At 62.2% G+C, this 57,671-nt stretch carries 51 protein-coding genes (2 of these 51 running past the window's edge); 40 read left to right on the top strand and 11 right to left on the bottom strand.

Translation table 11 applies throughout. From position 1 onward, the window contains the following. The 8 genes from mltG to nusB form a co-directional block, all read left to right on the top strand. Positions 1-1,027, top strand: the 3' portion of a protein-coding gene (gene mltG, locus LDN85_RS21995; RefSeq protein ID WP_346347048.1) for an endolytic transglycosylase MltG. It extends 113 nt beyond the left edge of the window; the window shows 1,027 of its 1,140 coding nt (coding positions 114-1,140); its start codon lies off the left edge, out of view; its stop codon occupies positions 1,025-1,027. Beyond that, complete coding sequence (locus tag LDN85_RS12130) at positions 1,024-1,878, top strand: shikimate dehydrogenase (RefSeq protein ID WP_091551907.1); 855 nt, start codon at positions 1,024-1,026, stop codon at positions 1,876-1,878. Before mltG ends, LDN85_RS12130 begins: the two co-directional genes overlap by 4 nt. A 26-nt stretch (positions 1,879-1,904) precedes the next feature. Further along, complete coding sequence (aroC, locus tag LDN85_RS12125; protein WP_026540811.1) at positions 1,905-3,104, top strand: chorismate synthase; 1,200 nt, start codon at positions 1,905-1,907, stop codon at positions 3,102-3,104. A 14-nt stretch (positions 3,105-3,118) separates the two neighbouring features. Beyond that, entirely contained in the window at positions 3,119-3,670 is a 552-nt protein-coding gene (locus LDN85_RS12120) for a shikimate kinase (RefSeq protein ID WP_035760767.1), read from the top strand. Beyond that, positions 3,667-4,758 (top strand): 3-dehydroquinate synthase, encoded by a 1,092-nt coding sequence (aroB, locus tag LDN85_RS12115; protein ID WP_091551905.1) that lies wholly within the window; start codon positions 3,667-3,669, stop codon positions 4,756-4,758. The genes LDN85_RS12120 and aroB overlap by 4 nt, the downstream gene beginning before the upstream one ends. Beyond that, positions 4,755-5,276, top strand: a complete 522-nt coding sequence (locus LDN85_RS12110) for a tetratricopeptide repeat protein (protein ID WP_026540808.1) — start codon at positions 4,755-4,757, stop codon at positions 5,274-5,276. The genes aroB and LDN85_RS12110 overlap by 4 nt, the downstream gene beginning before the upstream one ends. A 153-nt stretch (positions 5,277-5,429) precedes the next feature. Next, complete coding sequence (efp, locus tag LDN85_RS12105; RefSeq protein ID WP_011774957.1) at positions 5,430-5,993, top strand: elongation factor P; 564 nt, start codon at positions 5,430-5,432, stop codon at positions 5,991-5,993. Beyond that, complete coding sequence (gene nusB / locus LDN85_RS12100) at positions 5,993-6,403, top strand: transcription antitermination factor NusB (protein ID WP_026540807.1); 411 nt, start codon at positions 5,993-5,995, stop codon at positions 6,401-6,403. Before efp ends, nusB begins: the two co-directional genes overlap by 1 nt. 123 nt (positions 6,404-6,526) lie before the next feature. Here the strand turns inward: nusB and LDN85_RS12095 are convergent, their stop codons facing one another. Further along, positions 6,527-7,816, bottom strand: a complete 1,290-nt coding sequence (locus tag LDN85_RS12095) for a PrsW family intramembrane metalloprotease (protein ID WP_223943195.1) — start codon at positions 7,814-7,816, stop codon at positions 6,527-6,529. A gap of 110 nt (positions 7,817-7,926) precedes the next feature. On the opposite strand from LDN85_RS12095, the gene pyrR reads away from it, so the two are divergent. The 13 genes from pyrR to LDN85_RS12030 all read left to right on the top strand — a co-directional run bounded on the left by pyrR (position 7,927) and on the right by LDN85_RS12030 (position 23,010). Beyond that, positions 7,927-8,511 (top strand): bifunctional pyr operon transcriptional regulator/uracil phosphoribosyltransferase PyrR, encoded by a 585-nt coding sequence (gene pyrR / locus LDN85_RS12090; RefSeq protein WP_026540805.1) that lies wholly within the window; start codon positions 7,927-7,929, stop codon positions 8,509-8,511. Then, positions 8,508-9,515 (top strand): aspartate carbamoyltransferase catalytic subunit, encoded by a 1,008-nt coding sequence (locus tag LDN85_RS12085; RefSeq protein ID WP_223943194.1) that lies wholly within the window; start codon positions 8,508-8,510, stop codon positions 9,513-9,515. Before pyrR ends, LDN85_RS12085 begins: the two co-directional genes overlap by 4 nt. Continuing rightward, the gene (locus LDN85_RS12080) at positions 9,515-10,846 is read left to right on the top strand and encodes a dihydroorotase (RefSeq protein WP_026546879.1); all 1,332 of its coding nucleotides are present in this window, start codon (positions 9,515-9,517) and stop codon (positions 10,844-10,846) included. Before LDN85_RS12085 ends, LDN85_RS12080 begins: the two co-directional genes overlap by 1 nt. Then, positions 10,839-11,360, top strand: a complete 522-nt coding sequence (locus LDN85_RS12075) for a hypothetical protein (RefSeq protein ID WP_026540802.1) — start codon at positions 10,839-10,841, stop codon at positions 11,358-11,360. Before LDN85_RS12080 ends, LDN85_RS12075 begins: the two co-directional genes overlap by 8 nt. Continuing rightward, complete coding sequence (gene carA, locus LDN85_RS12070; protein WP_026540801.1) at positions 11,341-12,588, top strand: glutamine-hydrolyzing carbamoyl-phosphate synthase small subunit; 1,248 nt, start codon at positions 11,341-11,343, stop codon at positions 12,586-12,588. The genes LDN85_RS12075 and carA overlap by 20 nt, the downstream gene beginning before the upstream one ends. Next, a complete protein-coding gene (gene carB / locus LDN85_RS12065; protein ID WP_026540800.1) occupies positions 12,588-15,896 on the top strand; it encodes a carbamoyl-phosphate synthase large subunit in 3,309 nt (1,102 codons plus the stop codon). Before carA ends, carB begins: the two co-directional genes overlap by 1 nt. Next, entirely contained in the window at positions 15,889-16,761 is an 873-nt protein-coding gene (gene pyrF, locus LDN85_RS12060; protein WP_223943193.1) for an orotidine-5'-phosphate decarboxylase, read from the top strand. Before carB ends, pyrF begins: the two co-directional genes overlap by 8 nt. A gap of 158 nt (positions 16,762-16,919) precedes the next feature. Next, the gene (gene mihF, locus LDN85_RS12055) at positions 16,920-17,246 is read left to right on the top strand and encodes an integration host factor, actinobacterial type (protein WP_024816819.1); all 327 of its coding nucleotides are present in this window, start codon (positions 16,920-16,922) and stop codon (positions 17,244-17,246) included. A gap of 21 nt (positions 17,247-17,267) precedes the next feature. Next, complete coding sequence (gmk, locus tag LDN85_RS12050; RefSeq protein WP_026540798.1) at positions 17,268-17,840, top strand: guanylate kinase; 573 nt, start codon at positions 17,268-17,270, stop codon at positions 17,838-17,840. A 39-nt stretch (positions 17,841-17,879) separates the two neighbouring features. Further along, complete coding sequence (gene rpoZ, locus LDN85_RS12045; protein WP_017197559.1) at positions 17,880-18,140, top strand: DNA-directed RNA polymerase subunit omega; 261 nt, start codon at positions 17,880-17,882, stop codon at positions 18,138-18,140. 26 nt (positions 18,141-18,166) lie between these two features. Next, positions 18,167-19,417 (top strand): bifunctional phosphopantothenoylcysteine decarboxylase/phosphopantothenate--cysteine ligase CoaBC, encoded by a 1,251-nt coding sequence (gene coaBC, locus LDN85_RS12040; protein WP_223943192.1) that lies wholly within the window; start codon positions 18,167-18,169, stop codon positions 19,415-19,417. 76 nt (positions 19,418-19,493) lie between these two features. Further along, complete coding sequence (gene metK, locus LDN85_RS12035; RefSeq protein WP_026540796.1) at positions 19,494-20,723, top strand: methionine adenosyltransferase; 1,230 nt, start codon at positions 19,494-19,496, stop codon at positions 20,721-20,723. A gap of 196 nt (positions 20,724-20,919) precedes the next feature. Then, a complete protein-coding gene (locus tag LDN85_RS12030; RefSeq protein WP_223943191.1) occupies positions 20,920-23,010 on the top strand; it encodes a primosomal protein N' in 2,091 nt (696 codons plus the stop codon). A 9-nt stretch (positions 23,011-23,019) separates the two neighbouring features. Here the strand turns inward: LDN85_RS12030 and LDN85_RS12025 are convergent, their stop codons facing one another. From LDN85_RS12025 to LDN85_RS12010, 4 genes are read right to left on the bottom strand one after another with little or no spacing between them, the layout of a single operon-like run. Continuing rightward, the gene (locus LDN85_RS12025; RefSeq protein ID WP_223943190.1) at positions 23,020-24,102 is read right to left on the bottom strand and encodes a glycosyltransferase family 1 protein; all 1,083 of its coding nucleotides are present in this window, start codon (positions 24,100-24,102) and stop codon (positions 23,020-23,022) included. Next, complete coding sequence (locus LDN85_RS12020) at positions 24,099-25,043, bottom strand: alpha/beta hydrolase (protein WP_223943189.1); 945 nt, start codon at positions 25,041-25,043, stop codon at positions 24,099-24,101. The genes LDN85_RS12025 and LDN85_RS12020 overlap by 4 nt, the downstream gene beginning before the upstream one ends. Positions 25,044-25,053: 10 nt before the next feature. Then, positions 25,054-25,950, bottom strand: coding sequence for an aldo/keto reductase (locus LDN85_RS12015; protein WP_223943188.1), 897 nt, complete (start codon positions 25,948-25,950; stop codon positions 25,054-25,056). A gap of 34 nt (positions 25,951-25,984) precedes the next feature. Beyond that, positions 25,985-26,947, bottom strand: a complete 963-nt coding sequence (locus tag LDN85_RS12010) for a sugar-binding domain-containing protein (RefSeq protein WP_026540791.1) — start codon at positions 26,945-26,947, stop codon at positions 25,985-25,987. Positions 26,948-27,069: 122 nt separating this feature from the next. On the opposite strand from LDN85_RS12010, the gene LDN85_RS12005 reads away from it, so the two are divergent. The 8 genes from LDN85_RS12005 (at position 27,070) to holA (ending at position 38,820) form a co-directional block, all read left to right on the top strand. Then, positions 27,070-28,854, top strand: coding sequence for a glycerol-3-phosphate dehydrogenase/oxidase (locus LDN85_RS12005; RefSeq protein WP_026540790.1), 1,785 nt, complete (start codon positions 27,070-27,072; stop codon positions 28,852-28,854). A 170-nt stretch (positions 28,855-29,024) separates the two neighbouring features. Further along, positions 29,025-29,777 (top strand): MIP/aquaporin family protein, encoded by a 753-nt coding sequence (locus LDN85_RS12000; protein WP_223943187.1) that lies wholly within the window; start codon positions 29,025-29,027, stop codon positions 29,775-29,777. Between the two features lie 78 nt (positions 29,778-29,855). Continuing rightward, on the top strand, positions 29,856-31,370 hold the full coding sequence (glpK, locus tag LDN85_RS11995) for a glycerol kinase GlpK (RefSeq protein ID WP_026540788.1): 1,515 nt from the start codon (positions 29,856-29,858) through the stop codon (positions 31,368-31,370). Positions 31,371-31,671: 301 nt separating this feature from the next. After that, entirely contained in the window at positions 31,672-34,200 is a 2,529-nt protein-coding gene (leuS, locus tag LDN85_RS11990) for a leucine--tRNA ligase (RefSeq protein WP_223943186.1), read from the top strand. Positions 34,201-34,208: 8 nt separating this feature from the next. Next, complete coding sequence (locus tag LDN85_RS11985) at positions 34,209-35,243, top strand: DegV family protein (RefSeq protein WP_223943185.1); 1,035 nt, start codon at positions 34,209-34,211, stop codon at positions 35,241-35,243. A gap of 337 nt (positions 35,244-35,580) precedes the next feature. Next, a complete protein-coding gene (locus tag LDN85_RS11980; RefSeq protein ID WP_223943184.1) occupies positions 35,581-36,141 on the top strand; it encodes a helix-hairpin-helix domain-containing protein in 561 nt (186 codons plus the stop codon). Positions 36,142-36,460: 319 nt separating this feature from the next. Further along, positions 36,461-37,891, top strand: coding sequence for a ComEC/Rec2 family competence protein (locus LDN85_RS11975; protein WP_223943183.1), 1,431 nt, complete (start codon positions 36,461-36,463; stop codon positions 37,889-37,891). After that, positions 37,804-38,820 carry a DNA polymerase III subunit delta gene (holA, locus tag LDN85_RS11970; protein ID WP_223943182.1) on the top strand — a complete coding sequence of 339 codons (1,017 nt, stop codon included), beginning with the start codon at positions 37,804-37,806 and terminating at the stop codon, positions 38,818-38,820. Before LDN85_RS11975 ends, holA begins: the two co-directional genes overlap by 88 nt. A 106-nt stretch (positions 38,821-38,926) precedes the next feature. Here the strand turns inward: holA and rpsT are convergent, their stop codons facing one another. Both rpsT and LDN85_RS11960 read right to left on the bottom strand, forming a co-directional pair. Then, positions 38,927-39,187 carry a 30S ribosomal protein S20 gene (rpsT, locus tag LDN85_RS11965; RefSeq protein ID WP_026540782.1) on the bottom strand — a complete coding sequence of 87 codons (261 nt, stop codon included), beginning with the start codon at positions 39,185-39,187 and terminating at the stop codon, positions 38,927-38,929. 178 nt (positions 39,188-39,365) lie between these two features. Continuing rightward, positions 39,366-39,893, bottom strand: a complete 528-nt coding sequence (locus LDN85_RS11960; protein WP_026546867.1) for a type II toxin-antitoxin system PemK/MazF family toxin — start codon at positions 39,891-39,893, stop codon at positions 39,366-39,368. A gap of 159 nt (positions 39,894-40,052) precedes the next feature. Here LDN85_RS11960 and lepA point away from each other — a divergent pair, with 159 nt between their 5' ends. Beyond that, a complete protein-coding gene (lepA, locus tag LDN85_RS11955) occupies positions 40,053-41,906 on the top strand; it encodes a translation elongation factor 4 (RefSeq protein WP_026540780.1) in 1,854 nt (617 codons plus the stop codon). Then, positions 41,907-43,136, top strand: coding sequence for a radical SAM family heme chaperone HemW (gene hemW, locus LDN85_RS11950; protein WP_223943181.1), 1,230 nt, complete (start codon positions 41,907-41,909; stop codon positions 43,134-43,136). It abuts the gene before it with no gap. 84 nt (positions 43,137-43,220) lie between these two features. Here the strand turns inward: hemW and LDN85_RS11945 are convergent, their stop codons facing one another. Together LDN85_RS11945 and LDN85_RS11940 are read right to left on the bottom strand one after the other, a co-directional pair. Then, positions 43,221-43,634 carry a DUF4870 domain-containing protein gene (locus tag LDN85_RS11945; protein WP_026540778.1) on the bottom strand — a complete coding sequence of 138 codons (414 nt, stop codon included), beginning with the start codon at positions 43,632-43,634 and terminating at the stop codon, positions 43,221-43,223. Positions 43,635-43,754: 120 nt separating this feature from the next. After that, a complete protein-coding gene (locus tag LDN85_RS11940) occupies positions 43,755-44,606 on the bottom strand; it encodes a DUF3097 domain-containing protein (RefSeq protein ID WP_026540777.1) in 852 nt (283 codons plus the stop codon). A 179-nt stretch (positions 44,607-44,785) separates the two neighbouring features. Here LDN85_RS11940 and hrcA point away from each other — a divergent pair, with 179 nt between their 5' ends. The 3 genes from hrcA to LDN85_RS11925 are packed head-to-tail and all read left to right on the top strand — an operon-like array spanning position 44,786 to position 47,738. Then, a complete protein-coding gene (hrcA, locus tag LDN85_RS11935; protein ID WP_223943180.1) occupies positions 44,786-45,793 on the top strand; it encodes a heat-inducible transcriptional repressor HrcA in 1,008 nt (335 codons plus the stop codon). Positions 45,794-45,843: 50 nt separating this feature from the next. Further along, on the top strand, positions 45,844-46,971 hold the full coding sequence (gene dnaJ, locus LDN85_RS11930) for a molecular chaperone DnaJ (RefSeq protein WP_026540775.1): 1,128 nt from the start codon (positions 45,844-45,846) through the stop codon (positions 46,969-46,971). 2 nt (positions 46,972-46,973) lie between these two features. Then, the gene (locus tag LDN85_RS11925; RefSeq protein WP_223943179.1) at positions 46,974-47,738 is read left to right on the top strand and encodes a 16S rRNA (uracil(1498)-N(3))-methyltransferase; all 765 of its coding nucleotides are present in this window, start codon (positions 46,974-46,976) and stop codon (positions 47,736-47,738) included. Between the two features lie 18 nt (positions 47,739-47,756). On the opposite strand, the gene LDN85_RS11920 is transcribed toward LDN85_RS11925, so the two are convergent. Next, on the bottom strand, positions 47,757-48,629 hold the full coding sequence (locus LDN85_RS11920) for a GerMN domain-containing protein (RefSeq protein ID WP_035760766.1): 873 nt from the start codon (positions 48,627-48,629) through the stop codon (positions 47,757-47,759). A gap of 426 nt (positions 48,630-49,055) precedes the next feature. On the opposite strand from LDN85_RS11920, the gene LDN85_RS11915 reads away from it, so the two are divergent. From LDN85_RS11915 to LDN85_RS11895, 5 genes are all read left to right on the top strand, one after another. Continuing rightward, positions 49,056-50,138 carry a PhoH family protein gene (locus LDN85_RS11915; RefSeq protein ID WP_035760675.1) on the top strand — a complete coding sequence of 361 codons (1,083 nt, stop codon included), beginning with the start codon at positions 49,056-49,058 and terminating at the stop codon, positions 50,136-50,138. Next, the gene (gene ybeY, locus LDN85_RS11910; protein ID WP_026540771.1) at positions 50,135-50,608 is read left to right on the top strand and encodes an rRNA maturation RNase YbeY; all 474 of its coding nucleotides are present in this window, start codon (positions 50,135-50,137) and stop codon (positions 50,606-50,608) included. The genes LDN85_RS11915 and ybeY overlap by 4 nt, the downstream gene beginning before the upstream one ends. Further along, a complete protein-coding gene (locus LDN85_RS11905) occupies positions 50,605-51,936 on the top strand; it encodes a hemolysin family protein (RefSeq protein ID WP_026540770.1) in 1,332 nt (443 codons plus the stop codon). The genes ybeY and LDN85_RS11905 overlap by 4 nt, the downstream gene beginning before the upstream one ends. Further along, entirely contained in the window at positions 51,920-52,882 is a 963-nt protein-coding gene (era, locus tag LDN85_RS11900; protein WP_026540769.1) for a GTPase Era, read from the top strand. The genes LDN85_RS11905 and era overlap by 17 nt, the downstream gene beginning before the upstream one ends. A gap of 105 nt (positions 52,883-52,987) precedes the next feature. Beyond that, entirely contained in the window at positions 52,988-54,547 is a 1,560-nt protein-coding gene (locus LDN85_RS11895; protein ID WP_026540768.1) for an LCP family protein, read from the top strand. A gap of 84 nt (positions 54,548-54,631) precedes the next feature. Here LDN85_RS11895 and LDN85_RS11890 read toward each other — a convergent pair whose 3' ends face one another. Continuing rightward, positions 54,632-56,584, bottom strand: a complete 1,953-nt coding sequence (locus LDN85_RS11890) for a M13-type metalloendopeptidase (protein WP_223943178.1) — start codon at positions 56,582-56,584, stop codon at positions 54,632-54,634. Between the two features lie 249 nt (positions 56,585-56,833). Between LDN85_RS11890 and leuA the strand changes: the two genes are divergently transcribed. After that, positions 56,834-57,671: the start of a 2-isopropylmalate synthase gene (leuA, locus tag LDN85_RS11885; protein ID WP_026540766.1), read on the top strand. It continues 902 nt past the right edge of the window; 838 of the gene's 1,740 nt are visible here — the first part of the coding sequence; the start codon lies at positions 56,834-56,836; the stop codon falls past the right edge of the window.

The following is a 57,671-nucleotide window of genomic DNA, read 5'->3' as shown; positions in this document are numbered from 1 at the left end:
GCTGCTGATCACGCTGGGAGTCTTCGTTGCCGCCATCGCCATTGGTGCCCAGTTCCTCAAGCCCCTGCTGGGAATGGACAAAGTAACGGACTACCCGGGTCCGGGAACGGGGTCGGTCAGTATCACCGTCCCCGAAGGCTCCGGACCGAAGGCTGTGGCCGTCGCCCTGGTGGAGAACAAGGTAGTGGCCGACGCCGACGCGTTCGTGAAGGAATTCCTTAACGACGGCGGGGAGCTGTCCCCGGGCGAGTTCACCTTCCGGACCGAGATGAAAAATTCCGATGCCGTGGATGTGCTGGTCAACAAAGACTCATCAAAGGTGATGTATTTCGCCCTGAGTGCCGGCCTCCGCATCAACGAATCCCTCGAAGCCATCTCCAAGGGCTCCGGAATCTCCCTGCAGGAACTCAATGCCTTGAACCAGGCGCCGGCACAGTTCGGCGTGCCTTCCAAGGCCAAGAACCTCGAAGGTTTCCTGGCGCCGGGGGAGTACCGTTTCCCCCTCGGCACGCCAGCGAAGGACATCATCCAGAAGTTGGTCACCACTACGGTTGATGAACTCAAGTCCCAGGGAATCACGGAACCGGCAAAGCAGTACGACACCGTCACCATTGCCAGCATTGTCCAGGCTGAGGGCGGCCAGGCCGATTACGGCAACGTGGCCGGCGCCATCTACAACAGGCTCAAGCCCAACAACGTGGAAACCAGTGGCCTGATCCAATCAGATGCCACCGTGACGTACGGACTCGGCAAGAAATCCTTCCACCTCACGGAGGAGGAGAAAGCTGACAAGTCCAACACGTACAACACGTACGCCAACGTGGGACTGCCCGCCGGACCGATCGGCTCGCCGGGCAAGACCGCCATCGATGCCGCTGCCAAACCCACCCAGAATGATTACCTCTACTGGGTGACCATCAACCTGGACACCAAAGAGACCAAGTTCTCCAAGACACTGGCCGAGCACAACACGTATGTTGAGCAATACAACGCCTGGTGCACGGCCAACCCGGGACGGTGTGTGTGATTCGTCGTGCCGCAGTCCTGGGGCACCCTATCTCGCATTCGAAATCCCCGGCCCTGCACACTGCCGCCTACGCCAAGCTGGGCGTAGACATTGAATATTCGGCAATCGATGTCACGGTGGATGCCCTTCCCGCATTCATGGAATCACTTCGTGGGGACCACTCCTGGTGCGGTCTCTCAGTGACCATGCCGCTGAAGTCGGCCATGGTCAAGGAAGTCGACGAAGTCCGTGGCGCAGGCGCCCACTTGGGCGTCATCAACACGGTCGTCTTCGAGCCCGACGGCGGACTGGTCCGGCGCGTGGGGTACAACACCGATGTTGCCGGGATTGTTGAAGCAGTCAGGTATGCAGGGGTTGCCTCTACGCCGCACGCCGCTGTCCTTGGCGGTGGGGGTACCTCGGCCGCTGCAGTTGCAGCGGTCAAGGAACTCGGTGCCGGCCACGTCGATGTCTTCGTCAGGGATGCAGGGCGTGCCGGCGACGCTGAGGCGGCGGCTGCCGCCGTCGGAATTTCCCTCAGCGTCAGGCCGCTGACCGAAGCCGCCACTGCTGTGGCGGGCACGGACCTGGTGATCTCCACCTTCCCGCCACGGGCAGCCGATGCCTTGGCGGAGGAGCTTGCAGGCTTGCCGGGAACAGGAGCCGGCGTCCTTCTGGACGTTGCCTATGATCCCTGGCCCAGCCGCCTCGCTGAGGTGTGGCATGGCCATGGGGGAGCTGTGGTACCGGGCTTGGAGATGTTGATGTACCAGGCGGCCGAGCAGATCAGGCGCTTCAGCGGTTGTGACGTGGACGCCGCCGTCATAGATGTGATGTGCGACTCAGTCGGGCTTCCCCGGCGAGTGTTCTAGAAGCCTTACATGGCAGGATTGGTTATATGTTGCGTTGGTTGACTGCCGGTGAATCCCATGGTCCGGCCCTGATCGGAATTATTGAAGGCGTGCCCGCCGGTGTTGAGCTCACCAGCGCGCAGATCCGCGATGCGCTGGCGCGTCGTCGTCTGGGCTACGGACGCGGTGCCCGCATGAAGTTCGAGCAGGATGAGGTCACCATCATGGGTGGTGTCCGGCACGGCCTCACCCAGGGCGGACCCGTGGCCATTCAGGTTGGCAATACAGAGTGGCCCAAGTGGGAGCAGATCATGTCTGCTGACCCCGTGGATCCCGAGGTCCTCGCCGACCAGGCGCGCAATGCCCCGCTGACCCGTCCACGGCCGGGCCACGCAGATTTCACCGGCATGCAGAAATACGGCTTTGACGAAGCCCGTCCTGTCCTTGAGCGCGCCAGTGCACGGGAGACCGCCACGCGTGTGGCACTTGGAACCGTGGCTGCTCAGTTCCTGAAGCAGTTGGGTGTGGAGTTGGTCAGCCACACCGTTTCCATTGCCAGTGTGACTGTTCCCGAGGGGCGTCCCTTGCCCCTGCCCCAGGACGTCCTGGCTCTCGACGCGGACCCCCTGCGCTGCTTCGACCGTGAAACCTCCGATGCCATGGTTGCTGAAGTGGATGCGGCCCACAAGGAAGGCGAAACCCTCGGCGGCGTCGTTGAGGTCCTGGCCTATGGACTTCCGCCGGGACTTGGCAGCTACGTCCACTGGGACCGCCGCCTTGATTCCCGCCTGGCAGCTGCATTGATGGGCATCCAGGCCATCAAGGGTGTGGAAGTTGGCGACGGCTTCCTCACTGCTGCCCGCCGCGGCTCGGCAGCCCATGACGAGATCCTCAAGGATGAGGCAGGCAAGATCGTTCGGCAGACCAACCGCGCTGGTGGCATCGAAGGTGGCATGAGCATCGGCGAGGTCCTCCGCGTCCGTGCGGCCATGAAGCCAATCGCCACCGTTCCCCGTGCCCTGCGGACCATTGACGTCAGTACTGGTGAGCCCGCAAAGGCCCACCACCAGCGTTCGGATGTATGTGCGGTGCCAGCGGCCGGTGTTGTGGCCGAAGCGATGGTTGCCCTGGTCCTGGCCGAGGCCGTTGCCGAGAAGTTCGGTGGCGACTCCGTAGCTGAGACCCAGCGAAACCTCCAGAGCTACCTTGAGAGCATCCCGGCCACCCTGGACTCGGTCGGCCGGTAGTGGTCCGCCTCATCATGGACGGACTTCGTGACCGTCCCGTTGTCCTGGTGGGGCCAATGGCCGTCGGCAAATCAGCCATTGGCCAGCAGTTGGCCCAGCAGTTGGGGCTCCCGTTCGTGGACACCGACGCTGTGGTGGTGGCTGCCCATGGCAGCATCGCAGATATTTTTGCAGGACGCGGAGAGCACGCCTTCCGCGAGATCGAAGCCCGGGCCGTGGCGAAATCCATCGAGCATGCCAAGGTCCAGCCCGCCATCATTTCCCTGGGCGGGGGAGCGGTGCTTGACTCCGGAACCCAGCAGTTGCTGGGGGATTGCACGGTGGTCTACCTCGAGTGCGACGCAGAAACGGTTGCCGACAGGATTGCGCGGAACACCGGCAGGCCGCTGCTCAAAGGCGATGCCATGACCCGGTGGGAAGCGTTGTTTGCTACGAGGCGTCCTGTTTATGAGCGCCTCGCGGACATCGTCATGGACGTCCGGTCAGGATCCGTGGCGGAAATCGGCCTCCAACTGGAGGAGCGGCTGCGCCAGCATGCAGCCTTGAAAGAGGAAGTTGAAAAGTGAGCAACGAAGCAACTGTCATCAAGGTGACCGGCGGTTCCGCCATTGAAAACTACGACGTCGTAGTGGGGCGTGGCCTTCTGGCGAACCTTCCGGAGAAGCTTGGGGAGCGTGTCAGGCGTGTCCTGGTCATCCATCCCCGTGCCCTCCGCCTGACGGGCGATACGGTCCGCGATGAGCTTGAAACAGCCGGCTTCACCGCGCTGACGGCCGAAATTCCGGATGCCGAAGAAGGCAAGCACATCCAGGTGGCCGCATTCTGCTGGCAGGTCCTTGGCCAGAACGACTTCACACGTTCGGACGCCATCGTGGCGGTCGGTGGCGGCGCGGTAACTGACCTTGCAGGCTTTGTGGCGGCCACCTGGCTGCGGGGCGTCAAGGTCATCCACATGCCCACCAGCCTGTTGGGCATGGTCGATGCTTCAGTGGGCGGAAAGACCGGAATCAACACCGCCGAAGGGAAGAACCTCGTAGGTTCCTTCCACCCGCCGGCAGCCGTTTTGGCTGATCTGGACACCCTTCAGACCCTGCCCAGGAATGAGCTCATTTCCGGCATGGCCGAGGTCATCAAGTGCGGTTTCATTGCCGACCCCACCATCCTGGATCTGATCGAGAAGAACACTGACGCCGTGATGGACCCAGCGTCGGACGTTGTCCGCGAATTGATCGAGCGGGCCATCACTGTCAAGGCCGATGTCGTTTCGCAGGACCTGAAAGAATCCGGGCTCCGTGAGATCCTGAACTATGGCCATACCCTGGGACATGCCATTGAACTGGTGGAGCGCTACTCATGGCGGCACGGCGCGGCCGTTTCGGTGGGCATGATGTTTGCCGCAGAATTGTCGCGCAGCGTTGGGCGGTTGTCCGATGCCGACGCAGACCGCCACCGCACCATCCTGGAAAGCCTCGGCCTGCCGATCACCTACCGGCGTGACCGCTGGCAGGGGTTGCTGGACGGCATGCGCCGGGATAAGAAGTCCCGTGGCGACCTCCTGCGGTTTGTTGTCCTTGACGGTGTGGCCAAGCCGGGCATCCTGGACGTCCCCGATACCTCCCTCCTGTTTGCCGCCTACCAGGAGATCGCGTCATGAGTGTCGACGTGAGGGAAGGCGTCAGCGATTGGCCAACAGCGGGCTTCCCGGGTGTCCGGACCAATCCCGATACCCTCCTTCCGGTCATCGTCAACGAGGAAGTCATGGAGACGGCGCTTGCAGCGTCGGAGGATCCCGCTGATCGCATCATGGCCCTGCTGCTGGAAAACCACGCCAACGAAGCAGCAGAACTGCTGGCAGAGGCACGGTACAAGGATCCCGAGTCGTTCCGGCTCAGGATTTTTGAAGCTGAAGTCCACCGCGCCACCAATCGGCTGGACAGGGCCATCCAGCTGTTCCGGCATCTGCTGCAGGATGTCCAGGGCAGCTCGAAGGAAGCGATCGTCCACCAGTACTTGGGTCGGGCCTACTTTGTCAGCGGGAACGCTTTGGCTGCATCCGAGGAGTTTGCCAAGGCTTTGGACCTCCGTGTCGCCATGGCCGCCGATGCGGCGTTGATCTACTCCTCTGCCGTTGCCCTGCAGCGGGCCCGGAACGTACTGGAACTCGCTTCCTGATACCCCTGAGGACAGTCCCCGCAAGCCTTTGGCTCATTTGCCGGTAGAATGGTTCTTGGATTTTTGATAAATACGCGCTGGCGGGCCGATTGGTACGCCTGCTTGGCATAGATAGCTGGCAGCTAGAACCAGTGCGATAACCAGAGGATACGAGTGGCAACCACAAACGACATCAAGAACGGGACCGTACTGAAGCTCGAGGGCCAGCTCTGGAACATCATTGAGTTCCAGCACGTCAAGCCTGGCAAGGGCGGCGCGTTTGTGCGCACCAAGATGCGCAACGTCATGTCCGGCAAGGTGGTCGACAAGACCTTCAACGCCGGCCTGAAGATTGAAACCGCTACGGTCGACCGCCGCGACTACCAGTACCTGTACCAGGATGGCGAAGACTTCGTTTTCATGGACACCCAGGACTACGACCAGATCACCGTCTCCGGTGCCACAGTGGGCGACGCCACCAACTTCATGCTCGAAAACCAGATGGTCAACATTGCCATCCATGAGGGCACCCCGTTGTACATCGAACTGCCCCCGAGCGTGGTCCTCGAAATCACCTACACCGAGCCCGGCCTCCAGGGCGACCGCTCCTCGGCAGGCACCAAGCCGGCCACCGTCGAAACCGGCTACGAGATCCAGGTTCCGCTGTTCGTTGAGCAGGGCACCAAGGTCAAGGTCGACACCCGCGATGGCAGCTACCTGGGCCGGGTCAACGACTAGTGAGCGCACGCGGTAAAGCCCGTAGCAGGGCTCTTGAAGTACTCTTCGAAGCGGAGCAGCGCTCCGTTTCGGCTTTCGACGCCATGAGGGCGCGGCGGGAGAAGACCGACCTGGTCATCAACCCCTATACGGTGGAAATCGTTGAGGGCGTTGTGGCCATGCAGGCAACCATTGATGAGTTCCTGGAGACTTATGCCCAGGGCTGGACCCTGGAACGGATGCCGTCGGTAGACCGCATCATCCTCCGGATCGGCGCGTGGGAACTTCTCTACAATGACGAGGTTCCCGACGGCGTAGCCGTCAGCGAAGCGGTAGCCCTCGCCAAGACGATGTCCACGGATGACTCCCCGGCGTTCATCAATGGACTCCTGGGCCGGCTCCAGAAGCTCAAACCATCACTTTTGGCATAGGCGCAGGCCCGGCCTGAACGTACAAGGAACCCGCCTCACAGGAAACTGTGGGGCGGGTTCCTTTTTGCCCGATTTGCCCGATTTGGCCTATTTGGCCTATTTGCGCCATTTGCGCCATTGCCCCTACTGGAGAACCGCGGCCCGCAGGCCCGGAATACTTCGGAGATGGTCAAGTTCGTCCTGCTGGTGAAGGTGGACGTCCCGCCCGCTGAGTATCCGTTGGCGGGTAAAGGCCAAAGCCGTAGCCCCTTTGATGAAGGACTTCATCGCATCCCTGCGGCCGCGCGTGGATGCCCAACGGACAGCCTGCCGCCTGCCCCGGGAGGTGGCCAGCATCTCCACCTCTGCCGGTGTGAGCCAGCCTGCGCGGGCGTACTCAAGGAGCCGCTGCCGGGTGAGCTTTCCTTCGGCGAGCCGGAGCAGGATGATGCCCACAACTGCAACCAGGAAGATCGGGACCTGGACAACGAAGTATTCCACCAGGAAGTTCTGGCCCATGCTGTTCCAGCGGTTGTGCAGGAACATGGCAGGGAGCAAACCGATGAAGAATGCCAGGACGGCGTAGCCGGTGTGCCAGCGGCGTGCCGCGAAACCCATGATCAGGCCGGTGGTTCCGGTGAAGACGGCATGGGCGAAAGGCGACATGACGCCACGAAGGATGAAGATGCGGACGAGGTCAGTCCCCGGGTCGGTGGAGGAGGCAATTTCGCGTCCGAAGTAGAGGATGTTTTCGGTGAAGGCGAAACCGGCGGCAATGGTGAAGGCGAACACCACCCCGTCCACCGGGCCGTCAAAGTACTTCCGGGCGGCCAGGATCAGCACCAGCAATCCCAGTGACTTGGTGAATTCTTCGACGATGGGTGCTTGGACTGTTGCCATGAAGTAGGTAAAAGCTTCTTCGCTGCTGGTCGGCGCGGCCAGGGCGAAGAGGGGTTGGATCAGCAGTGTCCCGGCGATGGACACTGCGGCGCCCCAGGTAAAGGCGAACCAGAGGAGTCGTTTTGGCTCGGGCTCCCAGCGGTCGATCAGGCGAACGGTCAGCAGCACCACGGTCAGCGGAACCAGGGACGCAATGAATCCGATGACGAAGCCGGTGACACCGGTGTTTCCCAGCAGGAACGGCAACACCAGTATCAAGCTGGCGAGGACCAGGATTCCACCGACAATCAGCAAGGGGAGTGTGCCCGTGCGGCTTCGCTGGGCCGGCGGGCCGGCCCAGGTTTGCCGGGGGAGCGTGGCGGGATTGCCTGGTGCGGGCTGGTAATTTCCCGGCTGTACCCGTCCGATCCACGTAGGGTTGGCCCCGGGTTCCAGGTAAGGCCGTGGATATTGTTGCCCGCCGGGTTGCCCGTGGTGGTTCATGGTCATGGGCAAAAGCCTATTCCACGGCATGGAGTGTGAGCTTAAACTCACCCGTCGCTTTCCCCGCCGGTGAGGTGGCAAAGAGGTGCTGTGGTAGCTTGGAAAAGCACATATTCCTTTTTTAATTCCGTCCCGTGAGGCGGGGAAAGGGGAGACGAGCGATGACTGAAGTCACTTCAGCGCATGTGCCGTCCAGGGTTGTACTCAATCAGGCGGACATTGATCGTGCGCTCACTCGTATCGCCCACGAGATCCTCGAAGCCAACAAGGGCTCCCAGGACCTGGTTCTTTTAGGCATTCCCAGCCGCGGCTATCCCCTGGCGGTCCGCCTTGCCCACAAAATCGCAGCAGCTGACCCGACGGTCAATGCTGAAACGATCGTGGGTCAGCTCGATGTCACCATGTTCCGTGACGATCTCTCGCACCAGCCCACCCGGCCTCCGCGCCACACCCGCTTGCCGTTGTCAGGGATCGACAACAAAGTAGTTGTCCTGATCGACGACGTCCTGTACTCGGGCCGCACCATCCGGGCAGCACTGGATGCTTTGGTGGACCTTGGCCGTCCCCGGATTGTCCGCTTGGCCGTGCTGGTGGACCGGGGCCACCGTGAGCTCCCCATCCGCGCGGACCACGTCGGCAAGAACCTGCCCACCTCTTCCTCGGAGAAAGTCCGTGTCCACCTGGAGGAAATCGACTCCGTTGACGGCGTTCCCGTCAATGAAGTAGTTATCGAGGCGGGGAAGTGAAGCACCTTCTTTCCACTGAAAACCTCAGCGCTTTCGACGCCATCCGCGTCTTGGACACGGCAGAAGAAATGTCTGCCGTGGGCGAGCGTGAAGTGAAAAAGCTGCCTGCCCTGCGTGGCCGGACAGTAGTGAACCTCTTCTTCGAAGACTCCACCCGGACGCGGATCTCGTTCGAGGCTGCCGCCAAGCGACTTTCCGCCGACGTCATCAACTTCGCCGCCAAAGGGTCCTCGGTGTCCAAGGGGGAATCCCTCAAGGACACCGCACAGACCCTGGCCGCCATGGGTGCGGACGCCGTTGTCATTCGTCACTGGGCGTCCGGCGCCCCGCACCGGCTTGCTGCCACGGACTGGATTGACGCTGCTGTGATCAATGCCGGTGACGGCACCCACGAGCACCCCACCCAGGCCCTGCTGGACGCTTTCACCATGCGCCGGCACTGGTCCAGGATCAACGGCATCGAGTCAACGGGGGCGGACCTGTCGGGCATGCGCGTTGCGATTGCCGGCGATGTACTCCACTCCCGTGTTGCCCGGTCCAACGTCTGGTTGTTGAAAACCCTTGGCGCCGAGGTCACTCTGGTGGCGCCACCTACGCTGCTGCCCATCGGCGTCGAGCACTGGCCTTGCAAGGTCAGCTACAACCTGGACCAGACTCTGGAAGCGGGTATCGACGCCATGATGATGCTCCGCGTCCAGGGTGAGCGGATGAACGCCTCGTTCTTCCCCTCGACCCGTGAGTACTCCCGCCGCTGGGGATTCGACGACGCCAGGCTCCGTGCCCTGGATGACCTGGGCATGAAGGACACCATCATCATGCACCCCGGTCCCATGAACCGCGGCCTGGAGATTTCTTCGGCAGCTGCTGATTCACCGCGCTCCACTGTGCTTGCCCAAGTCCGCAACGGTGTCTCGGTCCGCATGGCCGCCCTGTACCTGCTGCTCTCAGGAGACTCCCGGGAAGCAGCCCAGAACGTAAGCCAGTCCAGCAAGGAGACCAACTGATGGCCGAGAACACCTACCTGATTCGTGGTGCCGCCATCCTCGGCGGCGAAGCTGAGGACCTGCTGATCCGCGACGGCGTCATCGAAGCACGCGGCAAGGACCTCGCTGCTGAAGGTGCCACTGTCATCGACGCCGCCGGACTCGTTGCGCTGCCCGGCATGGTTGACGTGCACACCCACCTGCGCGAGCCGGGCCGCGAAGACGCCGAAACGGTGGAAACCGGTACCCGGGCCGCGGCTTTGGGCGGATTCACGGCTGTCCACGCGATGGCCAACAGCAACCCCGTGGCGGACACCGCCGGAGTCGTGGAACAGGTCCACAGCCTGGGCCGTGCATCGGGCTGGGTGGATGTGCGCCCCGTTGGTGCAGTCACGGTGGGGTTGGCCGGTGAGCAACTTGCCGAGCTTGGCGCCATGGCCGATTCCCGCGCGCAGGTCCGCATGTTCTCCGATGACGGAATCTGCGTTCACGATCCCGTCCTCATGCGCCGCGCGCTGGAGTACGTAAAGGCGTTCGACGGCGTGGTGGCCCAGCACGCGCAGGAACCGCGCCTGACCGCCGGGGCACAGATGAACGAAGGCACGGTCTCTGCCGTACTTGGACTGACCGGCTGGCCGGCTGTAGCCGAGGAAAGCATCATCGCCCGTGACGTCCTGCTGGCCCAGCATGTTGGTTCCAGGCTCCACGTCTGCCATGTCTCCACCGCCGGATCAGTCGAAATCGTGCGCTGGGCCAAGGCGCGCGGGATCAACGTCACGGCCGAAGTGACGCCCCACCACCTGCTCCTGACCGATGAACTGGTCCGCAGCTACGATCCCGTCTACAAGGTCAATCCGCCGCTGCGAACCGATGCTGATGTCCAGGCGCTCCGTGAGGGCCTGGCCGACGGCACCATCGACGTCGTGGGAACCGACCACGCCCCGCACCCCAGCGAGCACAAGGAATGCGAGTGGGCGCAGGCGGCCATGGGTATGACCGGCCTCGAAACTGCGTTGTCGGTAGTCCAGGAGACCATGATCGAGACCGGCTTGATGACCTGGGCGGATTTCGCCAGGGTCACCTCGTTCACGCCTGCGGTCATCGGGCGGGTCGCTGACCAAGGCCGTCCGCTGGAGGTTGGCGAACCTGCCAACGTCATCCTGGTGGACCCGGCTGCGCGTTGGACGGTCGACCCCCATAAAATGGCAACCATGGGCCGCAATTCACCGTTCAAGGGCAAGGAGCTGCCCGGATCCGTGGTGGCAACCTTCTTCAAGGGCCACCCCACGGTCCTTGACGGCAAACTCAACACGCCGTACCGGTACCCGGCAGTCAGCAGCATTAATGGATAACCAGACACTGACCGTGCTCATCACGGTGCCGCTGATCCTCGCCGTCCTGGCGATGATCTGGCTGGGGTGGCGGAACAGGCTCAGGCGCCAGTCCGACGTCGAACGCCTTCCGGTCCTGCCGGAGCAGCTGACGCCGGCCACCGTCGTCGCTGATGGCCAGTACGTTGCCACCACCACGGCGGGGGATTGGCTTGACCGTATCGCGGTCCAAGGCCTGGGTATCCGGACGAATGCGGAACTGAGCATCCACGCCGAAGGTGTGTTGTTCGACCGCTCCGGTGCCGCCCCTGTTTTCATACCCCGCGAGGCAGTGACTGACGGCCGGGAGTCCAACGGCATGGCAGGGAAGTTCGTCGAGAAAGACGGACTCCTGGTCATCAGTTGGAAACTCGGCGGCCGTGAACTCGATACCGGGTTCCGGACCCGGCACGCAGCCGACAAAAAGCTCCTCCTTGAAGCCCTCCAGGAATTGATCTCCGCAGCCCCTCAGGCAGATGCCGATAGTGGAAAGTAATAAAGTGACGGATAGTAAAGCAGCCACCACACCCACCCCCTCAGCAGCAGTACTCGTGCTCGAAGACGGCCGCATGTTCCGCGGCCGCAGCTACGGAGCCCAGGGAACCGCTCTCGGTGAGGCCGTCTTCGCCACCGGCATGACCGGCTACCAGGAGACCATCACCGACCCCTCCTACGCGCGCCAGCTGGTGGTCCAGACAGCGCCGCACATCGGCAACACCGGCGTCAACAGCGAAGACGCTGAATCCCGCCGCATCTGGGTTGCCGGATACATTGTCCGGGACGCCGCCCGCCGCCCCTCCAACTGGCGCTCAGAGCGAAGCCTTGACGATGAACTGGTAGAGCAGGGCATTGTTGGCATCCAGGGCGTCGACACCCGGGCCATCACCCGCCACCTCCGCGAGCACAAGACCATGCGTGCAGGCATTTTCTCCGGCGAGGCGGCCCAGGCCACTGACAAGGAACTGCTGGAGACCGTCCTGGCCAGTGAGCCCATGGAAGGTGCGGCGCTGGCTGAGGAAGTCTCCATCGATGAGGCCTACGTTGTGGAACCAAAGGACCACGGCTGGGAAGGCGAGCCACGCTTCTCCATCGCTGCTGTTGACCTTGGCATCAAGGCCATGACTCCGGTCCGCTTCGCAGAGCGTGGAGTGCGCGTCCACGTCCTGCCTGCAACGTCCACGCTGGAGGATGTCAACGCGGTCAAGCCGGACGGTTTCTTCATGTCCAACGGACCCGGGGACCCGGCTACGGCAGACCACCAGGTCTCGCTGCTGCGCTCGGTGCTGGATGAGAAGCTGCCGTACTTCGGCATCTGCTTCGGCAACCAGATCCTGGGCCGCGCCCTGGGCTTTGGCACCTACAAGCTCCGCTACGGGCACCGTGGCATCAACCAGCCCGTCATGGACCGCCGGACCGGGAAGGTCGAAATCACATCGCAGAACCACGGCTTCGCCGTGGATGCGCCGCTGAACGGTTCCACTGTGGCCCCCGAAGAGCGCTTCGGACGCGTCGAGGTCAGCCACGTGTCATTGAACGACGACGTCGTTGAAGGACTCGCCTGCCTCGATATCCCCGCGTTCTCCGTCCAGTACCACCCGGAGGCTGCTGCCGGCCCGCACGATGCCGCCTACCTCTTTGACCGCTTCATCGACCTCATGGCCGATACCAAGTCCAAGGCCACAGCTGCGGCCTCCACCGACTCCAAGACTGAGGACACGAAGTAATGCCCAAGCGTACAGATCTCAAGAGCGTCCTTGTCATCGGATCCGGCCCCATTGTCATCGGCCAGGCGGCTGAGTTCGACTACTCCGGCACCCAGGCACTCCGTGTCCTGAAAGAGGAGGGCCTGCGGGTCATCCTGGTCAACTCCAACCCGGCCACCATCATGACGGACCCCGAGTTTGCCGACGCCACCTACGTGGAGCCCATCACCCCCGAGGTGGTTGAGAAGATCATCGCCAAGGAGCGTCCGGACGCCATCCTGCCCACCCTGGGTGGCCAGACCGCTTTGAACACCGCCATTGCGTTGGACAAGAACGGCGTACTGGAGAAGTACAACGTGGAACTCATCGGGGCCAACATTGCCGCCATTGAGCTCGGCGAAGACCGGGAGAAGTTCAAGGGCGTGGTGGAGCGTTGTGGTGCAGAGTCTGCCCGCAGCCACATCATCCACACCATGGATGAGGCCTTCGCTGCTGCCGAGGATCTTGGCTACCCCATGGTGGTCCGCCCGTCCTTCACCATGGGTGGCTTGGGCTCAGGCTTGGCTTACAACGAGGACGACCTCCGCCGCATCGTCGGCCAGGGCCTCCAGTACAGCCCCACCACCGAGGTCCTGCTCGAAGAGAGCATCCTTGGCTGGAAGGAATACGAGCTGGAAATGATGCGCGACAAGAACGACAACGTCGTTGTTGTCTGCTCCATCGAGAACTTCGATCCCGTAGGTGTCCACACCGGTGACTCCATCACTGTTGCACCGGCTCTGACCCTCACGGACCGCGAGTACCAGAAGCTGCGCGATGTTTCCATCGCCGTCATCCGCGAAGTCGGCGTGGACACCGGCGGCTGCAACATCCAGTTTGCCATCGACCCCGCTACGGGCCGCGTAGTGGTCATCGAAATGAACCCGCGTGTTTCGCGGTCGTCCGCGCTGGCATCGAAGGCCACGGGATTCGCCATCGCCAAGATCGCTACCAAGCTGTCCCTTGGTTACACCCTGGATGAGATCCCCAACGACATCACCCAGAAGACCCCGGCTTCGTTCGAGCCGACCCTGGACTACGTAGTGGTCAAGGTTCCGCGCTTCGCCTTCGAGAAGTTCCCGGCTGCCGACAACACCCTGACCACCACCATGAAGTCTGTTGGCGAAGCCATGGCGATGGGCCGCAACTTCACCGAGGCACTGCAGAAGGCCCTGCGCTCCCTGGAACAGAAGGGCTCGCAGCTGGACTTCAGTTCAGTACCTGAATACGAAGTGGCCGAGCTCCTGGAGAAGGCCAAGCGGCCCACCACTGAGCGCCTTCACCAGGTCCAGCGCGCATTGCTGGGCGGGGCGAGCATCGAGGACGTCTTCGAAGCAACCAAGATCGATCCCTGGTTCCTGGACCAGTTGCAGTTGCTCAATGAGACCGCCCAGGAAATCCGCAAGGCCGGTGTGCTGACCGAGGAAATGCTGCGCAACGCCAAACGCCACGGTTTCTCCGACGAGCAGATCGGTGCCTTGACGCACAACAACGAGGCCGTGGTCCGCGGCGTCCGCCAGGCCCTGGGCATTCGTCCGGTCTACAAGACCGTGGATACCTGCGCCGCTGAGTTCGCTGCCTACACCCCGTACCACTACTCCTCCTACGACGAGGAAGACGAAGTAGGCCTGCACGCCAAGCCCTCGGTCATCATCCTGGGCTCGGGACCGAACCGCATCGGCCAGGGCATCGAGTTTGACTACTCCTGCGTCCATGCGTCCATGGCGCTGCGCAAGGCCGGCTATGAGACCGTGATGGTCAACTGCAACCCTGAGACCGTCTCCACCGACTACGATGTCTCCACCCGCCTCTACTTTGAGCCGTTGACCCTTGAGGACGTCCTTGAAGTCATCGCCGCCGAAGAGCGCACCGGTGGCGTCATGGGCGTGTTCGTCCAGCTCGGTGGCCAGACTCCGCTGAAGCTGGCGCAGCAGCTCGCCGACGCCGGCGTCCCCATCCTCGGGACTTCGCCCGAAGCCATCGACCTCGCAGAGCACCGCGGCGCGTTCGCCCGCGTATTGGACGAGGCCGGATTGACCTCCCCGAAGAACGGCACTGCCGTTTCCTTCGAGGACGCGAAGAAGATTGCCGATGAAATCGGCTACCCGGTCCTGGTCCGTCCGTCCTACGTACTGGGCGGCCGCGGCATGGAGATCGTCTATGACGAAGCCAACCTTTCCCGCTACATCGCCAACGCCACGGAAATCACGCCGGACCACCCCGTGCTGATCGACCGCTTCCTCGAGGACGCCGTCGAAATCGACGTTGACGCGCTCTTCGACGGCACTGACATGTACCTCGGCGGCATCATGGAACACATCGAAGAAGCCGGTATCCACTCCGGCGACTCCGCGTGCGTCCTTCCCCCGATCACCCTGGGCAACAACGTGATCGAGCGCGTGCGCACCGCAACCCGGGCCATTGCCGAAGGCGTGGGCGTCCGTGGCCTGATCAACATCCAGTTCGCGCTGGCCTCAGACGTCCTGTACGTGCTCGAAGCCAACCCGCGTGCTTCCCGCACGGTCCCCTTCGTCTCCAAGGCAACGGGTGTGCAGATGGCCAAGGCGGCAGCCCTGATCGGCACCGGCGTGACCATCAACCAGCTCCGCGGCGCCTACAAGATGCTGCCGGAAACCGGTGACGGCTCCACCTTGCCGTTGGATGCACCGGTTGCCGTGAAGGAAGCTGTGCTGCCGTTCAGCCGCTTCCGTACGCCCGAAGGCAAGGTTGTGGACTCCCTCCTCGGCCCGGAAATGCGTTCCACCGGTGAAGTCATGGGCATCGACAAGCACTTCGATACCGCTTTCGCCAAGAGCCAGGCTGCCGCGAACAACGCGCTGCCCACCGAAGGCAAGATCTTCGTTTCGGTGGCCAACCGTGACAAGCGTTCGGTCATCATGGGCGTCAAGCGCCTCTCGGACCTCGGTTTCGAGATCGTCTCCACCGGTGGCACTGCTGATGTCCTGCGCCGCAACGGCATCCAGGCCACTCCGGTCCGCAAGGTGGCCGAAGGCAGCAGCGCCGAGGGCGAGGGCACCATTGCCGACCTCGTGATCGCCGGTGAGATCGACATGGTCTTCAACACCCCCTCGGGTGGCGAAGCCCGCAGCGATGGATACGAACTCCGGGCAGCAGCAACGTCCATCGGCATCCCCTGCATCACCACCGTGGCTGAGTTCAACGCCGCGGTGCAGGCCATCGAGGCACTGCGGACCTACGAATGGTCGGTGACCAGCCTGCAGGAGCATGCCGCCAACCTCTCCGCAGCAATGGAAGCAGCCAATGCCTGAGTCTGCTTCACCCCAGCAGGGTCAGCAGCCGGCCCGGGAGTCCTTTGGCTCCCGGCTGGCTGCGGCCATGGCTTCCCGTGGCCCGCTCTGCGTCGGAATTGATCCGCACCCGCAGCTGTTGGCCGACTGGGGATTGAACGACGACGCCGCAGGGCTGGAGCGTTTTTCGCTGACGGTGGTGGAGGCGGTGTCTTCCCTCGCTGCCGCGGTCAAGCCGCAAGTGGCGCTCTATGAGCGTCACGGTTCCGCCGGAATGGCGGTCCTTGAACGCACCTTGGCTGCATCCGCGGAGGCAGGGGTACTCAGTATCGCTGACGCCAAGCGCGGGGATATTGGTTCCACCATGGCCGCGTATGCCGATGCCTGGCTTCGTGATGGTTCATCCTTGGCCGCTGACTCAGTGACACTGAGCCCTTACCTTGGCTTTGAGTCATTGCGCCCTGCGTTGGATCTTGCTGCGCAGTACGGCAGGGGAGTGTTCGTCCTGGCTTTGACGTCCAACACTGAGGGGAAGTCCGTCCAGCATGTTGGCGGAAGCGAGTCAGTTGCCCGCAGGATTGCCTTGGCGGCCGGCGTCGAGAATCAGCGTTACAGCGGGGCCCTTGGTTCGGTTGGACTGGTAGTGGGGGCAACCATCGGCTCTGCCTTGGATGACCTGGGTATCGATCTTGGACAGGTCCGCGGGGCGATCCTGGCTCCCGGGCTTGGCGCCCAGGGTGCCACCCCTGCTGACCTTCGAGCCACGTTCGGAGCCGCATATCCCACGGTCCTTGCTACGTCCAGCCGGGGCATCCTGGCCGCGGGTCCCACCGTGGAAGGCCTGCGTGCGGCCACCGAAGCGACCCTGAGGGATCTCCGCTCCTGAGGCCAACGCGGGGTCACTTGTGGCCCCTTCAGGCTCCTGAAAGGGCCATAAGTGACCCCGCGTTGATTCAACTCATTGCGCAACAGCGCCCCTGCCGGTAGGTTCAGGATCAGTCCGCGTGATCTGGATCACAATTGCGATCTGACAGGGGTTTGGCAGTGGGCCTTAAAGAGCTGACACCACAGGAGCGTTCCGATGCGCTGGAGAAGGCGGCCAAGGCGAGGGCAGTCCGTGCCGCCGCCAAGGAAAGGCTTAAGCGCGGCGAGGTGAGTATCGCGGAGTTGATCTCCTCCGGCACTACGGACGAGGCGATCGCCCGCATGCGTGTGGTGGAACTCCTGGAGGCCCTGCCGGGCATCGGTCCGGTCCGGGCGGCGGGGATCATGGCGGAGATTGGCATCGCCGGGTCCCGCCGCATCAGGGGCCTGGGAATTCACCAGGCCCGGGCGCTGGTAGATTTTATGGATACCCAGCAAAGCGTATGACGCATCTCCCCGAAGGAATCCGTGAGCAAGAAACCCGGACTGACTGTCCTTGCAGGCCCCACTGCCGTTGGCAAGGGAACCGTTTCCACCTACATCAGGGACAACTATCCAGAGGTCTGGCTCTCCGTCTCGGCAACCACGCGGGCTGCACGTCCGGGTGAGCAGGATGGCGTCCACTACTTCTTCAAATCCGCCGAGGAGTTTGATTCCCTGGTGGCCGATGGTGAGCTGCTGGAGTGGGCCGTGGTCCACGGGCAGAACCGCTACGGGACCCTTCGCAGCACCGTCAACGCAGCAATTGCCGAAGGAAAGTCGGTCCTTCTGGAGATTGACCTCCAAGGCGCGCGCCAGGTCAAGGAGGCCGTTCCGGACGCCAATTTCGTGTTCCTGGCTCCGCCCACCTGGGACGAAATGGTCCGCCGCCTGGTGGGCCGCGGCACGGAAACTCCCGAGGAACAGCAGCGCAGGCTGGAAACCGCTAAACTGGAACTTGCTGCTGAACCGGAGTTTGACCACACCGTCATCAATGACGACGTTCGCCGGGCAGCGGACGAGCTTGTTTCACTCATGGGGCTTACCCCGCACCAGCGCTAAGCGCTTGCATTTGTTGGCCCGCTAAAATTTGGAGAATTCGTGTCCACGAACCTTGAAGGCATCATCAACCCGCCGATCGATTCGCTGCTTGAGGCTGCTGATTCCAAGTACGGCCTGGTCATCTTCGGCGCCAAGCGCGCCCGTCAGATCAACGCCTACTACGCACAGCTCCACGAGGGCCTTTTCGAGTACGTCGGCCCCCTGGTTGACACCAAGCTGAACGAGAAGTCGCTCTCGATCGCCCTGCGCGAGATCAACGAAGGCCTTTTGGTGTCCACACCGATCGAGCCCGCAGAATAAACAGGCTGCCTGTTGACGGAGGTCACGTGCGCATAGTCCTCGGAGTCGGGGGAGGGATAGCAGCCTACAAGGTTGCATCGCTCCTCCGGCTTTTTACTGAAGCCGGCCACAGGGTCACGGTCATCCCCACGGAAGCTGCCACCCGGTTTGTTGGCGTGGCCACGTGGGAAGCCCTCTCGGGGAACCCCGTGAGCAACAGCGTCTTCGATGACGTCGAGAAGGTCAACCATGTGCGTTTGGGCCATGAAGCCGACCTGATCGTGGTTGCGCCCGCTACAGCGGACCTGCTTGCCAAAGCCGCAACAGGACAAGCGGGCGACCTCCTCACCAACACCCTGCTCATGGCACACGGGCCGGTTCTTTTCGCCCCGGCGATGCACACGGAAATGTGGCTGCATGCCGCTACCCAGGGAAACGTCGAAACATTGCGGCGCCGTGGGGTGACAGTCCTGGAGCCTGCTTCCGGCCGTCTCACGGGATCCGACTCGGGTCCTGGCCGCCTGCCGGAGCCCGAGGCAATTTTTGCTGCGGCCATGGCATTGGTCGATGCCCCGGCCGCAGAGACTTTGTTGACTTCGGCGGAGCTGCCCTTGGCTGGCCGGACCGTAACGATCTCCGCCGGCGGCACTCGGGAGGCGCTGGACCCTGTCCGCTTCCTGGGCAACCGTTCCTCCGGCAAGCAGGGAGCTGCCCTTGCTTCGGCTGCTTTGGCTGCCGGTGCAACGGTTCGGTTCCTTGCCGCGCATATGGACGTCGAGCCGCCTGCCGGCGTCGAGCTTGTCCGCGTTGAATCAGCCTTGGAGCTGCGCGAGGCAGCATTGAAAGCGGCAGTTGGTTCCGACGTCGTCATCATGGCTGCCGCCGTAGCGGATTTCCGTCCGGCAGAGGTCTCGGACACCAAGATCAAAAAGGTCGACGGCGAGGACGCGCCCGTTGTGCGGCTGGTACGCAACCCGGACATCCTGCAGGAGCTCGTGGAGCGGCGGAACGCCGAGGGCGGACGTCAGCTGATCGTTGGTTTCGCGGCTGAGACCGGCGATGCCCAAGGCGACGTCCTGGAGCACGCAACGGCCAAACTCAAGCGCAAAGGCTGCGACCTCCTGGTGGTTAATCAGGTGGGCATAGGCCGCGTGTTCGGCCAGGATGACAATTCCGTGGTGGTCCTCTCCGGTCACGGGGCCGAACCGCAGTCGGTCGCCGGCTCCAAGGCTGACGTGGCCGCTGCTGTGGTTGATCGGGTGGGCGTCGAGCTCACGCGTGTCTACCCGGCGTTGTAACCGAGCCCACACCCGGATTCTTAGCAAAGGGACACACGGCAGAAACCGCTGTCCCGCAACCCAGTAAGGTGGTCGAGTGACTTTACCGCTGCACCATGAACACCATGGCACCCCGTCCAAGCTCCGGCTCTTCACTTCAGAGTCGGTTACCGAAGGGCACCCGGACAAAATCTGCGACCAGATCAGTGATGCCATCCTTGATGCGCTCCTGGCTGCCGATCCCGAGTCCCGTGTGGCCGTTGAAACCATGGCCACTACGGGCTTGGTGCATGTGGCCGGTGAAGTCACGACTGACGCTTACGTCGAGATTCCCCAGATTGTCCGCGAGACCATCCTTGGTATCGGTTATGACTCATCGGCGAATGGCTTCGACGGCGCGCGCTGTGGTGTCTCGGTATCCATTGGCCAACAGTCCAACGACATCGCCGGTGGAGTCTTCAATTCGCTGGAGGCCCGTGAAGGCCGCCAGGAGGACGACTACGACCTCCAGGGCGCAGGGGACCAGGGCATCATGTTCGGCTACGCCAGTGATGAAACGGCCTCCTACATGCCCACCCCCATCTGGCTTGCGCACCGTTTGTCGGAGCGGCTGACTGAAGTCCGCAAGAACGGCGAGTTGGCGTACCTCCGCCCGGATGGGAAGACGCAGGTCACCGTAGGATACGACGGCGACCGTCCGGTTTCGGTTGAAACCGTGGTCATCTCCAGCCAGCACGCCGAGGAAGCCAGCCTGGAGCAGCTTCGGGCAGATCTCGCCAGCTACGTCATCGAGCCCGTGCTGGCGGCATCAAACCTGGATCTCTCGCGGACGGCGAACATCCTGAACCCTGCCGGCGCGTTCGTCATTGGCGGCCCTGTCGGCGACGCCGGCCTCACCGGTCGCAAGATCATTGTGGACACCTATGGTGGGTTCTCCCGCCACGGTGGCGGAGCTTTCTCCGGCAAGGATCCGTCCAAGGTTGACCGTTCAGCTGCCTATGCCATGCGATGGGTTGCCAAGAACGTCGTGGCAGCCGGACTTGCCAAGCGTGCCGAAATCCAGATCGCGTACGCCATCGGGCAAGCACGTCCGGTGGGAACCTACGTCGAAACCTTCGGCACGGAGACCGTGGATCCGGCACGCATCAGCGAAGCGATCAACGAACTCTTTGACCTGCGTCCCCGTGCGATCATCGATGCACTCGACCTGAAGCGGCCCATCTACGCCAGGACAGCAGCCCATGGGCACTTCGGTCGCGAGGAGCCGGACTTTACCTGGGAGCGGCTGGATCGTGTGGCGGACTTGAAGGAATACTTCAACGCCTGATTCCTTGGAGGATCGTCCGTCGCCGGACGCATCAATCCAGGATGTTGCAGTTTTGTCAGTGGCCTGTGGTTGGCTGGTGCCAGAGAGATGCCCGCAGCGGGTCATTCCCGCTGCGGGCATTCAGGGTTAATTGGGCATCCAGGGTTAATTGGGCATCCAGGGTTAATACTCCGTCCAGGAGCGGGAGGTGAAATCAATGGCAGGACACGAAGCCCAGTCCTCGCTGCTTCAACCCTCGTTGTTGCAGGGTTTTCCGGACCGTGCACCGGTCAACGGGCCGCCACTTGCAGCGGAAAATCCTGTGGCAAGGGTGATCCTTGAGTCGTCATTGCCCCACTTGGACCGGCCCTTCGATTACAGCGTTCCAGCAGAGCTGAGCGAAGATGCTTCACCGGGGGTCCGTGTGAAGGTCAAGTTCAACGGCCAGGAACTCAACGGCTACATCCTGGAACGGCGGGCAGACTCGGACGCTGCGGGGCCCCTCAGCACTTTGCACAAAGTGGTTTCACCGGTAGCTGTACTGACGCCCGCGGTCTCGGAACTGGCCAGTACCGTTGCTGCCCGATACGCCGGAACGCTGAGCGATGTCCTGCGCACCGCCATCCCGCCACGCGTTGCCAAAGTGGAGAAGGAACTGCTGGCAGGAGAACTGGCTTCCGGGGTCGCTGAGCTGAAGCCATTGACCGATGCGCGGGCCTGGGCCAACTACTCCAACGGTCCGTCCTATCTGCAACACCTGGCCGGTGGTGGTTCACCGAAGGCTGTCCTCACTGCACTCCAGGGTTTCGGTCCAGGTGGCTGGCCGGCCCTGGTGGCCTCCGCCGTGGCCACTGTCAGGTCCTCGGGGCGTGGCGCAGTGGTGGTTGTGCCCGACTACCGCGACCTTGAACAACTGGAAAATGCCTTGGCCAAGGTCCTGCCGTCAAGCGACATCGCGCGGCTGGCTGCCGATGACGGCCAGACGCCCCGGTACAGGAATTTTCTCCGGCTCTTGAGCGGCTCCGCCGGTGTTGCTGTTGGAACCCGTTCGGCTGCCTACGCACCCGTCCAGGATCTTGGGCTGGTGGTCTGCTGGGACGACGGCGACGACCTCCACATTGAACAACGGGCTCCCTACGCGCACACCCGGGAGGTCCTGCTGCTGCGCGCCGAGCAGGCGAACGCGGCGTGCCTGATGGCCTCGCACAGCCGCAGCACCGAACTCCAGCGGCTGGTGGAAATGCAGTGGGCGGTGCCGATTGAAGCGCCCCGGACGGTTGCCCGATCCATAGTTCCCCGGGTCCTGAACACCGCTGACAGTTTTGAGCAGGAACGCGATCCCCTGGCAAGGATCGCCCGTTTGCCAGGTGCTGCCTGGCGTGCGGCAAAAGAGGCCTTGGAGCGCGGACCGGTCCTGGTACAGGTAGCGAGGGCCGGATACGCTCCCTCCCTGGTCTGTGAGACCTGCCGCGAATTGGCACGCTGCAACGCCTGCCAGGGCCCACTGGCAATATCCAGCGGCACCGCAATACCGGCTTGCAAGTGGTGTTCCACTCCGGCTCCCCAATGGCGGTGCACCCACTGCAATGGAACCCGGCTGCGGAAGGGAGCTACGGGTGTCATGCGGACTGCGGAGGAACTGGGGCGCGCCTTCCCCGGCAAGGCTGTGGTGACGTCCTCCGGTGAGCACATCAAGGCAACCGTGCCCGACGCCCCTGCCTTGGTGGTGGCAACTGTGGGCGCCGAACCCATCGCACCCCATGGCTATGCTGCCGCCTTGCTGCTGGATGGCAATTCGCTGCTCCGAAGGGAAAACCTCAGGGCCGGCGAGGACACCGTCCGGCGGTGGTTCAATGCCGCTGCCTTGGTAAAGCCGGCCCGTGAGGGAGGCCTTGTGGTCATCACCGCTGATGACACAGCAGCCACCGGGGCGTTGCTGCGGTGGGATGCGCCCGGTTTCGCTTCCAGGGAATTGGCACTGCGTAAGGAACTTCAGCTACCACCGGCTGTCAGGGTGGCCTCCGTGACCGGTGCCAGGGCCGACGTCGCGCATTTTGCCGAAGCATTCGACACCGGCGCTTCCCCGGGAACCAAGCTCCGCAGTGCAGGGCCGGCCCCGGTGCAGCTGTTCAGCGGCAGCCAATCCCCAGCTGCTGCCGCCGAGGCCGAGGTCAGGACGCTGTACTTCATTCCATATGCCGACGCCGCGGAAACCACCCGGGCCATGCGGGCCTTAAAGGCAGCCAACGCCGCCAAGCGCACGTCCGGTCCGGTGCAATTGCGGCTCGACGGCGTAGACGTTCTCTGACCTGTGAGGTTACGTCCGGCTCCGGCGCAGGGCCACCACTTCCTCGGCTGCGGCCAATAGTTGCCGCGCCGATACGTCCCAGTTGAATTCTGACGCGCGTGCGGCTGATGCCCGGGACCGGCGCTGCCACAACCCGTCATGGCCAAGTGCTGTCACGGCGGCGGCGAATTCTTCGGGCGATTCGGGGTCGACGTAGCTGACGGCGTCCCCACCCACTTCCCGGAAGATCGGGATGTCGCTGGCGATGACCGGTGTTCCCAAGGCCATGGACTCCACCAGCGGCAAACCATAACCTTCGGCGCGTGAAAGGCTGATCAACGCCGTCGCCCGCAGAAGGAGTTTGTCGTATTCGGCATCCGTAACGCCATTGTGGAAGATGACTTTGGCTCCCGCGGGAACAATGGCCTCCAATTCAGCCTTCCGTTCGGGGGTGATCCGGCTGAGCAGGTGCAGCGTGTAATCCTCCAGTCCGGCCATGCCCCGGATCATGGTTTCCACGTTCTTGTAGGGCATGAAGGAGCCCATGTAGAGCAGTGCCTTGTCGGCGCCGGCCTCGGGGTCCCGGGGCTGCTGTCCGGGTTGGGGGGCATTTCCCACAATCCGCACCGGGCGTTTGGTCAAGGCGTACTTTGCCATGAGGGCTTCGGTGGTGCGGCTGATCGTGGCCACGATGTCCGCCCGGTTCAACAGGAGCCGCTGGGGCCAGAACGCCTTGTGGTAGAGCCTCCACAGCAGTCGTACCGGTGCGGGGAGGAAGCCTGGGGGAGCCGGGTGTTCATAGTAGATGAGGTCATGGAGCGTGAGGACCAGTCCGTAGCGGCGTCCAAGGGTACCCATGGTCTGCATGGGGCACACAACAACATCGGCACCCAACGGATTGACCTTACGGGCCACGAACAGCTCCAGCGGCGACAAAGGGCTGTTGACCATTACATAGGGGACTTCCGGCAGGAGTGCCAGTTGGCGTTTGTCGCTGATCAGCATGGTGACATCGGCTATTTTGGATGTTGCCGCTATCAGGCTGGAACCGTAGCGGCTGATGCCATCGTGGTGGTCCGTTCGGGTAAAACGTGCGTCGATGACAATTTTCACGCGGGGTGTTCCTCCAGGAAGGTGCGGATTGCTTCAGCCGCCGGAACCGGCGTTTCGTAGTGGATCAGATGCCCGACGCCGGGAATCACTTCCAGCTTTGCATCAGGGAGCCGCTTCATGAGTTTGTGCTGGTTGGGAAGAGTAGCGATCTCATCTTTTTCGCCGGCGACAAGGAGTACGGGGAGAGTGAGCTGTTCCGCGACCTCGGCCACGTTGCCGGAGACGGAGGCCTTGAATGATTCAAGCAGGCTTTTCCTGTCTGAGAAGGCACTGAAGTAGGCATCGTGTTGGCCATGGATGAAACGGCGAAGGGCTTTGTCCTTGGTTTTGGCCATGGTGATGCTCATGATGCGAACGATCACCCTGTTGCGAAGAATCGCCAGTCCGAGGCGGGCCGGAAACTTGGCGGATGCTTGGTAGTACAGCACCGCTAGTTTGGTCATGATGCCCTTCGGCCCCTCCAATGCCGGCGCAGCAATGGGGTTGATCAGGATCAGCGGGTAGACAGTACCGGGATTCGCGGCAGTGAAGTGGCTGGTGACGATTGATCCGAAGGAGTGGCCCAGCAGGACAGTTTTGCTGTCCAGGGCGAGTGCGGCCATGAAACCGGAGATGAACTTCCCATAACGCTCAACGCTGTGTTCGTCCTCGATGAAGGGCTCCGAGCTCCCGAACGCGGGCAGGTCCGGCATGATGATCCGCATTTCCGGGAGCTGGTCCGCCACACGGAGCAATCCGTGGTGATCTCCACGGAATCCGTGAATCACCAGGATGGTGCGGGTTTCAGGGGTGACAATGACCGGTTCGTAGGTCCAAAACGCCACCTTGCTGCCATCGACGTCCACCTCTGAAGCCACAGTCCGTCCTGGCAGGGCAGCGCTGAAGAACGCGCCGGCTGCTTGCGTCCCGTCGGGGGAGTTTGCGGTGTCCATTTTCGCCATGCAATTGTTCCTAGTTCACGTTGTCCGGGTGTGACCCGGTTCGGTGGTGGCGCTCGAGGCCGGCGATGCCGTCCATATCGGATGCGTCCAAGTCAAAATCGAAGACGGCCAGGTTTTCCTTGATGCGCCCGGCTGAACTCGCTTTCGGAATCACCAGGTTCCCGATCTGGAGATGCCAGCGGAGAATAACCTGCGCCGGGGTCCTGCCGTACTTTTCGGCCAGCTCGATGATGGCCGGATCAGCCAACACCTGTCCACGGCCGAGGGGACTCCACGCCTCAGTGCGGATGCCCAGTTGTTCGTGGAGGGTCCGCAGCCTGGTTTGCTGCAACCATGGGTGCAGCTCGATCTGGTTCACTGCGGGGACTACTTCTGCCTTGCCCATCAGTTCTTCAAGGTGGCCGGGCTGGAAGTTGGAGACGCCAATGGCCCGCACCTTACCCTCCCTGTAGAGGGTTTCCATCGCTTTGTAGCTTTCCACGAAGAGTCCCCGCCCGGCACACGGCCAGTGGATGAGGTAGAGGTCCACGTAGTCAAGGCCAAGGTTTGCCATGGAGGTATCAAAGGCCCGCAGTGTGGCATCGTAGCCCTGGTCATCGTTCCAGACCTTGGTGGTGACGAAGAGATCTTCGCGGGCCAGCGCGTGTACCGATTCGCCGGAGCCGCCGGTACCTCTGTTGGCTTCCGCGGCATCGCCGACGGCACCTCCCAGGGCGCGGCCCACTCCTACTTCGTTGCCGTACATTGCGGCGGTATCGAACCGGCGATAGCCCTCGCCCAAGGCCGTGGCAACCAAGGCTTCAGCGTCCTTCGCGGGAACTTTGTAGAGGCCGTATCCCAAGCGATCCATCTGTACGCCGTTGTTTAGTGCCAGCCTGTTCGATGCCGGCGTGGAGGGGGATCTCATAGCAACGACTCTACCCATTCCTTGCACGAATGCTTCAGGAGTGGCCGTTGAAACTGACAAGTCGCCGTGCCGAGGCTTCGTCCAGGATGAGGTCAGTGGCCAGCCCGGCGGCCAGTGCGCCTTGGAGGCCATTGATTTTGGAGGCCCCTGAAACGACGCAGATGCGGCGCCGGACCTGCCGCAACTGGTCGTGGCTGGGCCCGGTGGACCTCGCGTTCAGCGTGATGCCGTCCGAGGACCCGTCGCTTCGGAAAAACACTGTGGCGACGTCCCCCACCACGTCATCGGCGGCCAGGACGGTGAGATCGTGTTCATCAAGATACCCGCCGGCATAGACGTGGCTGGGATAGTCCGAATCCACCGAACCGACGCCGAAGATCGCGATGCTCATGCGGGCCTGCAGATCAAGGATGCGTTGAACGCTGCGCTCATTCCACATGGCCGTCTTAGTGGAGGCGTGATCGAAGAATGCGGGAACCGGGAACTGCTCCACCCGGGCGCCGTAGGCGCTGCCGAAGCGCCGCATGATGTCGCTGGCGTAGGTGATTCCGGTGGTTTGCATGTTTCCGGCACCGTTGAGCTGGACCACAATGCTGTCGTGGGTGACCTTGCGGGTGAGGTGGCGGCTCACCGCGCTGAGGGTGGCGCCCCACGCAACTCCGATGATGGCGTTCGAGTCCACCAATGGCCCAATTGTGCGGGCAGCCTGCATGGCCACGCGGTCCAGGGTCTCTGCTTCATTCAGGGTGTCAAGCACCGGGACCACATGGACATCGACTCCATATTGGTTCCGAATCTGGCTTTCCAGCTCGGGTCCGGTATCGAAGGGGCTCCTGATCTGGACCTGCACCAGGCCGGTTTCGCGGGCGGAGGACAGCAGCCGGGAGACGGTGGATCGGGAGGTCCTCAGTTCGCGTGCAATGGCATCCATGGTCAGATCCTGCAAGTAATACATCTGTGCAGCCCGGAGCGCATCCGAGTCACGTGATCGCGCCATCTCATTTCCTTCCTGCACGTTTGTGCAAATAGCTTGACTCCATTTTCCACCTTCGCAAGATTAGTGGTGAACGGTGCAGCAGCGATAGGCGCGGCGCACGAACCAAGCCCAAGGGAGCAGTTTTGGGACACAACAGGATTTCCGGTACCTCACAACACGCACAGCAGCGCGACTCCGTCGTTGCACTGCAGGAGCGGCCCACGGCAAAGGTACTCATCATCGGCGGAGGCATCAACGGCGTGGGAACGTTCCGCGATCTTGCCCTGCAAGGTGTGGATGTCGCCCTTGTTGAACGTGGCGACTACTGCCAAGGTGCCAGTGGCGCCTCTTCCCACATGATCCACGGTGGCATCCGCTACCTCGAAAACGGTGAATTCCGCCTGGTCCAGGAATCCGTGGTTGAGCGCAACAGGCTCCTGCGGATCGCCCCGCACTACGTCAAGCCACTGCAGACCACCATCCCCATCTTCAGCACCTTCTCCGGAATCCTCTCCGCACCCATGCGTTTCCTGACCCACAAGCAGGGCAAGCCCAAGGAACGCGGTGCCTTCCTCATCAAGGTCGGCCTGAGCATGTATGACTTCTTCTCCCGTGACGGCGGAAGCGTACCCCGCCACCAGTTCCGTGGACGGACCAGGGCCCTTGCGGAGCTTCCCAAGCTTCACTCGGGGATCAAGTATGCGGCCACCTATTTCGATGCCTCGGTCCACAACCCTGAGCGCCTGACCCTCGATGTCCTCCAGGATGGCGAGAAGGCAGGTCTTGGCGGCGGCCTTCCCGGTGGAAGTGCCCGCGCCAGCAACTACGTCTCCCTCGTTTCCATGGGGCAGGACGGGGTCCTGCTCCGTGATGAACTCACCGGCAGGGAGTTTGAGTTCCAGGCAGATGTGATCGTCAACACGACCGGTGCCTGGGTGGACCTCACCAACCAGGCCATGGGCGCAGTCAGCAAGTTCATGGGCGGCACCAAGGGCTCGCACATTGTCCTGGACCATCCGGAACTACTTGCCGCCTGTAACGGCCGGGAAATCTTCTTCGAGCACACTGACGGCCGCATCGTCCTGATCTACCCCATGGGGGACCGCGTGCTGGTAGGCACCACGGATGTGGACGCAGATATGTCCGAAGACGCCGTCTGCACCGAAGAAGAGATCGACTACTTCTTTGACCTCGTCGGGCACGTGTTCCCCACCATCAAGGTGGAGCGGGACCAGATCGTCTACAGCTTCGCAGGCGTCCGTCCGCTGCCCCGCCACGACGAAACCCAGCCGGGCTTCGTCTCACGTGACTACCGCATTGAGCGCAGCGTCCGCACCGGTGACGGTGCGGTGGCAACGCCAGGCGGCAAGGCCGCCGTCGTACTCAGCCTGGTAGGCGGCAAGTGGACGACGTTCCGCGCCTTGGCCGAGCACATGACCAACGACGTCCTGCGCGAACTGGGCATGGAGCGCAAAGTCTCGACGGCGAAACTCGCCATCGGTGGAGGCGCCGGCTTCCCTGCCACTGAACAGGGCGAGCAGGAATGGATCAAGAAGCACATGGGTCCGGGCCTTGACGCAGACCGGGTTGCCGGGCTGCTGACTCGTTACGGAACCAGGGCCGAGGCGGTCATTGAATACCTCAACGCAGGACAGGACCAGCCGTTGCGTTCCACGCGCGAACTGAGCGTCCGTGAGCTGGCATTCATGGCAGAGCATGAGCAGATCGGGCACCTCATTGATGTCCTGATCCGCCGGACATCCCTGGCGTTCCGTGGCCTGGTTACCGGCGAGCTGCTCAACGAGATTGCTGCTGCACTGGCCGAACCGCTGGGCTGGGACGCTGCTGCCCGGGAAGCCGAAATCCGCCACGCCCAGGACGTACTGAAGCGCTTCCACAAGGTTGACGTTCACAGTCTCGTAGCCTGAGCCGCAACAGCGCATAACAGCTTGACCGTCCCTGCGTGCGGCAGGGACGGAAGAGGGCAAGTGGTCCCGACGGGGGACCACTGCACCGGGACGGTTCCCCACACCGGAACCGTCCCAAACGGCCTCGTCACCCGCGAGGGGGCCGACAACAGAAAAATGAGGAGTCAAAGATGTCTCTTGGAATTGTTTTCCTTTCCGAAGTATTCGGAACCATGATGCTGACCCTGCTGGGTTGCGGTGTCGTGGCAAACGTCGCGCTCAAAGGCACCAAGGGCAACAACGCCGGGTTCCTGATGGTGACGTGGGGCTGGGGTATTGCGGTCTTCGCGGGCGTTTTTGTGGCTGCAAAGTCCGGCGCGCACCTGAACCCGGCCGTGACGTTGGGCCTGCTGGTCAATCAAAAAGCAGAATACGCCCCCGGCGTTCCCGTGGATTTCGCGTCCACCCTGACCTACTTCGGCGCTGAATTGCTGGGCGCCTTCCTGGGTGCCGTAGTTTGCTGGCTCGCTTACAAGCAGCACTTCGATGAAGAACCCCTGGCGGCGAACAAGCTCGGAACCTTCTCCACCGGTCCGGCCATCCGTTCCACCCCCTGGAACCTCGTCACCGAAATCATCGGCACGTTCGTCCTGGTCTTCGTCATCCTGACCTTCGGCGGCACCCCTTCGGGCCTCGGGCCGCTGGCAGTAGCGCTGCTCGTGGTTGGTATTGGTGTTTCCCTCGGTGGACCCACCGGCTACGCCATCAACCCTGCCCGTGACCTCGGCCCCCGCATTGCACATGCCCTCCTTCCCATCAAGGGCAAGGGCAGCAGTGACTGGGCCTACTCCTGGATCCCTGTCGTGGGACCGCTGGTTGGTGGCGCACTTGCAGGCCTCGTGGCCATGTGGGTTCCCGACATCATGCCCGCGATCGCCGGCTGATCCGCCCCACTCGACCGCACACACCCTCATTCACCACCAGCAACCAGTAACGATTAGAACCCAGACAAGGACGTCACCATGAATCAATACGTCATCGCCATTGATCAGGGCACCACAAGCTCCCGCGCAATCGTCTTCGACCACTCCGGCAACATCGTCTCCACCGGCCAGATGGAACACGAGCAGATCTTCCCCCAGGCCGGATGGGTTGAGCACAACCCCGCCGAAATCTGGAACAACACCCGTGAGGTCATCGCCTCGGCGCTGTCCAAGGCGAACCTGACCCGGCACGACATCGCCGCTGTCGGAATCACCAACCAGCGCGAAACTGCTGTGGTGTGGGACAAGAACACCGGCGAGGCTGTCTACAACGCCATTGTTTGGCAGGACACCCGTACCCAGCCGATCGTTGACCAGCTGGCCCAGGATGGCGGGCTCGAACGGTTCAAGCAGAAGGTCGGCCTCCCGCTGGCCACCTACTTCTCCGGCACCAAGATCAAATGGATCCTGGACAACGTGGACGGCGCCCGCGAACGCGCCGAAGCCGGTGACCTCCTGTTTGGCAACACCGACGCCTGGGTCCTGTGGAACCTGACCGGCGGAGTTGACGGCGGCGTCCACGTCACCGATGTCACCAACGCGTCCCGCACTCTCTTCATGGACCTTGAGACGCTCCAATGGGACCAGGAAATCCTGGATGTCTTCGGCGTTCCTGCCTCCATGATGCCAACCATCAAGTCCTCCTCCGAGGTCTACGGCCAGGTCCACACATCGCAGCTTCTGCGCGAAACACCTGTGGCCGGCATCCTTGGAGACCAGCAGGCAGCAACGTTCGGCCAGGCGGCCTTCCAGGCCGGCGAAGCGAAGAACACCTACGGCACTGGCTGTTTCCTGATCTTCAACACGGGCGAGGAAATCGTTCACTCCAAGAACGGACTCCTCACCACGCTGGGATACAAGCTCGGAGACGCCAAACCGCACTACGCGCTTGAAGGCTCCATCGCGGTCACCGGCTCCTTGATCCAATGGCTCCGCGATAACCTGGGCATGATCAGCTCCGCCCCGGAAGTAGAGGAATTGGCTGCCGGTGTAAAGGACAACGGCGGCGTTTACATTGTCCCCGCCTTCTCCGGCCTGTTCGCACCCTACTGGCGCGCAGATGCCCGCGGTGCCATCGTCGGGCTGACCCGTTTCGCGAACAAGGGGCACATTGCCCGGGCAGCCTTGGAAGCAACTGCCTTCCAGACCCGGGAGGTGCTGGACGCCGTCAACGCGGACTCCGGCGTTCCGCTCACCGAGTTGAAGGTCGACGGCGGCATGGTCGCCAACGAGGCCCTCATGCAGTTCCAGGCCGACATCCTTGGTGTACCGGTGGTCCGACCGAAGGTTGTGGAAACCACTGCCCTGGGCGCGGCCTACGCAGCCGGCCTGGCCGTCGGATTCTGGAAGGACCTGGGCGAGCTCAGCGCCAACTGGAACGAGGACAAGCGTTGGGAACCGCAGCTGCCGGCAGAGGAGCAGGAGCGCCAGCTGCGGCTCTGGAAGAAGGCCGTAACAAAGTCCATGGATTGGGTCGACGAGGACGTTAAGTAGTTCAACCTGACGTTGATGGCAGCCGCGCCTGCCCCGCCCGCTTCGCGGTGCCCACCACACCCGGGCGAGGCGCGGCTGCCATCAACTCAACCGTCAACTCTGTAAGCCGTTCGATGCGACGTGGAAGTTTGATCGTGCGCTATTGTAGATCTATGCGTGCGATCCTTCTGCTTAGCTAGCCGCCCGGCTTTATTTAGCCGTGCGGCCGCCCCTCCATTGTTGAGGGGCTTTTGTGTGTCCGGGACCGTCCGGTCCCATAGCAGGAGTCAAAACCGCCACCAAAGAACAGAAGAGGGCAGCAGTGAGCGTTCAGCCGGAGACAGAGACCGGAACAGCACAGGCAGCCGCAGCTGAAACGCCTGAAGAGGGCGTCTACAGCTTCGCTGCGATGGAAGCCAAGTGGCCGCAGGTCTGGGAAGACCTCAAAGTCTTCACGCCGGCCGACGACGGTTCGCGGGAGCGCCGCTACGTGCTTGACATGTTCCCCTACCCTTCCGGCGACCTTCACATGGGCCACGCCGAAGCCTTTGCCATGGGCGATGTGGTTGCCCGCTACTTGCGCCAGAAGGGCTTCGACGTCCTGCACCCCATTGGCTGGGACTCTTTTGGCCTGCCGGCTGAGAATGCTGCGATCAAGCGCAACGCGCACCCCAGTGAGTGGACCTACGCCAACATTGATACCCAGGCGGCCTCGTTCAAGCGCTATGCCATCTCTGCCGACTGGTCACGCCGCATCCACACCTCGGATCCCGAGTATTACCGGTGGACCCAGTGGCTGTTCAAGCGCTTCTACGAGCGTGGCCTGGCCTACCGCAAGGATTCACCGGTCAACTGGTGCCCCAAGGACCTCACGGTTCTGGCAAACGAGCAAGTTGTCAACGGCGCTTGTGAGCGCTGCGGTACGCCTGTTACCAAGAAGTCCCTGAACCAGTGGTACTTCAAGATCACCGACTACGCAGACCGCTTGCTGGAGGACATGGACCAGCTGCAGGGCCACTGGCCTGAACGCGTTCTGGCAATGCAGCGCAACTGGATCGGCCGCTCCGAAGGCGCCCACGTGCGGTTCGTCATCGAAGCCACCCAAGACCGGGCCGAGCGCGAAGTTACTGTCTTCACCACCCGTCCGGACACCCTCTACGGTGCTACGTTCTTCGTTGTCGCAGCTGACGCGCATTTGGCTTTGGACCTGGTCACCCCGGAACAGCACGACGAACTCATGGCCTACCGCGAGAAGGTCAAGGCACTCTCCGAAATTGAGCGCCAGTCCACTGAACGTGAGAAGACCGGCGTCTTTACCGGCCGCTACGCCATCAACCCCCTCAACGGCGAGAAGCTCCCGGTATGGGCCGCTGATTATGTGCTGGCCGACTACGGCACAGGTGCCATCATGGCCGTGCCTGCGCACGACCAGCGTGACCTGGACTTCGCCAAGGCCTTCAACCTGCCTGTCCGGGCAGTGCTGGAGACCGGTGCCGAGGATCCTGCAGAGACTGGCGTAGCCACTGCCGGCGAAGGCACCCTGAAGAATTCCGGTGACCTGGATGGCTTGTCCAAGTCCGAGGCAATTCCGGCTGCGATCCAGATCCTGGAGAAGCTCGGAACGGGCGAGAAGTTTGTCAACTTCCGGTTGCGTGACTGGCTGCTGAGCCGCCAGCGTTTCTGGGGCACCCCCATCCCCATCATTCACTGCGGTGAATGTGGAGAAGTGCCCGTCCCCGATGACCAGCTGCCGGTCAGGTTGCCCGATAACCTGCGCGGTGAGGCGTTGTCGCCGAAGGGAACCTCCCCGTTGGCCGCCGCCGTCGAGTGGGTCAACGTGGAGTGCCCCAATTGTGGCCGGGCCGCCCAGCGCGATACCGACACCATGGACACGTTCGTGGACTCGTCCTGGTACTTCCTGCGCTTCGTCTCTCCTGACTACACCGAAGGCCCGTTCGATCCCGAAAAGATCAACAACTGGATGCCGGTGGGACAGTACGTGGGCGGCGTCGAGCACGCCATCCTGCACTTGCTGTACGCGCGCTTCTTCACCAAGGTCATCAAGGACATTGGCCTGATCGAAGCCAACGAACCGTTCACGGCCCTGCTCAACCAGGGCCAGGTGCTCAATGGCGGCAAAGCCATGAGCAAGTCCCTGGGCAACGGTGTGGACCTGGGGGAGCAGCTGGACAAGTTCGGCGTCGACGCCGTGCGCCTCACCATGGTCTTCGCCTCCCCACCGGAGGACGACGTCGACTGGGCGGACGTCTCGCCGTCGGGTTCGGCAAAGTTCCTGGCCCGGGCCTGGCGGCTCGGCCAGGACGTTGACAGTGAGCCAGGAGTAGACCCGGCAACTGGTGACCGCGCCCTGCGCACAGTCACGCACAAGACCATTGCCGATGCCGCGGAACTGTTGGACAACAACAAGTTCAACGTTGTGGTGGCCCGTCTCATGGAGCTGGTCAACGCTACCCGCAAGACCATCGATTCAGGTGCAGGTGCAGCGGACCCCGCCGTTCGCGAAGCGGTGGAAGCCGTTGCAGTGATCCTGAGCCTCTTTGCGCCATACACGGCCGAAGACCTCTGGAACACCCTCGGCCACCCGGCTTCAGTAGCCAACGCAGGCTGGCCCACGCACGACGACGCGCTGCTGGTGCAGGACACCGTTACCGCTGTGGTTCAGGTCCAAGGCAAGGTTCGCGACCGCCTGGAAGTTTCGCCGGACGTCACAGAGGACGAGCTCCGTGAGCTCGCTTTGGCCTCCGAAAACGTTCAGCGGGCCATGGACGGCCGCGGCATCCGCACCGTGATCGTTCGGGCACCTAAACTGGTGAACATCGTCCCTGCCTAGCGGGGATTGTGCGGTCGCCGGCACTGTGCCGGCGGCCAGCCATCATCTTTGGAGGTTGCGTGCCTGAGCGAGAACCACCCGCATGGATATGGCTCAAGGAAAGAGTGGCGCGCCTCAGGCAGCCTACAGCGCCGGCTCCAGTGGCTGACGTGCCGCTGGCCGCCGTCGTCAAGACTGCAGTCGTCACTGACTCCGCCGCTGCCCTGCCGCCGGACTGGGTATCGGCCTTTACCGCTGACGGACGCCTTGCAGTGGTTCCCATGCCGGTCATGGTGGGCAACGAAATTTACGGCGAGGGCGAGGACGACATCACCCAAACCCTGTCTTTGGCTCTCGCCTCGGGCGCCTCGGTCAAGACGTCGCGGCCATCACCCGGGCAGTTTGAACAGGCCTACCTTGCAGCCCAGCGCCGCGGTTTTGAATCCGTGGTGTCCATTCACATCTCCTCCGAACTCTCCGGAACCGCCGATGCCGCCCGCTTGGCTGCAGCCCGTGTCGGCATTCCCGTTGAGGTGGTGGATTCCCGAACAGTGGGTATGGCGCAGGGCATGGGGGTCCAGAGCGCGGTGGTTGCCGCCGCTGATGGGCAGGAATCAGGGGAAGTCCGCGGGTTCGCCGAGCGGCGCATGGAGCGCACCAAGGTCTATTTCTACGTTCCCAGCCTTGAACAGTTGCGCCGTGGAGGCCGAATCGGTGCCGCTGCATCTCTTTTCGGTACGGTTCTGGCGATCAAACCTATATTGGCGGTCGACGGCGGCAAGATCGTTCCGTTGGAAAAGGTCCGTTCCGCTGTGCGCGCCATTGCCCGGTTGGAAGAGATCGTTGCTGCGGATGTCGCATCACGTCCGGCTGGGCAGCAACGCCTGGCAGTTCACCACTTTGGCAATCAGGTGGAGGCCGAAGCCCTGGCTGCAAGGCTCAATGAGAAATGTCCCACGTGCCCGCCGCCCCAGATCAGTGCCCTTCCGGCTGTACTGGCTGCGCATGCGGGCTTGGGCGTTCTGGCGGTCATTGTGGGGGAGAGCAGCACGCCGTCGGACTGATTCGTCCCTCTTATCCACATAGCGCCTTTGGCCCCGGCAGTCATCGGATTGCCGGCAATAGGCTCGTTGTATGCCACGCCGGAACCGGGATGCGTCCCCAGATGCCGCCGCCCAGGCAGCACGGCAGCGCTTTACTTCCCGAATGGCGGGCGGCAGTCCAAGTTCTCCCTTGTTGGAACTGCCAGGCACTGATCTGTTTTTTTCCGCTCGTGAAGAGGAAGAGCAGGACGCCTCGGTTCGCGTTCCCCGCCTTCGGTGGCGGACACCCTGGCGAGTGGCCGTACTCCTGGCCATCGTAGGGGCAGGGCTCATTGCGTGGTCTATATGGCAGTCGTCAATGGACCGGCCATCATCAGAACCGCTGGATCCTTCTGCATCTGTTGGCCCTGCTGTTCCGGATTCGTCCGAACCAACGCAGTCAGCAGCCACGGAGCCCCGGGGGAGTCTCCTTGTTCATGTCGCGGGAGCCGTCAATAAGCCCGGTGTCGTTTCGTTGCCGCTCGGTAGCCGCGTCTTCCAAGCCATAGATGCCGCCGGAGGTGCAACTCCCGAGGCTGAACTTTCCGGGCTGAACCTTGCCGAGGTTCTCAGCGATGGAGTTAAGGTGGTTGTTCCCGTGGCGGGGGAGGCCCCGAATGCTGCCCCCTCCCCGCTTGAAGGCAGCGGTGCCGCTACCGGCAACTCGGGCGGCAGTACAACCAAGGTCAATATCAACACAGCCACCTTGGAGGAATTGGGGACTTTGCCTCGGGTGGGTCCAGTAACTGCCCAGCGAATTCTCGACTGGAGGAAAGAGCACGGAGCCTTCGCGTCGGTGGACGAACTGGACGCCATAGATGGGATCGGACCCAAGCTCATGGAGTCACTGAAGGAGTTGGTGACGGTGCAGGGTGGCTGAGTCTGCCGGAGGTCCGGAAACGGGAAAACGCCTGGACCTGAGGCTGGTGCCGGTGGCGGTGATCACCTGGTCAGCTGCGCTGATGGGTTGCTTCAGTGATGCAGTCTGGTCTGCTGTGTTGGCGGGTGCCCTGGGCTTGCTGGGAGGGGTGCTCCTGGTTGTGGGACATCGACAAAGGCCTTCCGGACAAAGGCCTTCCGGACTAAGGCCCAGAACTCTGTTTGCCACACTCGCCCTCGCATGTGTGCTGGGCGCCGCTGTTGGGGTTCATTGTGCTGTCATTGCAGACAACCGTGAGAAGGGACCACTGGCCCCGGCAATGGCAGCCGATGATGGGGTCCTCGTCCACATACTCATCACGGGCAGCCCCGCACCGGCGCCTGCACCGGGGCATTCCAGTGACGGCAGGTGGACGGTTGATGCGAGCCTGATAGATCTCACGTCCAACGGGAGGGTGGTGCGTGGAACTGCCGACATCGTTGTGACGGGTGGTGCTGCCTGGCAGAATGTGCGGGCGGGGCAGAGCGTCAGAACAACCGGAACGCTGAAGCAGGTGCGGGAGGGGCAACCAGAAGCAGCGCTTCTCAGCGCGTCCTCTGCTCCTGTCGTGACGGACTCCGGGTTCGATGCCAGGCAAACTGCGGCCGACGTCAGGAAACGGTTTGTCTCCGCTGCTGACTGGCTGCCTCCGGATGCGGCGGGCTTGCTTCCCGGAATGGTGACAGGCGACACCAGCGCCTTGCCGGAAAGCCTGGAAACGGCCATGAAGACCACGGGAATGACGCACCTAACGGCCGTTTCGGGAGCCAACTGTTCTCTTATCCTAGGTGGCTTCATTTTGTTGGCGCGGTGTTTTCGGCTTCCACGCCCGGCAGCCGGGATCTTTGCAGCATGCGGCCTCTTTGCCTTTGTCATGATGGTGGGGCCGGATCCAAGCGTCTTACGGGCCGCAGTCATGGGGGCGGTGGGATTGGCTGCTTTGACGGGTGGTCTGCGTGGACGTTCCTTGACTTTCCTCTGCCTCGCCACAACCATCCTGCTACTGCTGGACCCAGCAATGGCCGCCAACGTGGGGTTTCTGCTCTCGATCCTGGCGACGCTCGGAATTGTGCTGCTTGCGGCACGCATCGCGTCGTGGATCCCTGACTGGGTACCACGGTGGTTGGCTGCCGGCATTGCCGTGCCGTTGTCTGCGCAGCTGCTGTGCGGCCCCGTGATCATAGCTCTTCAACCACAGTTCACAACGTTCGCTCTGATTGCCAATGTCGTGGCCGGTCCTTTGGTAGCGCCGGTAACAATCTTCGGTACGATCGCCGTGGCTCTGGCCACTGCACTGCCCTGGCTCGCGGTGGTGCCCATCGCTGTCGCCGGGACCTGCGCTGGGATGGTTGCGGGAGTGGCACGGTTCTTTTCCGGATTACCCGGAGCTGCTCTGGCCTGGGCCGAGGGGCCCGTTGGGATAGCGGCAATGGTGCTCTCCTCGGTGGTGACACTCCTGGCCGTATGGATGGCGCTGCACCCTGCAGATGTGAAGCGTCGCGTCATGGAACTGCACGGGGTTGTTGCAACGCGACTCGATTCTCTGTTGGCACCCCGGGAGCAGGGCACTACCAAACATGGCAGACTTGAATCCTGCAAAGAAACGTCCGGAAGGAACCACCTGTGGCTGCTGCCCAAAACACCCGGGCCAAGAGCGTCGCGGCGAACACCGTCAGTTGGCGGGATGCGGCACCGGCCGCCGTCGTCCTGATCATGGGACCGGAAGATTATCTCGGTATCCGGGCCATCGACGCCATCCGGACCCAGGTGCGAGGCACCACCCCTGACGTCGAGCTCAGCCGGCTGAACGCAGCCTCCTACGAGGTCGGTTCCCTGGCGATGACCGTCACGCCGTCCCTTTTCGGTGAGGGCAAGCTGATTGAGGTCGAGGGCCTCGAGTCCATGAATGACGCCTTCCTCGCGGACGGGCTGGCCTATCTCCAGCATCCGGACCAGGACGTCGTCCTCGTGTTGCGCCATGCCGGAGGGGTGCGCGGCAAAAAGTTGCTCGATGCCGTGAAGTCCGCCGGCTGGCCCGTCATCGATTGCCAGCCGCTGAAGAAGGACTCGGACAAGACAGCATTCGTCGTCTCGGAGTTCAGTGCTGGAGGCCGCCGCATTGAGGGCGAAGCTGTCCAGGCGCTGGTGAACGCTGTGGGCGCCAACCTTTCCGAGCTGGCAGCGGCGTGCAACCAGTTGATCGCCGATGCCACTACCGCTGTGACGGCGGAGACCGTGGAACGCTACTACGGCGGCAGGGTCGAAGCAACGGCATTCAAAGTGGCGGATGCTGCGATGGCCGGGAACGGGCCGGTGGCACTGTCGACCCTGAGGCACGCCCTTGCCACGGGGGTGGACCCGGTTCCCTTGGTTGCAGCGCTGGCGGCCAAGCTGCGGACGTTGGCAAAAGTTGCGGGGGCCAATGGTTCGCCAGCGACCATCGCAAAAAATTTGGGAATGCAGCCCTGGCTTGTTGAGCAGGCACAGCGGGACGTCCGGCGGTGGACCCCAGAGGGTCTGATCCGCTCCATCCAGGTCATCGCGGAAGCGGACGCACAGGTGAAGGGCGAGTCGCGGGACCCCGTGTACGCCGTGGAACACGCCGTGACGGTGATTGCGACCTCGGCAAGTCGCCGCTGAGGTCCGGCATGCGTTGTCGCCTGGCCGTTTCCACGGCAGGTTAAACCCAAAGGCCGGCACCCGATGGGTGCCGGCCTTTTGATCAGCTCAGTCGAACTGTAAAACCTTAGAGTGCGTTGACCTTCTTGGAGATCGCCGACTTGCGGTTTGCAGCGTTGTTCTTGTGAATAACGCCCTTGCTGACAGCCTTGTCCAGCTTGCGGCTGGCAGCAGCAAGTGCAGTTCCAGCAGCATCCTTGTCAGCAGACTCAACGGCAGTGCTTACGGCGCGGATGGCCGTCTTCAGCTCGGACTTGACTGCGTTGTTACGCAGGCGTGCCTTCTCGTTGGTGAGGATGCGCTTCTTCTGGGACTTGATATTAGCCACGTATGAACTCTCTTTTTAATGCGGAAATGGTCTAGAGGGTTTTCAGGTTGGCCATCGACTGAGCGGCGTGGGGATACCTATGGCAGCCAACCATGTGGGGCCGTCGACCTGCACGGACACACAGCTATAAAGGATAGCAGAAAGTTGCACTCAACACAGAACCGCGGGTGAAAACCGTCTACTCTCGCGCCTGGAGGGCCCGGGCAACCTCCCGGAACCGGGACTTCCCCAGGACGGCCCCTTCGCGTCTGATCGCACCGGGATCCAGCCTGATGACGCGCCCAATGTTGACCTCGCTCGGTCTGCCTTGCCGGTCCCAAGGGCCGGTTCCTATGTCGACGTAGTCGTCCGAACGCGCGCCTTTATCGTGGTCCTTGGACGTCAGCATCAGGCCCAGGAGCCACTCCTTGTCCCGCCCCACCAAAAGGACGGGACGGTCTTTGCCTTGGGTGTGGTCCTCTTCGTAGGGAACCCAGCTCCACACAATCTCACCGGGGTCTGGCCGGCCATCGGGTTTGGGGGAGTAGCTGACCTTGAGCGAACCGCGGAAGTCGCCGGGATAGGCGCTTTGCCGATGTACGACGTCGGTCCGCAGGGCCTTCGTCCTGCCGGCACCTGGGGGAGTGGCTGCTTTAGTGCTGTTGCCGCCGAGGGCCCTGAATGATCGCAGGAGAAGTTTGCCCAAAGGGCGCAAGTCGAAAGCCATGTGACCACGCTACAGCGGCGTGCTGCCAAGGCCGGGCATGCAATGTACGGCGAAGCCCTGGTTCATGGGAGACTAGAGGATCAGATGCGTGGCGTGTTCCGGCTGGCCTATGCCCGGTTCCAGGAATTGCCGCGTGAGTGTCGACAGTAAGGATCCTGCGTGTCTCCCATGGCCCGCACCGCACCGGTGCCCGCCGCAACAGATCCGGCCATCATCCGGAACTTCTGCATCATTGCCCACATTGACCACGGTAAGTCCACCCTGGCCGACCGCATGCTGCAGTACACCGGCGTCGTTAAGCAACGCGACATGAAGGCCCAGTATCTGGACCGCATGGATATCGAACGTGAACGCGGCATCACCATCAAGTCCCAGGCTGTCCGCATGCCGTGGGAACTTGATGGCAACAGCTACGCCCTGAACATGATTGATACCCCCGGCCACGTCGACTTCACCTATGAGGTTTCCCGCTCGCTCGCCGCTTGTGAAGGCGCAGTGCTGCTGGTGGATGCTGCCCAGGGCATTGAGGCCCAGACCCTTGCCAACCTGTACCTGGCAATGGAAAACAACCTCACCATCATTCCCGTGCTGAACAAGATCGACCTTCCGGCTGCCCAGCCTGAGAAGTACGCGGCAGAACTTGCCAATCTCATTGGCGGAGACCCTGAGGATGTCCTCAAGGTCTCCGGTAAGACCGGCGTAGGCGTTGAGGCCCTTCTGGATAAGATTGTCCGCGATCTTCCTGCTCCCGTGGGCGATCCCGATGCTCCGGCCCGCGCCATGATTTTCGACTCCGTTTATGACACCTACCGCGGCGTGGTCACCTACGTCCGCGTGGTGGACGGCATGCTCCACCCGCGTGAGCGCATCCAGATGATGTCCACCAGGGCCACGCACGAGCTCCTGGAAATTGGCGTGAGCTCCCCGGAGCCCACGCCGTCAAAGGGCCTTGGCGTCGGTGAAGTCGGTTACCTGATCACCGGTGTGAAGGATGTCCGGCAGTCCAAGGTCGGAGATACCGTCACCAATCTGGCCAAGCCGGCGTCAGAGTCACTCAGCGGTTACGCTGACGCAAAGCCGATGGTCTTCTCCGGCCTCTATCCACTGGATGGAACCGACTACCCCGTGCTTCGCGACGCCCTTGAAAAGCTGATGCTCAACGATGCCGCTCTGGTCTACGAGCCCGAGACGTCCGCGGCACTGGGCTTCGGATTCCGCGTGGGGTTCCTCGGCTTGCTGCACCTGGAAATCACCCGTGAGCGCCTTGAGCGTGAGTACAACCTGGACCTTATCTCCACAGCTCCCAACGTGGAGTACGAGGTGACCCTGGAAGACAAAAAGGTCATCCACGTCACCAACCCCAGTGAGTACCCCACGGGCAAGATCTCCGAGGTTCGCGAGCCGATGGTTTCGGCCACCATCCTGGCACCCAACGAGTTTGTAGGGTCCATCATGGAACTGTGCCAGAGCCGCCGCGGCCAGATGCGCGGCATGGACTACCTCTCCGAGGACCGCGTGGAGCTCCGTTACTGGATTCCGTTGGCCGAGATTGTGTTCGACTTCTTCGACCTCCTGAAGTCCAAGACCCGCGGCTACGCCTCGCTGGATTGGAAAGCCGACGGCGAACAGGTTGCAGACCTCGTCAAGGTGGACATCCTGCTGCAGGGTGAACAAGTCGATGCCTTCAGCGCCATCACCCACCGGGACAAGGCTTACGCCTACGGTGTGATGATGACCGGCAAGCTCCGTGAGCTCATCCCACGGCAGCAGTTCGAGGTTCCCATCCAGGCGGCCATCGGATCGCGCATTATTGCCCGCGAGAGCATCCGGGCCATCCGCAAGGACGTTCTTGCCAAGTGCTACGGCGGTGACATCACCCGTAAGCGCAAACTTCTGGAAAAGCAGAAGGAAGGCAAGAAGCGCATGAAGATGGTGGGCCGCGTTGAGGTGCCCCAGGAGGCATTCATCGCAGCCCTGACCACCGACGAGTCCAAGGACAAGGCCAAGAAGTAGATGCCCAGCGTCCTACCTTTGGGCGATCCAGCACCTGCGGACGGACTTCTTCCGCCGCAGGTGCTGGCCGGCGTCGAGCACCGTAAGTTCGGGCTCTACGTCCATATCCCGTTTTGCGCCGTTCGATGCGGCTACTGTGACTTCAACACCTACACGGCCACCGAGCTCGGTGGTGGGGCCTCGCAGGATGCCTACGCTTCAACAGCAGTGTCCGAGCTTGGCTTCGCGGCTATTGCGCTGGAGGCCTCAGGGCTGCCACGGCGCCCAATGAGTACCGTTTTCTTTGGCGGGGGCACGCCCACGCTCCTCCCTGCCGAAGACCTGGCCCTGATTCTGCGCTCCGCGGTCAACCACTGGGGGCTTGAGCCCGGAGCCGAGGTAACCACCGAAGCCAATCCCGACTCGGTGACCCCTGAGTCCTTGAAAGTGCTGGCCGATGCCGGCTTCACCCGGGTCTCCTTCGGCATGCAGTCAGCGGTACCGCACGTGCTGAAGGTCCTTGACCGCACGCACAGCCCCAGCCGGGTGCCGCTGGTGGTCCAGTGGGCCCGAGAGGCCGGGCTCGCAGTGAGTCTGGACCTCATTTACGGTACGCCGGGGGAGTCCATGGAGGACTGGCGGTTGTCCCTCGAGACGGCTCTTTCCTATCAGCCCGATCACATCAGTGCCTACGCATTGATCGTCGAAGACGGCACCAAACTCGCGGCCCAGATCCGCCGCGGTGAGGTACCCGGAATCGACGACGACGATCACGCGGCCAAATACGAGTTGGCCGATGAATTGATTTCCAAAGCCGGCCTGGACTGGTACGAGGTCAGCAACTGGTCCCGGACTCCGGAGCAGGCATGCAGGCACAACCTGGCCTACTGGCGCGGTGACGACTGGTGGGGCGTCGGCCCTGGAGCGCACTCCCACGTTGGGGGTGTCCGCTGGTGGAACGTGAAGCATCCTTCGGCGTATGCCGGACGTTTGGGCAACGGAAGCTCGCCGGCAGCGGGCCGGGAAACACTGGATGCCGAAACCCGGGAAGTCGAACGGATCATGCTCGAAGCCCGACTTGGCACAGGGTTGTCAGTAGATGCCCTGGACGCGGTGGGGCGCCATGCAATGGCCGGGCTGATCGCCGACGGACTGGTGGATCCCGTGCAGGCCTTCAAGGGCCGCCTGATCCTTACGCTGAAGGGCCGCCTCTTGGCGGACGCCGTGGTCCGCAGGATTCTTCCCGACTGATGCCTGGTTGCCCAGCTGATGCCTGTTTGCCCGGCTGACGCTTTCGCACCCGGCCAGCTCCTGGCCGGGCAGCGGCGTGGTGGGTTACTTAACCCAGCGCAGGTTGATCTTGTAGCGGTGCGGTTGGCCATGGTTGACCCTGATTCCGGCCGAGACTGAGAAGCAGGTCAAGGCTACCCAGATGCCGGTGGCGATCACGGCGAAGATGTTGCCCACCACCGGCAGCAGCACCAGGATGTTCGCCACAACGGCGGCGATGGTTGGAGGCAGGGTGAAGTTCAACGCTTCCTTGGATTCCTGCGCCGTGAACGGTCCGCGGTCGCGGAAGATCAGGTAGATCAGCAGCGAGGGCAGGCAACCCAGAATGCCGCCGAAGTGTGCCAAAGTAGCCCACTGCCTGTCCTCGCTGGCAGTCAAAGGCAGCGCGTTTGCAGGCGCGCCATGGTACTGGGGCTGGCCTGCGGCGCTGCCCGGTTCTTCAGGAGCGTTCTCTGCCACGGTGTGTTCCCTTTACTGTAAAGATGCTGCGGTGTTGCTGTCCCAGAATACCGGCCCCGACCAGCTTCACAGGACAAACGCCTAGATGACACGTTACTTGCTGCTGCTTTGGGGGCAACGTCACGGAACAGTGAGGAAGTCGATGACTTCCTCCACCCGGCCCAGCAGTGAAGCTTCAAGATCGGCGTAGCTTCGGACGGCGCCAAGGAGTCGCTGCCAGCCGAGGCCCACGTCCTCAGCGCTCTCGTGTGGCCAGCCGAAAGCAGAGAGAATCCCGGTCTTCCAGTCAGTCCCGCGGGGCACTGACGGCCAGGCCTCAATGCCCAGCACTTTGGGTCTGATGGCCTGCCACACATCGATGTAGGGATGTCCAACAATGAGGACGTTGCCTGCTGCTCCGGGAACCGTCATGGCGTCAGCGGCGATCCGTGATTCCTTGGAACCGTCCACAAGGTGGTCCACCAGGATGCCGAGGCGTCGACCGGGGCCGGGGTTGAATGCGGAGATCGCAGACTTGAGGTCATCCACACCGTGCAAGGGCTCCACCACTATGCCCTCTACCCGGAGATCGTCACCCCAGACCTTCTCGACGAGTTCGGCGTCGTGCTTGCCTTCCACCCAGATACGGCTGGCTTTGGCCACCTGTGCCCGGTGTCCCTGAACCCGTACCGAACCCGAAGCAGTGCGCCCGTTACTGACAGCCGACGGCGCTTGGCGCGGGGCCGGGGGCATCAACCGGATGGGTTGCCCCTCAAGCAGGAAGCCGAAACCAAGCTGGAAAGACTTGGTCTTGCCCCGCCTGTCTTCAAGGGCCACGATGTGCATGCCGCCGGTTTTTTCGACGCGGGTGACTTCGCCCACCCATCCCGACTGGACGTCCTCAAGGACCATCCCGCGCTGGACTGCTACTTCCGGCAGCTGGCGTTTGGCAGGAGCTGACAGGTCCTGGGGACCCCACGTGTCGAATGCCAAGGAATTCCTACCTTTTTGCTGGGTTAATTTTTGTGCCGGGTTGGTTTGTATCGGGCTGGACCGGGAAAGTTCAATGCTAGCAACGGGGTGGCTCATACTAGACTGGTTAGCACTTGGGCATGTTGAGTGCTAAGTGGACCCGGCCCCGGTGGCCATGGCAGTTGTCAGGAGGTGGAGCAATGAGTGAGCCGCGCAAATTGGAAGTACTGCGTGCCATCGTTGAAGATTACGTACATTCGCGGGAGCCTGTGGGATCAAAGGCCCTCGTGGAACGGCATCATCTTGGTGTTTCAAGCGCCACCATCCGCAATGACATGGCAGTTCTTGAAGAAGAAGGCCTCATAGCAGCGCCCCATACCAGTGCCGGCCGCATTCCAACCGACAAGGGCTATCGACTGTTTGTCGATCGCATCTCCCAGGTCAAGCCCCTCTCAGCGGCCGAGCGGAGAGCCATCCATTCGTTGCTTGAAGGCCCTGATGATGTCGACGACATCCTGGAGCGTACCGTCAGGCTCCTGTCGCAACTGACCAACCAGGTCGCCGTCGTGCAGTATCCACACTCGAACCGAGCCCTGGTGCGGCACGTTGAGTTTGTGCTGTTGGCCCCCCAACAGGTGTTGGTGGTGTTGATTGCCGATACTGGCAGCGTCGGCCAGAAGGTCATTGAAACCGGTTCGGCCGTGGGCGACGACTCTTTGATGCAACTGAGGTCGCGCTTCCTGGGAAGCATCGCCGGAACGCAATTGGCCCTGTTGCCGCAAGTCCTGCCGTCGGTGGTTGCCCTGTGCCCGCCGGAGCTTCGGGGACTGGCCCAAACGTTGGCGAACGGGTTGCAGGCCCTCAGTGACAACAGCCGCGAAGAACGTATCCTCATGGCCGGTACAGCCAACCTCGCCAGGTCCAATGTGGACTTCCCGTTGAGTATCGGTCCGGTGCTTGAAGCCCTCGAGGAACAAGTTGTGATGCTCCGGTTGTTGTCGGATATGGGAGATGATCCACGCGGCGTCACCGTGAGCATCGGCCGGGAGAATCCCTACGACGGACTGGCGGAAGCATCCGTGGTGGCCACGGGTTACGGATCCGGTGCAAAGGTGGGCATCCTGGGCCCGACCCGCATGGATTACCCAACCACCATGGCCGCAGTCCGGGCCGTGGCCCGTTACCTTTCACGCATTCTCGGCGGCTGAACGCCGGTCCGAAGAAACATCCGCAGTACAACAAGGAAGAGAAACCGACTTTGAGCAGCCACTATGACGTTTTGGGAGTCTCGCCGGAAGCCACCGGGGAAGAGATCAAAAAGGCGTACCGCAAGTTGGCGCGGAAACTCCACCCGGACGTAAACCCGGGAGAGGATGTCGCGGAACAGTTCAAGGCCGTGACCCATGCTTATGAGGTCCTGTCCGATCCCCAGAAGCGCCGCGTCTACGATGCCACCGGCAACGAGAATGGAACGGACAACGGCTATGGTGGCGGTTACGCCGGCCAGGGCTTCGCGTTCCAGGACATCTTTGACACCTTCTTTGGGGGCGGCGGTGGTCATGGCGGGCCTGCCTCCCGTGTCCGACGCGGCCAGGACGCACTCATCAGCGTCCGGATCGACCTTAAGGACGCCGTTTTTGGCGTCAACAAGAAGCTGGAAGTGGACACAGCCGTAACCTGTCCCACCTGTGACGGCAGTTGCTGCCGCCCGGGAACCCACCCGGAACGCTGCGACATTTGTGGCGGGAGCGGACAGGTCCAGCGAGCCGTCCGCTCCATCCTTGGCCAGGTCATGACCGCAGCTCCTTGCGGATCCTGTGAGGGCTTCGGCACGGTCATCAAGGACCCGTGCAACGAGTGCAACGGACAGGGCCGTATCCGCAGCCGCCGCTCCCTGACCATCAAGGTTCCCGCCGGTGTTGCCACCGGCACGCGTATCCAGTTGTCCGGCCAAGGTGAAGCCGGCCCCGCGGGTGGGCCCTCCGGCGACCTCTACGTGGAGATCCGCGTCAACAACGATTCCATGTTCATGCGCGAAGGTGACGACCTCCACGCCACCCTCAGCGTGCCTATGACGGCCGCGGCCTTGGGCACTGAGTTGCAGCTCGAAACGTTCGACGGCGCACAGGACATCGACGTCAAGGCCGGAACCCAGTCGGGCGAGATCATCACCCTGCGGGGTCTGGGTGTGACGCACCTGCGGGGATACGGACGCGGCGACCTCAAGGTACACCTCCATGTCGAAACACCCAGCAAGCTGGATCCTGCCCAGGAGGAGCTGCTGCAGCAGCTCGCGAAACTTCGCGGGGAGCAGTTCACCGAAGGCAAGCTCGTGGCCAGCGGCGGCATGTTCGCCAAGCTTCGGGACAAGCTCGGTAACCTGTAGCGGTGAGCAACCCCGTCTTCTTCACCTCCGCCGGAAGCCTTGACGACGTACGCCCGGGAGGCACGTTCGTGCTGGAAGGTCCGGAGGCGCGGCACGCCGTCACGGTCAAACGCCTTGGGGTGGGAGAATCCGTTGACATAGCCGACGGATCCGGCGCGAGGCTGACCGGTGTGGTGGCCGAGGCCGGTCCCGGGGGCCTGACAGTCACCGCCTCAGACGTCGTCTTCGAAGACAGGCCGGACATCCGTTTGGTGCTGGTCCAGGCTTTGGCCAAAGGCGATCGCGACGAACTGGCCATCGAGACGGCCACGGAACTCGGAATAGATGCTGTGCTTCCGTGGCAGTCAGAACGTTCCATTGTTCGATGGAAGGCCGACCGTGCCGCAAAAGCCCATGCGAAGTGGGAGTCCGTGGTGGCGGCTGCGGCCAAGCAAGCACGGCGGGCATGGATCCCCGAGGTAAGGACCATGGTGGACACCGGGTCCTTGGCCAAAGCCGTTGCCGCCAGCGACCTCGCCATCATTTTGCACGAAGACGCCAAGAACCCGTTGCGGACCGTCCTTGAGGCCTGGGCAGCCTCTGGTGCTGCCGTTCCCAGGGAAGTGCTCTTGATCGTCGGGCCTGAGGGGGGAATCTCACCGCGGGAAGTAACCCGGCTCAGTGACGCCGGTGCTGTGACCGCGCTCTTGGGACATCACGTCTTGAGGTCTTCGACGGCGGGACCGGCCGCCGTCGTTCTTGCGAGCGACATCCTGGGCCGCTGGTAGCCGGCCGGACCTGAACAGCTAGCCGACCCTGAACAGCCGGGTGTCCGTGCTTGTCGCGATGGCATTGCCGGCATTGTCCACTTGGGAAACGCGTACCTCGTACTGACCTGCCTTCAACGTGGCGCCGAAGGTGAACAGGCCATATTGCCCGGGTTCGCCAGTGGCTTGCGTTTGGCCGGTGAGCAGGCTGGTCTTCTCACCCTTGCCGTTGTCCTGCAGGACCTGCCAGGAGATCGGTTTGGAGCTGTCAGTGCTCCGCCCGTTGAACTTGACCAATCCGGTGGGCAGGGTGGTGTCTTCCTGGGGATCGATGATCCACAGGGGTGCCACCAAGGATGCGTCACGGGTCATGGGCTCGCCCAGCTGGACTTGACCGAACGCCATGTAGTCCTTGTGGCCGTCCACCAGGATGACCACCTGGATCTGTTGGCCCGAATTGATCAGCCCTGACGATGACGCTGCAGCGGTCGCGGTGTACACGAGTTGCTGCACGGCCCGCTGGGCCATGCCGGCGTCCAGGTTCGAGTTGAAGGCATCGCGGGAAATATCGACTGTGATGACGTTTTTTCCCGAGATGGAAGTCGCCAGGCTGGAGGGCTCCTGCCACGGTGTGAAGAAGTCATGATCCAAGGGCTTTTCCGCCATCATGATCTTCAGCGCCGTTGTCACAGGATTTCCATCGCCCGTAATGTCCCTGAACTCGCGGTAGAGGTAGACCTCTTCCTTGCTCCGTCCAATCCAGTAGACCGGAATCTTGGTGGACGCCTGGGTGGTTTCCAGCGGTGCGTTGCTGGCCGGGGCATCCTGAACGGTCAGCGGAGGGGGAGTGGGGGTGGCCTGGGAGCCGCCGCCGTTGGCGATGCAACCTGTCAGGAGGAGGACGGCAAGCATTGCAGGCACGGCAACGGCGGATTTGGTCCGCTTGTTGGTGCCTGGTGCGTTGCTGGCTGTTTTCCTGATGGGTTTCCTGTCCTGCCTTGCATGGTTTTTTGCAGCCGTCTTTGGCTGGGTTGCGGGGATCTGATTCCACCCGCTATGCCAGCTTGGCACATCGTCGACGGCGGTCAGCCGGGTTTGAGGGGGGAGAAGGCCAACTGAAACATGATTGATACCGGCTTGATGCCGAGTTGAGACAATCTGTCCGCCTCCTCCCTGGGTGCCGGATGTGGCCGGGGAGACAGGTTCGCCCGGGGCCGGGCTGGCGTAGGATTGAAGAGATTCCGGCATCAAAGCGTTCTGCGAGAGTCCGCAGCGAAAGTCGAATCGATGGTGTTAGTAAGGACCAACCGGAGGAGAAAAGGCCTGAGGGCCAACACTATGAGTGAATCTTTGAACGGGCGGCTCAGGACCGGCAACGGCAACCAGCAGCCCAACGAGTTCCCGCACACTTTACCGGGCACGCGCACGGAAGTCGTCACGTTCGACAACTCCGACCAGATGGTTCACTCGCTGGGCAGCCACGACGAAGCCCTGAGGTTCATTGAGGAACAGTTCCAGGACGTCAATTTCCATGTTCGTGGCAACGAGCTCTCCATGACCGGTCCCTCCACGGTGATTCCCCGTATCATGCGCCTCCTTGAGGAAGTGCGCGGGTTGGTGGCGAAGGGGACTGTGGTGACCCCCGATATTCTCCAACAGTTGGTGTCCCTGTTGAGGACCCAGTCTGTGCAGAATCCCGCCGATGTTTTGACGCACAACATTCTCTCCAGCCGGGGCAAGACTATCCGTCCCAAGACGCTGAACCAGAAGAACTACGTGGATGCGATCGATGCCAACACGGTGATTTTCGGCATCGGCCCGGCCGGCACGGGCAAGACCTACCTTGCCATGGCCAAGGCTGTGCAGGCGCTCCAGATGAAGGAAGTCAGCAGGATCATCCTGACGCGCCCGGCCGTAGAGGCCGGGGAGCGCCTCGGATTCCTGCCAGGTACGTTGAGCGACAAGATCGATCCGTACCTTCGCCCGCTCTATGACGCCCTCCACGACATGATGGATCCCGAATCCATCCCCAGGCTGATGGCTGCCGGCACCATCGAGGTGGCACCTTTGGCGTACATGCGTGGACGCACCCTTAATGACGCCTTCATCATTCTTGATGAAGCGCAGAACACCACACCCGAACAGATGAAGATGTTCCTGACCCGTCTGGGTTTCGGTTCGAAGATGGTGGTCACCGGGGATGTCACCCAGATCGACCTTCCGCTGGGATCGACGTCGGGCCTTCGGATTGTGCGGGAGATCCTGACCGGCATAGACGACGTCAACTTCTCCATCCTGGAGGCGGCCGACGTCGTTCGCCACCGCCTCGTGGCCGATATCGTCTCCGCCTACAGCACCTGGGATGACGCGCACCGCAAGGACGCACCAGCCAACCATTACAAACGTGGAGAACGTCAATGAGTATTGAAGTCAACAACGAGTCCGGTGTGGCGGTGGACGAAGCCCAGCTGGTGACGTTGTCCCGCTTCATCTTCGAAAGGCTCTACATCCATCCGCAGGCCGAGCTTTCCATTCTCCTGGTCGATGAGCCTGCCATGGAGAAGCTCCACATCGAGCTGATGGATGAGCCTGGTGCCACTGACGTTCTTTCCGTGCCCATGGACGAACTGACCCCCGGAACTCCGGATAGGCCCACTCCGCAGGGAATGCTGGGGGACATTGCCATCTGTCCCCAGGTGGCCGAAGTCCAGGCACGCAACGCCGGCCACCCCACGCAGGATGAAATGCTGCTCCTGACCACGCATGGCATCCTTCACCTCCTTGGCTTCGACCACGCCGAACCTGAGGAAAAAGAAGAAATGTTCGGTTTGCAGCGGGAACTGCTGTCTGAATTCCTGGGCAAGGATGCCCCCATGGAGACCATGCAGTGACCTGGATCATCCTGGTCGGCATGGCGCTGGTTTTCCTCAGCTTTGTCGCTCTGCTGACAGCTGCCGAGGCTGCTTTCAATTTCCTGCCCCGGCATGAAGCCGAGCAATCAATAGTCCGCAGCAAGGGCAAAGCCCTCAGCGGGATACTGAAGGCCCCCATTGCCCATATGCGCGCCCTGCGTTTCTGGCGGGTGTGGTTCGAAATGGCTGCTGCCGTAGCCGTGGCTGTCGTGCTGCACAGCCTGCTGGACAACGTCTGGCTTGCAGGGCTCGCAGCCACCGGCATCATGGCCGTGATTGGCTTTGTGTTGGTCGGGGTGTCGCCACGGCAACTCGGCAGGGCACATTCCGGCCCGGTGGTCCGGTTCACTGCACCACTGATCCGTTTCCTCTGCTGGATTCTCGGACCCATCCCCGGCTGGCTCGTGGCTTTGGGCCAGGCAGTAGCTCCCGGCGCCCCCAGCGGCGACGACGCATTCGTCAGCGAAGAAGAGTTCCGCGAATTCGTGGACCGGGCCGCCGAGTCGGACATGATCGAGGACAATGAGGCCGAACTCATCCATTCCGTCTTTGATTTCGGTGACACGTTGGTACGTTCCGTCATGGTTCCCCGCACCGATATCGTCAGCATCGGCACGGGCTCGGACCTGGAGACGGCCATGGGCCTCTTTCTTCGGTCCGGGTATTCCAGGATTCCCGTCATCGGCGAAAATACGGACCAAATCCGTGGAATCCTCTATCTGAAGGACGTGGCAGCGGCCATGTACCGGGGCGAGCCCGGGCTGCAAGCGCACGACGTCGACTCGCTCGCCAGGGACGTCCGGTACGTCCCCGAATCAAAGCTCGTCAGTGACCTCCTCCGCGAATTGCAGCAGGAATCAACCCACGTGGCGATCGTGATCGATGAGTACGGTGGTACCGCCGGCCTGGTGACCCTTGAAGACCTCATCGAGGAAATCGTGGGCGAGATCGTGGACGAATACGATGCTGCCGCGGAAGAAGCGGTGGACCTTGGCGATGGAACATTCCGGGTCAGCGCCCGCATGAGCATCGATGACCTCGGCGAATTGTTCGACATCGATCTCGACGACGACGAGGTTGACACCGTGGGCGGACTCCTCGCCAAGGCCTTGGGGCAGGTCCCGATTGTGGGCAGTTCCGTTGATGTGGATGGAATATCGCTCAGGGCCGATAGGCTTGAGGGTCGCCGAAACAGGGTCAGCCACATCATTGCGGCAGCCATGCCAAAGGAAGACACTGACTTTGAAGACCTACTCGATGACGCCGACTCAACGCAACAGGGAGTTCCACGTGAGCAAGCAAAATAAGATGTTCGATGCCGATAGTGACTTCGGTGGCTTCCACGCAGGCTTCTCTGTGCTGGTGGGCCGGCCGAACGCGGGCAAGTCGACTTTGACCAACGCCTTGGTCGGCCAGAAGGTGGCCATTACCTCGGCCAAACCGCAGACCACCCGGCATACGATCCGTGGCATCGTCCACCGCGACGATGCGCAGCTGATCCTGGTGGACACCCCTGGGCTGCACAGGCCCCGCACCTTGCTGGGTAAGCGCCTCAACGAACTCGTGGCTGACACGTTGGCCGAAGTGGACGCCATCGGATTCTGCCTGCCGGCCAACGAGAAAATTGGTCCCGGCGACAAATACATCGCAGCTCAGCTGGCTGCTGTGGGCAGGAAGCCGATCGTTGCCCTGGTGACCAAAACCGACCTTGTAGACCGTCAGGCATTGACGGAGCAGTTGCTCGCAGTCGCTGCCCTGGGACGGGACGTCCTGGGCGAGCAGGGCTGGGCCGACATTGTGCCCGTTTCCGCCGCGGACGGCTTCCAAGTGTCCACAGTCGCGGACGTCTTGATCAGCCATATGCCGTCGTCGCCACCGCTGTACCCGGATGGTGAACTGACGGACGAACCCGAGGCCGTCATGATTGCCGAACTTATCCGGGAGGCCGCCCTGGAAGGTGTCCGGGACGAACTTCCCCATTCCCTGGCCGTGGTGGTCGAGGAGATCGTTCCGCGTGAGGGCCGCACCGAGGACAACCCCCTCCTGGATGTTCGGGTCAACCTCTATGTTGAGCGACCCTCGCAGAAGGCCATCATCATTGGTAAGGGTGGAAGCCGGCTCCGTGAAGTTGGAACCAACGCCCGCAAGGGCATTGAGACCCTTCTTGGCACGCGGATCTATCTGGATCTTCACGTAAAGGTGGCCAAGGACTGGCAGCGCGACCCCAAGCAATTGGTCAAACTGGGGTTCTAGCGGCAGGGACACGCCCCGGCATCATGGAGACGCGATAAGGAACTTCCCAGACTCGGCAACTATGATTGCGGGAATCCACGTGTTTGAGGAAAGGTAAACCGAATAGTGCGACGTCGTGACGCCCGCCCGCAGGGCACCGGCACCGCTGACTCCATTGCGGGTCGCCATGGAGAGGATGCCGAAGGCACTCCCCGCCACATGAGGCCCCGCAAGGGCCTTCCGTTGTGGCTGAAGATCGTCACCGGCGTGGTCTCAGTGGCTCTGGTTGCAGGTGTTGCCTTTGCCGCATTTTGGTTCATCCGGTTGCAGAGCAATATCACCAAGGCTCCGCTGAGTGCCGGTGAAACCCGCGACAGCGGGGATGCCCTTGCCAACGACAAATCCGATCGCCTGCAAATCCTTATCCTCGGTTCCGATACCCGTGACGGGAAGAACTCGGAGTACGGAAGCACGGAAGACTCCACCGGCTACGGCCATTCGGACGTCATGATGATGCTGGATATTTCAGCAGACAACAAGCGTGTCAGCGTCATGAGCTTCCCGCGTGACTTGCTGGTGGATGTGCCCCAGTGCACGGACCGGACCAACAACCAGACGTTCCCCGCCCGCAGCGGCGTGATGATCAACGAGGCCATGGCTGAAGCGGGTATTGGTTGCGCCGTTGACACGGTGAACAAACTGACCGGCCTGGAAATCGACCACTTCATGATGGCTGACTTCAATGCCGTCAAGGAGTTGTCCCACGCTGTTGGCGGTGTCAATGTCTGCGTCAGTGACCCCGTATTTGATCCGGACTCACGCCTTCGCTTGCCGAAGGGTGATTCCTTGGTCGAAGGCGAACAGGCCCTGGCCTTCCTTCGGACCCGCCACGCTTTCGGCGATGGTGGCGATCTTGGGCGCATCAAGGGACAGCAGGCCTTCCTTTCATCCTTGACGAGGAAGCTTAAGGGCGAAGGAACGCTGGGCAACCCGCAGCGACTCCTGCAGATCGCCGACGTCGTCACCCAGAACCTCACCGTTGATGAGGGCCTCGCGTCGGTGCCTTCGTTGCTGACCATTGGCGGACGACTGAAGGACATCGATGTGTCCAAAGTTGCCTTCGTTGCCGTACCCACCCAGGCCGCAGCAGTGGATCCAAACAGGCTTGAGCTTGTTGAGCCACAGGCCTCACAGTTGTTTGCAGCCTTGCGTGCCGACCTTGACCTGACTACGCCCGGTGCAACGTCGTCTCCTGCCGCCACTGAAACTCCCGGAGCGCAGCCCACAGCCTCTACCCCCGCGGCCCCCGCCTATGACAAGGCCATCCAACCTGTCGCGGTCGCCAACGGCAGCGGCGTTGCTGCACGTGCCCAGGAGATCATGGCCGTACTGACGGGCAATGGCTTCACCCAGGCTGTGTCCTATCTTGCAAACCCCGTGGACCAGACCGTGGTCTACTACGGAGCCGGCTTCGCGGACGTCGCCGCGGACGTGGCCGCGCTGTACGGCATTCCAGCTGCCCAGGTTCAGGAAGCGCCCGGCGTAGCAGGGGTACAGCTCTATGTCGGAACCGACTTCGGAACAGGCACCGCCTATGGAGCAACCTCGGTGCCCCCGGACGTGGTCAACCAGACCGCCAGCGACGCAGTCTGCCAAGAAGTCAATCCGCTGTACATCGACCAATAGGGCGGCACCAACGCCACCAACGTCACCTATCGGAAAGGCCGGGCCGGTTCTTCACGAACCGGCCCGGCCTTTTTCCTGCCGTTTTTACCAGATGCTGACTCGGTCTCCGGGCTCCATCCACATGCCATCGGCTGGGCTGACCTCGAATGCTTCATGGAACGCGCCAAGGTTGCGGGCGATGGCATTGGTGCGGAACTCGTTGGGGGAGTGTGGATCCGTCGCCAGGCGTCGGATCGCCTCTTCACGCCGGATAACCTGCCGCCAACCCGCTGCCCAGGACATGAAGAAGCGCTGCTGGCCAGTGAACCCGTCGATCACTTCGGGTTCTTCGCCACCAAGACTGAGCAGGTACGCCTTGTAGGCAATGGTCAGGCCTCCGAGGTCACCAATGTTCTCACCGAGGGTGAGTTTGCCGTTGACCTTGTGTTCGGGCGCTGCATAAGGGGACAGGGCGTCGTATTGGGCCACCAATTTGGCGGTCAGTGCTTCGAAAGCGGTCCGGTCCTCTTCAGTCCACCAGTTGCGAAGTGCCCCGCTGCCATCGAACTGCGATCCTTGGTCATCAAAGCCGTGGCCGATCTCATGACCGATCACTGCCCCGATTCCGCCGTAGTTCACGGCATCATCTGCCTCCGCCGTAAAGAATGGCGGTTGGAGGATGGCCGCCGGGAAGACGATCTCATTGAGCATGGGGTGGTAATAGGCGTTGACGGTCTGGGGAGTCATGAGCCATTTGTTCAGGTCTACGGGTTTGCCAATTTCGTCCAGGTGGCGGTCGACATCAGCATCGTGGGCGCGCTCCACATTGCCCAGCAGGTCTGATGGATCGATGACGACGGCAGAGTAGTCGATCCACTTTTCGGGAAAACCGATTTTTGGACGGAATGCTTCCAGCTTCTTGAGCGCCTCCTTCTTGGTTTCCCCGCCCATCCACGACAGGGAAGAGATGCTCTCACGGTAGGCCTCGATCAGGTTGGCAACCAGCGTCTCCATCCTCGCCTTATGGCCGGCCGGAAAGTGGCGCTCCACATATATCTGTCCGACGGCTTCGCCGAGGGCAGCTTCGACGACGGCCACGCCACGCTTCCAGCGCTCCTTGTTCCGGGGCGTGCCGCTGAGTGTGGTGCCATAGAACGCAAAGTTGGTGTTCACAAATTCGGACGAGAGGTATGGGGCCGCCGAGCTGAGCACCCTGAGCGTGAGCCATTCCTTCCATGTTTCCAAGGGCTCGGACTCCAGGAGCCCTGCTGCACCGGTGAAGAAGTCCGGGGTGCTGACAACGATCTCGCTGCGCTTGGCTGGGTCAACACGCGCTGCCTGGAACCATGTGTCCAGCAGCGGGAACAGTTCCGATGCCTCGGCTGCCGTCTTGAGGTTGTACGTCTTCTGGGGATCCCGCAGCGTGACATTGTCCCAATGGTGTGTGGCCAGGGCTGTCTCGAGGGCGAGGATGCGCGCCGCGGCTGCTTCGGAATCCGGGATATCTGCCAAGGCGAGCAACTTGGCGATGTACTCACCATAGGCCGATACGATTCCGGCAAACTTCTCTTCGCGGTAATAGGACTCGTCAGGCAGTCCGAGGCCGCCCTGCCCGATGTACAACAGGATGCGCTCGGGATTGCCGGCGTCGGGGGCCGGGTAGATGGAGAAGAGCCCGGAGACATCGGACCGGAACAGGCGGCCGATCAGGGCAGCGAATTCCTGGGTTGATTTCACGGCATGGACTTCATCGAGCCGGCCACGGATCGGTTCGATGCCCTTTGCCTCTGCTGTTGCCTCATCCATGAAGCTCGCATAAAGCCCGCCAACCTGCTGCTCGACCCCGGTTGCCGACGCGCCTTTGCCTGCCGCTTCCTCGATGATCGCCTTGACGGCCAGCTCGGCTCCGTCCCGCAAAGCGGTGAACGTGCCTTCCAGCGGCCGGTCATCAGGGATGGTTGTGCTGTTGAGCCACGCGCCGTTGACGTGCTGGTAGAGGTCGTCCTGGGGCCGGACGCTGTGATCTATGTTCGAAAGAGTGATCCCCGACTGTGGCACTGTGGCTCCTTGTGTGGACACAGCAGCCGGCGTTGGCACCGTCGCTGCGTCTGCATAGTGGACGTTGCATGAGGTGTTGCACTGTCATCATACGCATCGTGTTACTGTGATTTTGTGCGTACGGCGATGCTTCTTCTTAGCTGCCGCGGCGGGGCCTGAAAGCTATCTGAAGCTGGGCCATCCTCGCCGCGGAGTTCCGTTGTGTCCGGCTAAGCTTTCATTTAGTTCTTACAGAAAAGGCCACACGTCATGCGTAATGCACAAAAGCCCTCCGGTATGCCGATTCACCGCTACCTGCCGTTCCAGGACCAAATCACCGTCGAAGTTCCTGACCGCACTTGGCCGGATAAAGTCATCACCAAGGCCCCACGTTGGTGCGCGGTTGACCTGCGCGATGGAAACCAGGCCCTGATCGATCCCATGAGCCCTGCCCGCAAGCTGAAGATGTTCCAGCTGCTCGTGAAGATGGGCTACAAGGAAATCGAAGTTGGATTCCCTTCCGCGTCGCAGACCGACTTCGACTTCGTACGCCAACTCATTGAAGGCGGCCACATTCCCGATGACGTCAGCATCCAGGTGTTGACCCAGGCGCGTGAGCACCTGATCGAGAGGACCTACGAGTCTTTGGTGGGCGCCAAGCAGGCGATCGTCCACCTGTATAACTCCACGTCCGTGCTGCAAAGGCGCGTGGTCTTTAACCAGGACGAAGACGGAATCCTGGATATCGCATTGCAGGGCGCCCGCCTGTGCAAGAAGTACGAAGAGACGCTGGAAGATACCCACATCACTTATGAATACTCGCCGGAGTCCTTCACGGGCACCGAGCTCGAGTACGCCGCCCGCGTCTGCAATGCCATTGCCGATGTCTTTGAGGCCTCTGCGGACAACCAGGTCATCATCAACCTGCCGGCCACGGTAGAGATGGCCACCCCGAATGTCTATGCCGACTCCATCGAGTGGATGCACCGTAATCTGCATCCGCGTGAGGGAATCATCATTTCGCTTCACCCGCACAACGACCGCGGTACGGGTGTGGCTGCTGCCGAGCTCGGCTACCTGGCAGGTGCTGATCGAATTGAAGGCTGCT

The organism is Arthrobacter sp. StoSoilB20 (genome assembly GCF_019977295.1).
GTDB classification, from domain to species: Bacteria; Actinomycetota; Actinomycetes; order Actinomycetales; family Micrococcaceae; genus Arthrobacter; species Arthrobacter nicotinovorans_A.
Note: the sequence above shows the minus strand (reverse complement) of the source record. Positions and strands in the feature narration are given on the sequence as shown.

Bases quoted from the DNA above. Each gene is read 5' to 3' on its own strand.
- LDN85_RS12030 (WP_223943191.1), top strand. From the start codon at position 20,920: ATGGCAGGACACGAAGCCCAGTCCTCGCTGCTTCAACCCTCGTTGTTG.
- LDN85_RS12110 (WP_026540808.1), top strand. From the start codon at position 4,755: ATGAGTGTCGACGTGAGGGAAGGCGTCAGCGATTGGCCAACAGCGGGC.
- pyrF (WP_223943193.1), top strand. From the start codon at position 15,889: ATGCCTGAGTCTGCTTCACCCCAGCAGGGTCAGCAGCCGGCCCGGGAG.
- LDN85_RS12000 (WP_223943187.1), top strand. From the start codon at position 29,025: ATGTCTCTTGGAATTGTTTTCCTTTCCGAAGTATTCGGAACCATGATG.
- pyrR (WP_026540805.1), top strand. From the start codon at position 7,927: ATGACTGAAGTCACTTCAGCGCATGTGCCGTCCAGGGTTGTACTCAAT.
- carA (WP_026540801.1), top strand. From the start codon at position 11,341: ATGCCGATAGTGGAAAGTAATAAAGTGACGGATAGTAAAGCAGCCACC.
- LDN85_RS12080 (WP_026546879.1), top strand. From the start codon at position 9,515: ATGGCCGAGAACACCTACCTGATTCGTGGTGCCGCCATCCTCGGCGGC.
- hrcA (WP_223943180.1), top strand. From the start codon at position 44,786: ATGAGTGAGCCGCGCAAATTGGAAGTACTGCGTGCCATCGTTGAAGAT.
- LDN85_RS12010 (WP_026540791.1), bottom strand. From the start codon at position 26,947: ATGGCGCGATCACGTGACTCGGATGCGCTCCGGGCTGCACAGATGTAT.
- glpK (WP_026540788.1), top strand. From the start codon at position 29,856: ATGAATCAATACGTCATCGCCATTGATCAGGGCACCACAAGCTCCCGC.
- LDN85_RS11975 (WP_223943183.1), top strand. From the start codon at position 36,461: ATGGCAGCCGATGATGGGGTCCTCGTCCACATACTCATCACGGGCAGC.
- ybeY (WP_026540771.1), top strand. From the start codon at position 50,135: ATGAGTATTGAAGTCAACAACGAGTCCGGTGTGGCGGTGGACGAAGCC.
- LDN85_RS12015 (WP_223943188.1), bottom strand. From the start codon at position 25,950: ATGAGATCCCCCTCCACGCCGGCATCGAACAGGCTGGCACTAAACAAC.
- aroC (WP_026540811.1), top strand. From the start codon at position 1,905: ATGTTGCGTTGGTTGACTGCCGGTGAATCCCATGGTCCGGCCCTGATC.
- LDN85_RS11915 (WP_035760675.1), top strand. From the start codon at position 49,056: ATGAGTGAATCTTTGAACGGGCGGCTCAGGACCGGCAACGGCAACCAG.
- LDN85_RS12075 (WP_026540802.1), top strand. From the start codon at position 10,839: ATGGATAACCAGACACTGACCGTGCTCATCACGGTGCCGCTGATCCTC.
- LDN85_RS11960 (WP_026546867.1), bottom strand. From the start codon at position 39,893: ATGGCTTTCGACTTGCGCCCTTTGGGCAAACTTCTCCTGCGATCATTC.
- hemW (WP_223943181.1), top strand. From the start codon at position 41,907: ATGCCCAGCGTCCTACCTTTGGGCGATCCAGCACCTGCGGACGGACTT.
- LDN85_RS12120 (WP_035760767.1), top strand. From the start codon at position 3,119: ATGGACGGACTTCGTGACCGTCCCGTTGTCCTGGTGGGGCCAATGGCC.
- LDN85_RS11920 (WP_035760766.1), bottom strand. From the start codon at position 48,629: ATGCTTGCCGTCCTCCTCCTGACAGGTTGCATCGCCAACGGCGGCGGC.
- carB (WP_026540800.1), top strand. From the start codon at position 12,588: ATGCCCAAGCGTACAGATCTCAAGAGCGTCCTTGTCATCGGATCCGGC.
- LDN85_RS11980 (WP_223943184.1), top strand. From the start codon at position 35,581: ATGGACCGGCCATCATCAGAACCGCTGGATCCTTCTGCATCTGTTGGC.
- LDN85_RS12020 (WP_223943189.1), bottom strand. From the start codon at position 25,043: ATGGCGAAAATGGACACCGCAAACTCCCCCGACGGGACGCAAGCAGCC.